This window comes from Caulobacter sp. CCG-8, assembly GCF_037402475.1.
GTDB lineage: Bacteria > Pseudomonadota > Alphaproteobacteria > Caulobacterales > Caulobacteraceae > Caulobacter.
Genome location: NZ_JBBEUD010000005.1, coordinates 228,403 through 281,325 on the forward strand (window position 1 = coordinate 228,403; position 52,923 = coordinate 281,325).

The window sequence follows — 52,923 nt, forward strand, 5'->3', positions numbered from 1 at the left end:
GGGCCGGCGGCCTTGGGCACGTCGGCCAGGGTCAGGGGCTTGCTCGGCGCGGCGAGGGCGGGCGTGGCGGCCAGCGCCAGGGTGAAGGCCAGGGTCTTGAACATGGGTTCTCCCGCGCCCCGTCTCCGAGGCCGGCGGCAAGGTATCTGACAGCGTTGTCGGTTCAAGCGCCATGAGGTCGTAGATGCGGCCGGGGACAGCTCCATGGACCTGTCTCCATCAGTGCTCGTTGAACTGGCAGCTTGGCTCCGCAACCACCCCGGTCCTTTGGCGTCCGCTTCCCAGCCGCGCTTATCGGCGCCACCCTGCCGCCATGGCCTATCGCGCGACCCTGGGCGGAACCACCTGGACCTTCGAGAGCCTGGCCGACCTGATGGCCAAGGCCTCGCCGCCGCGTTCGGGCGACGCGCTGGCGGGGATCGCCGCGACCAGCGCCCAGCAGAACGTCGCCGCCAAGACGGCCTTGGCCGACCTGCCGCTGAAGGCCTTCCTGGACCAGGCTTTGGTGCCCTACGAGGCCGACGAGGTCACCCGTCTGATCCTCGACGGCCACGACGCGGCGGCCTTCGCGCCGGTGGCCTCGCTGACCGTGGGCGCGTTCCGCGACTGGCTGCTGTCGGAGCTGGTTACCCCCGCCGCCCTGGCCGCCCTGGCGCCGGGCCTGACGCCCGAAATGGCGGCGGCGGTCAGCAAGCTGATGCGCAACCAGGACCTGATCCTGGCCGCCTCCAAGCGCCAGGTGACGACGCGGTTCCGCAACACCATCGGCCTGCCCGGGACCATGGCCGTGCGGCTGCAGCCCAACCATCCGACCGACGACCCGGCCGGGATCACCGCCTCGATCCTGGACGGCCTGCTGTACGGCTGCGGCGACGCGGTGATCGGCATCAACCCGGCCAGCGACAGCCTGTCGGTGCTGGGCGACCTGACCCGGCTGATGGACGACCTGATCCGGCGGTTCGAGATCCCGACCCAGTCCTGCGTCCTGACCCACGTGACCACGGCCATCCAGCTGATCGAGCGCGGCGCGCCGGTCGACCTGGTGTTCCAGTCGATCGCGGGGACGCAGGCCGCCAACGCCAGCTTCGGCGTCACCCTGGAGCTGCTGCGCGAGGGGCTGGAGGCGGGGCGGTCGCTGAACCGGGGAACCGTCGGCGACAACGTCATGTACTTCGAGACCGGCCAGGGCTCGGCCCTGTCGGCCGGCGCGCATCACGGCGTGGACCAGCAGACGCTGGAGGCCAGGGCCTACGGCGTGGCCCGCGCCTTCGAGCCGCTGCTGGTCAACAGCGTGGTCGGCTTCATCGGCCCCGAATACCTCTACGACGGCAAGCAGATCATCCGGGCCGGGCTGGAGGACCACTTCTGCGGCAAGCTTCTGGGCGCGCCGCTGGGGGTGGACGTCTGCTACACCAACCACGCCGAGGCCGACCAGGACGACATGGACAGCCTGCTGACCCTGCTGGCCACGGCGGGCGTCACCTTCGTGATGGGCGTGCCGGGCGCCGACGACGTGATGCTGAACTACCAGTCCACCTCGTTCCACGACGCCCTCTATGTCCGCGAGCTCTTGGGCCTGAAACGGGCGCCGGAGTTCGAGGCCTGGCTGGAGCGGGCGCGGATCGTCGGGGCGGATGGACGCCTGGCGCCCCGGGCCGCCGGCCATCCGCTGCTGACCGCCGGGCGCGTCGGATGAGCGCCCCCCCTTCACTTCCAGGCGTCACGCCCGATCCCTGGACCGCCCTGCGCCGCCACACGCCGGCCCGTATCGCCCTGGGGCGGACGGGCTCCAGCCTGCCGACCTCCGAGGTGCTGGGTTTCGCCCTGGCCCACGCCCAGGCCCGGGACGCGGTCCACGCCCCGTTCGAGGCCGAGGCGACGGCGGAGGCGATCCAGGCCCTGGGGCTGGAGACCGTGATCGTCGACAGCGCCGCGCCGGACCGGGCGTCCTATCTGCGCCGGCCCGACCTGGGGCGGACCCTGTCGGAGACCGGCCGCGCCGCCCTGGTGGCCCGGACGCGCGGGGCCTGCGACCTGGCGATCGTGGTCGCCGACGGCCTGTCCAGCACCGCCGTCCACGCCCACGCCGCGCCCCTGATCGAGGCCCTGCTGCCGGCGGTGCGGGCGGCGGGCTGGCGGCTGGCTCCGGTGATCGTCGCCCGCCAGGCCCGCGTGGCGCTGGGCGACGCGGTCGGCGAGCTGCTGGGCGCGCGGCTGGCGATCCTGCTGGTCGGCGAGCGGCCGGGCCTGTCGTCGCCCGACAGCCTGGGGGCCTACATCACCTTCGCCCCGAAGGTCGGGCGCAGCGACGCCGAGCGCAACTGCGTCTCGAACATCCGCGCCGAGGGGCTGAGCTACGAGGCGGCGGCGTTCAAGCTGGCCTGGCACGCCCGCGAGGCCTTGCGGCTGGGCCTGACCGGCGTGGGCCTGAAGGACGGGAGCGACATCGCCGCCCTCGAGGCCGTCACGCCCCCGCGTATCGCTCCAGCAGGATCGCGATCGCCGACAGGCTGACGCACGAGACGGCGGTGGTCAGGGCCACGATCCGCGCCCCGCCGCGCTCGAACACGTTGTAGGCCTTGGTCTGGATGAAGACGTTGACCGCGGTCGGGGTGGCGGCCAGCAGGGTCGCGCCGAGGCGGAAGGGCAGGGGAGCGTCCACGAGGTCGGCGGCGAACCAGACCAGCAGCGGCAGCACCAGCAGCTTGCCGACGGCGGCGACGATGATCGGGGTCCAGCGCGGGATCGGCGGGGGCTCTTCCTCGGTCGGCTCGCAGGGGACGCCGGCGGCGGGGAGCCCGGTCAGGCCCAGGGCGACGCCGAGGGCGACCAGGGCCACGGGGCTGCCCGAGGCGGCCGCGGCGGCCACGGCCCGGTCCAGCACGCCGGGCAGGGACAGGCCCAGCAGGGCCATGGCCGAACCGGTCATGGCCGCCAGGACGATGGGATTGCGCAGGGCCTGCATCAGCGAGCGCCAGGTCGAGCGGCCGCCGGCCCAGCCCAGCAGGCCCACGCCGATGGCCGCCACGACGACGAAGTCCACCGCGACGGCGCCGGCCGACAGCCGCGCGGCCTCGGGACCCAGCACGGCGGCGGCGATGGGCAGGCCCAGGAAGGCGCTGTTGCCCAGGCTGGCCGACAGCGAGCCGCCGGCCCGTTCCTCGCGCGTCCACCTCAGGGCGCCGCCGAGCGCCGCCATCAGGACCACCACCAGCAGGGCGCAGGCGCCGTAGGCGGCCAGGCCCAGGGCCAGGGACCGGTCGGGCGCGCCGACCCGCGACAGCGAGTGCACCAGCAGGGCCGGGAAGCCGATCCAGTAGACATAGGTCGACAGGCCCGCCGACATCCGGGCGTCGAACAGGCGCAGCCGGGCCAGGGTGACGCCCGCCGCGACCAGCAGGAAGAACGGCAAGACCCGCTGCGGCACGTCGAGCAGGAGATGGATCAAGGCGCTACCATGGAACTGCGGGACGGCGATAAGCGCGCCACCCGGCGGGATTGATGCCCGAAAGAGAGTCGGGGCCGAAACAAGGCAAGGCTCGATACCACCGGCGAAGGCGGGCGGTCCAGCGGCGCACGACGGGAGCCCGGCTCAGCGCTCGTCCACGGGAAGGCGGATATGCACCAGCCGCCAGGTGAAGAGCTTGTCGCGGCGGAAGGTGAAGACCGTGGTCTTGGCCGGCTGGCCGGGCCGCTTGACGCTGATCCGCACGCGGTTGGGGTCCCAATAGGCGATCATGGCGTGCGGCCCGGCCACGGCGGCCTTGGCCTTGTCCATGGCCGTCGCCGGCCTGGGCGGGACGGGCGGGGCCGCGCCGGGCGCGTAGCCGCGGGTCAGGGCCGACAGCCCCTGGATGGTCAGGTAGCGGTCGACCTTGGGCTCGGGCGGGGCGATCGGCGCGATGGCGCGCTTGAAGGCGCCCAGCGGGTCGCGCCAGAGCGAGGGCGGTTCGGCCGGGGCCGCGGCGGCCGGGGTCTTGTCGTTCAGCTCGGCGGTCAGGCTGCCCCGGACGGCCGGGAAGTCGACCAGTTCGCTGATCGCCTGCACGTCCTCGTACTGGGCGGCGGCCTTGAGGGCGCGGAAGGCGAACCAGGGAGCGGTGGCGAAGGCGGCGGCGAAGATGACGATGCCCAGGACCAGCAGGTCCCAGATCCGCTTTTGCACAGTCATCGCCGCCCCCGCGCGAAGAAGGTTAAGGTTCGCATAGACACCCTAATCCCCGGCGCACCGCAAGGTTTCTCGCGCGAGACGGGCGCTGGCGGCGTCTTCGGCGGCAAGGCGTGCTCGACCTTTCGGCCGGACGTGCGCCGCCACCTCTCGGCCCTTTCGGCGCGGGCTGGCCAAGTCGCTGAAACCCTAGGGTCTTTTCGTCGTCGATAGAGTCGCTACAGTTGTGCCGGGCGGCGCTTCGACGTTCGCTTGTCGGGACGACAAGTCACATGATCGGCATACGCGATTTCAAGGTGAAATTCGAAACGCTTCGCCGTGTCGCGAGCGAGAGAGGTTTTTCGCCATCACTGACGAACACCAGCAAGTTCATCACGCTGATCGGCCGCAGCGGGGGTCTTCTGAACGGCTACTACAAGAGCGATAAATTGCCGTCGCAGCTCGAGCAGGTCATCGCCCTGCTGTTCGGCTTTGGCCCCTCCGAAGAGGATTTCGATCAAGGCTTCGACATCGCCTGGGCCCAATGGGCGAAGGGCTGGCGCTGTTGGCGCACGGGAGACCTTCAAGAGTTCGAGGCCAAGATCGCGGACATGCGGCTGGTCCCGGCCGATCCAGGCTCACCACGCGCGGCGGAAGCCTTGGAGCGATGCGCGCGCTTCTATGATCGCGGAAGGCCCGAACCCGATCCGCTGCCGTCACTCCCGTCAGCGCCGTCCGTCGCCGGCCCCTCGTCGGCGGCTCCTCGCAGTTCGAAGGCGATCAACTACGTCAAGCGTCTCGCGACGCTGTCCACGCACCTGCCCAGCGCGAACTACAATCCCGAGGAGGGGCGGACCTTGACCGTCGCCTGCTCGTTCGGGGTGATCACCTTCGCCTGCGATGATGTGATCTATACGCTGCGCCTGGGCCGCTGCATTCTGGATCTGGCGCTCCGTGAGGCCGCGACCAAGCCCAACCTGCCGGTCGCGACCCAGGCCCTGATCGGCGAGGCGCAGGGGGAGGTCGCCAAGTTCGTCGCACTGGGGGACAGCGATGCCGCCGCCTGGCAGATCCGCAATCCAAAACCGCACAGCCATCTGTTGGGCTCCATCGAATATTTCGCGGTCGGAACCATTAGGGGCGAGCTCCACGACGGCGACCGGGCGGCCCTGGTGGCGAACGCCGGGGCGATAAAGGTCTCCCGCGATGGCGAGAAGGCGGCGGAGGAGGATTCCGTCACCACCCAGAGAGTGATCGACCATTTGGTCAAACAGTTCGCCCTTCCCATCGAGGACTACGAAATCCGCCTCTCGCAAAAGGATCTCGGGGAATGAGCGAAGAGATCGAAGACCTGGCGTCCAGGATCCGCGAGGTGCGATCGGGGGCGCGGCGCGGGAACACCGTCGTCGAACTCATGGAGATCGCGGGATTCGAACCGGTCAGCGCGTTTCGGGGCGGCGACTGGCGAGGCTGCGATTTCTCGACCTGCGACTTGCGGGGCTTCGATCTTCGCGATGCGCGGTTCTTCCAGGCGAACTTCGAAAAGGCGCGCGTCGAGGAAGCGGACTTCCGGGGCGCGAACCTGCATCAGACCACCCTGCACTTGGCCAGCGACTGGCGGCGGGCCATCCTTTCGCCGGAGCAGCGGCGGGCCGTCATGCTCCACGCCGACCGGTGCGGCTACGCGCTGACCGCAAGAGATCGGGAAGAGCTCGGGACGGCGAACGGTTCGGGCGTCTCCATACGTCAGTACAACGAACGGATCAGGGACGCCGAATCCTACAAGGAGGCGCTGGAGATCTTCGATGATCTGGCCAAGGCGGGCGTCGCGCCGGACAAATACACCTTCACGCTGTTGATTGGCGCCGCGCCTTCAGAGGGGCTCGCCAAGGGGCATTTCCAGGACATGCTCGACCATCAGGTGGCGCCGGACCGCGTGGCCCTGAACGCACTGATGGACCGGATGGGAGATCGTGCTTCCGCGGAAGGCGTGATCTCGCGCTTCGCCGAGTTCGGGCATCAGCCGGACATCATCAGCTTCAATATCCTGCTCAAGCGCTGCCAGACGCTGGAGGAGGCGCGTGCGCTGGTCGCGGCGCCCCCCTTCGCCGTGTCGCCCGACCAGATCAGCTTCAATATCCTGGTGTCCTTCAGCGTCGATTTCGACAGCGCCGTACAGCTGCTCGAAGAGATGCAGGAGCGCGGGTTCGCAATTCGCGACTTCGATGTGAACGCTGTCTTGGACAAGGCCAGGACCAGAGCCGAAATCATTCAGGGTCAGGTCCTCATCGAGCAATTCAACATCCCGCCCAACGACGTGACGTTCAATATCCTGATCAAGAAGGTTGAAACCTGGAACCAAGCCCTCGACATTCTCGACGCCATGCGTCGATCCGGCGTGCGACCCGACAAGTACACCTACAACACGTTGATCCTGGTGTCGGACAACATGGACGACTCGTTTCGCATTCTTCGGTGGATGGCCGAGGACGGCGTGCCCTGCGACGGCGACACGACCACGAGCTTTGGACGGTCCCATCCGCAGGCCAGGCGGATCCTCGCCGAGGTCGAGTCCAATGGCGGGACGCCGGCGAACGCCTTGATCGCCGTCGTGGAGCGCTTCGCGCCCCTGTCGGATCGGGCGGCCTTGCGGAACGCGATCCGCGGCAGGTGACGCAGACGAAAACGCCGCCCGCCCCGAGGCGGACGGCGCGAACTCGAACACCCTAGATCGTGAAGCGCCCCGGCCTGCAGGGGCAGAGATAGGGGTATTCGCGCCAGGGCGCATAGCAGCGTCGCCTACGACACATCATCGGTGTTTCTCCTTGAGTGAGGGGGGAGCATCGCTCCCCCCTCGAGTGAACGATCAACGACGGCGGGCGTCGTAGTGCGGAGCGCCGCAGTCACGGCACCGAACGATCTTTTTGCTCATGTCCATTTCCTTTGCGTAGCGCGATCCTTGTGATCGCAAGATCATCGAGCGCCGGTTTTTGAATATTGTAAATAAATAAGAGAGCGTTCTGATTGTTATTCAAATATATTCAGGAATATTCATGAAATTTCACGTAAATATACTTGATATTGTGCGCTTGCGAGGTTGGCTGGGGGCTGGTTTCTCAAAAGGTGGACGGTTGGAGAAAATCGATCGGCGGGCACGAAAAACGCCCCCGGGTTTCCCCGGGGGCGTTCGCACGTTCGTGACGAAGAGCAGATTGGCGGCTTAGGCCGCCATCGCCTTCTTCAGGTTCTCGTCGATCTTGTCGAGGAAGCCTTCGGTGGTCAGCCACGACTGCTTGTCGCCGACCAGCAGGGCCAGGTCCTTGGTCATGAAGCCGCTCTCGACGGTGTCGATGCAGACCTTTTCCAGAGTGGCGGCGAACTTGGCCAGTTCGGCGTTGTCGTCCAGCTTGGCGCGGTGGGCCAGGCCACGGGTCCAGGCGAAGATCGAGGCGATCGAGTTGGTCGAGGTCGACTCGCCCTTCTGGTGCTGGCGGTAGTGGCGGGTGACGGTGCCGTGGGCGGCTTCAGCTTCCACCGTCTTGCCGTCCGGGGTCATCAGCACCGAGGTCATCAGGCCCAGCGAGCCGAAGCCCTGGGCGACGATGTCCGACTGCACGTCGCCGTCGTAGTTCTTGCAGGCCCAGACGTAGCCGCCCGACCACTTCAGCGCCGAGGCGACCATGTCGTCGATCAGGCGGTGCTCGTAGTGGATGCCCTTGGCCTTGAACTTGTCGGCGTATTCGGCGTCGTAGATCTCCTGGAAGATGTCCTTGAAGCGGCCGTCATAGGCCTTGAGGATCGTGTTCTTCGTGGAGAGGTAGACCGGATAGCCGCGGTTCAGGCCGTAGGCGAACGAGGCGTGGGCGAAGTCGCGGATCGACTCGTCGAGGTTGTACATGCCCATGGCCACGCCGGCCGACGGGCTCTTGAACACTTCGTGCTCGATGGTCTGGCCGTCGTCGCCGACGAACTTGATCGACAGCGTGCCCTTGCCCGGGAACAGGAAGTCGGTGGCCTTGTACTGGTCGCCGAAGGCGTGGCGGCCGACGATGATCGGCTGGGTCCAGCCCGGCACCAGGCGCGGCACGTTCTGGCAGATGATCGGCTCGCGGAAGATCACGCCGCCCAGGATGTTGCGGATGGTGCCGTTCGGCGACTTCCACATCTTCTTCAGATTGAATTCCGTCACGCGGGCTTCGTCGGGCGTGATGGTGGCGCACTTGACGGCCACGCCGTGCTTCTTGGTCGCCTCGGCCGCGTCGATCGTGACCTGGTCGTTGGTGGCGTCGCGGTTTTCGACCGACAGGTCGTAGTAGTCGAGCTCCAGGTCCAGGTACGGGAAGATCAGCTTATCCTTGATGAGCTTCCAGATGATCCGGGTCATTTCATCGCCGTCCATGTCGACGACGGGGTTGGCGACTTTAATCTTGGCCATTGCGGGGTCTTTCCTCTCGCGGTGGCGCGCCTGTGACTCTTTGGCGCACAGGGCCTGGGAGCGGCGCGGACGGCGTGCCTATAGACTGTTGCGAGCCGGGGGGAAAGCCGAGGTCGAACCGAACCTGTGACGAAGCCGTTTCGGCGAGCTAAGTCTTTGATCCAGGTGTAAATCCTTATTGAGGTTCTTGGGGTACGAACAAGGCGTGAAGAAGCGGGGAGCCATAGCCGACGTCACGTCGCCGCTCGCGCGGCGGCTGTTGGCGATCGTCGCGATCCTGTCCATCGCGGTGACGGGCATGGCCACGGCCGTGACTTTCGTCTTCGTCCAGCGCTCCGCCGCCGACGCCCAGGTCCGCCATCTGGCCGAATACGCCGCCGAGCGGGTCAAGACCGAGGACCGCCTGTTCTCCGACCTGGTGAAGGTGCACGAGGCGGCGTCCGACTCCCTGGCCCGCCGCCTGGCGACGATCGATCCCGCCAAGGTGGACGGCGAGTTCGACGCCCTGTTCCCGAAGTTCGGCGACGGCACGCGGCGCACGCCCGACGCGCTGTACGACGGCGGCATGGTGGCCGGCGACTACACCTACGGGATCGGCGGCTTCCTGCGCGACGCCGACAGCCTGACCCAGCAGCAGAAGGCGCTGTTCGTGGCCGCCGTCCAGACCGTCTCGCACACCGGCGAGGCCGAGCTGAACCGCTACGACAACTTCTATTTCTTCACGCCCGACACCCGTCTGGTGATGTTCGGACCGCGGCGCGCGGACCGCCTGACCTATTACCGCCAGAAGGCTCCGCCCACCTTCGACGTCAGCGGCGAGGAGATGACCCTCCTGACCCTGCCGCAGCAGAACGCCCAGCGGGTGATGAAGTGCACCAAGCTGCGCAAGGTGCTGTCGGACCCCAGCGGCCGGGGCCTGAACTCGGCGTGCATGACGCCCTTCGACTATCGGGGCAAGCAGCTGGGGGCCTGGGGCACCAGCCTGTCGCTGGACTCCTACCTGCTGCGGGCCGTCGAGGACGCGCTGCCGGGCGGGCGCAACATGATCGTGTCCTCGGACGGCGAGCTGATCGCCGCCCCCGGCCTGGCCAAGGACGGCGTCGTCGACGCCCAGACCCTGGTGCGCGCCCAGGCCGACGAGCACGTCGCCGACGTGGTCCGGCAGATCCGGGGGATCAGGGCCGACACCGGGGCCCTGCGCTACGGCGACCGGGTCATCGCCTATGGCCGCCTGAAGGAGCCCGATTGGTATTTCCTGATGAGCTTCCCGTCCGACGACCTGGTGTGGTCGGCGGTCAAGACGGCGTCCTGGGTGCTGCTGTTCGGCGTGCTGGGGGTGATCGCCCAGGTGGCCCTGCTGTACCGGGTGATGCGCCTGACGGTCGAGCGGCCGCTGCGGGTCCTGGCCGACGCCCACCGCACCGGCGAGGTCGAGCAGGCCGAGCCGATCGAGACGCGCACCGACGAGATCGGCGCCCTGGCCCGCACCCTGCGCAGCCAGCGCGACGGCAATATCGAGCTGCTGCGCTCGCTGGAGGAGCGGGTCGCCGAGCGCACCATCGAGCTGGAGCGCGCCAACCAGGCCAAGTCGGTGTTCCTGGCCAACATGTCCCACGAGCTGCGCACGCCGCTGAACGGGGTCATCGCCATCGGCGACCGGCTGGCCGAGGAGAACGACCCCGAACGCCGCCGCGAGCTGGCCGCCCTGGTCACCTCGTCGGGCCGCCTGCTGGAGCAGGTGCTCAGCGACATCCTGGACGTCTCCAAGATCGAGGCGGGCCAGTTCCAGCTGACCCCGGCGCCGTTCGACCTGGCCACCCTGGTGGGCGGCGTGGCCGAGCTGCACCGCGCCTCGGCCGAGGCCAAGTCGCTGCTGTTCCGCTGGTCGATCGAGCCGGGCGTGGCGGGCAGCTATCTGGGCGACGCCGGCCGGATCAGCCAGATCCTCAACAACCTGCTGGCCAACGCCGTCAAGTTCACGGCCCTGGGCGAGGTGGCGCTGAACGTCGAGCGCACGGCCGACGGCCTGAGCTTCATCGTCAGCGACACCGGCGTCGGCTTCGACGACACCGTGCGCCAGCGGCTGTTCAAGCGCTTCGTCCAGGCCGACCAGTCGATCACCCGCCAGTTCGGCGGTACAGGCCTGGGCCTGTCGATCTGCGCGGCCCTGGCCGAGATGATGGGCGGTCGCATCGACGCCCGCGCCGTGCTGGGCCGCGGGGCGATCTTCCAGGTCGACCTGCCGCTGGAACGCGTCCGCGCCGTCGAGGACGCCGCGCCGGACGACGAGGAAGAGGTCTCGCTGGAGGGCCTGCGGGTGCTGGTCGCCGAGGACCACCCCACCAACCAGAAGGTGGTCGAGATCATCCTCCAGCCGTTCGACGTGGACCTGACCATGGTCGAGGACGGCCAGGCGGCGCTGGACGCCTTCACGCCGGGCGGCTTCGACGCGATCCTGATGGACATGCAGATGCCGGTCATGGACGGCCTGACCGCCACCCGGCTGATCCGCGAGCGCGAGGCCGCCGCCGGCGTCCCGCCGGTGCTGCTGATCATGCTGACCGCCAACGCCATGGAGGAGCACGTCACGGCCGCCAAGGCCGTCGGCGCCGACCTCCACCTGGCCAAGCCGGTCCGCCCCGCCCAGCTGCTGGAGGCCCTGGCGCGGACGCGGATGACGCGCGGCGCCTCGGCCCTGAGCGTCGCGGGCTAGGGTTCGGCCAGGCTCAGCCCGTATTCCAGGAAATCCATCTGCCGCCGCCAGCCCAGGCGCTCGTAGAGCCGCTGGGCCGCCTGGTTGCCGATGCCGGTCTGCAGCGACAGGCCGGCCGCGCCCGCCGCCCGGGCATGAGCGATCGCCGCGGCGACCAGGCCGCGTCCCACGCCGCCTCGGCGAGCGTCCGGCTCGACATAGAGGTCGTTGAGCACGAAGGTCCGGACCGCGCCCACCGACGAGAAGCCGGGATAGAGCTGGACGAAGCCCACGGCGTGTCCCGCCTCGAGGGCCATGAACGCCACCGACTCCCTGCGCTCCATCCGCGCGGCCAGGAAGGCCGAGGCGCGCTCCGGATCGGACGCCCGGCCGTAGAACTGGCGATAGCGGTCGAACATCGGGGCCAGGGCCGGCAGGTCGGCGGGCAGGGCGCGGCGAATCTCCATGGCCTCACGCCGTCCGCGAATAGCGCATGACCCAGTTGACCTCCCAGGTCTTGCCGCCGTCGGGCGAAAAGGCCTGGTCCCACTGGGCCTCGTCGGGCGACAGCGACGAGAACCGGCCGCGCACCACGATCGGCCGCCCCTCGAAGACGTCGTCGGACAGGAACGTGCCGACGCCGTCGCGGAACCGCCCGATCCCGGGCTTGTCGATCGTCAGTGGATCGGCGGCGCTGAGGTACCAGTCCGCCCAGGTGTCGGTCCTGGCATCATAGGCCCGCAGGCCCAGGCCGCTGGTCGGTCCGCTGGCGCGCCGGGCCAGGCTTTCGTTCAGGTTCACGACGCCGCCCAGCAGGGCCTGGCAGACGGTCGAGCCCTCGAACGTCTCCCAATCGTCGCTCCCGGCCAGCCGCTTGCGCAGCCGCCGGTGGGCCACGCGCCACGAGCCGAGGAAGAAGTCGAAGTCGCGGATCGAACCGCCGCCCGGCGGCCCGAGATCTTGCGCGAAGCCCCGGCGGGCCGCGCCGAGGGCGGGCGACGCCGCCAGCGCGAGGGCCAGCAGCGTCCGCCGGTCGGGATCGGGACGGGCCATGCTCAGTCCGCCTTGGTGAAGTCGGAATACCAGTTGGTCTCCCAGGTCTTGCCGCCGTCAGGCGAGAAGGCCTGCTCCCAATGGGCCGAGGTGGCGGTGATGCCCGACCAGGTGAACCGCACCTTGATCGGTTTCCCGCGCAGGGTGTCGTCGGCATAGAAGGTCCCGACGCCGTCGATGAAGCGGCCCTTCACCGGCGGGTCCAGGGGGCCGTGCGGGTTGCGGCTGTCGAGCCACCAGATCGCCCAGAGACCCGTCGCGGGATCGTAGGCCCGCATCGTGAAGCCCCAATAGTCGCCGGCCGGCAGGCGCAGCAGGTTGTCGTCGGCGTTGCCCTTACCGTCCAGGGTCTTCCACCAGACCTGTTCGCCGGTGAACTCCTGCCACTCGGTGCTGCCGGCCAGGCGCTCCTTCAGGCGGCGATGGCTCACGCGCCACTTGCCCACCCTCAGGTCGAAGGCGTGCAGGCCCGAAAGGTCGGCCGGCGGCTTGGCCTTGACGTTGTCCTGCGAGGCCAGGGCGGGGGCGGCGGTCGCCAGCGCCAGGCCCAGGATCGCGGCGCCCAGGACGTTCATTCCAGCGGTCATCGTCGGCATCTCCCTGTTCGCGAGGAGCATGGCAGGGACGCGGCGTCGGACGAGAGCCAGTGGCGGCGAACCTTAGGGCGCCACGTTGGCGCGCTGCTCGGCCTTGAGCCGGCGGCGGCGCTCGCGCACAACAGCGACGATGAACGGCGTTCTCGAACTCGAACTGCAATTGCCGGCCGCCGGGTCGCGGGATGTGCGCCGCCGGCTGCACGAGCAACTGCGCCAGGCGATCCTGGCCGGGCGACTGGCGCCCGGCGTCCAGCTTCCCGCCAGCCGCGCCCTGGCCGATCAACTGGGCCTGTCGCGCAACACGGTGATGGCGGTCTACGACATGCTGCTGGGCGAGGGCTGCCTGGTCGCCCGGCCGGGTGCGGGCACGTTCGTGGCGCCCGCCGCGTCCAGGCCGGCCGGCGGGGAGGCGATCCGCGCGGCCCCCGCCGTCACCCACAACCTGCGGCCCGGCCGACCCGACGCGACGCGGTTCCCGTTCGACATCTGGGGGCGGCTGACCGGCCGGGCCCTGCGCCGCTATTCGCGCGACCCGGCCGTCTATCGCGAGCCCTGCGGCCATCCGGCCCTGCGCGAGGCCATCGCCGGCCACCTGTCGTTCGCCCGCGCCATCGCCTGCGCCCCGGCGGACGTCGTCGTCACGGTCGGCGCCCAGCAGGCCTTCGACCTTATGATCCGCGCCCTGACCCCGCCCGAGCGCCGGGTCGTGGTGGTGGAGAATCCCGGCTATCCCGCCGCCCGCGCGGCCTTCGCCGCCGCCGGAGCCGACGTCCGCGCCGTGCCGGTCGACGCCGAGGGACTGGTGGTCGAGGCCCTGCCGCCCGACACGGCCCTGATCTGCGTGACGCCGTCCCAGTTCCCGACCGGCGTGACCCTGTCGCCGCACCGCCGGCAGGCCCTGCTGGCCTTCGCCGCCGCCCATGACGCGGTGATCGTCGAGGACGACTACGGCGGCGAGTTCCGCTTCGACGGCCCGCCTCTGGACACCCTGCGGATGCTCGATCGCGACGAACGCGTGGTCTATGTCGGCACCTTCTCGCAGAGCCTGCTGCCGGCCCTGCGCATCGGCTTCGTCGTCGCCCCCGGCCGCTTCCGCGCGGCCCTGACCGAGGCCCGGGCCCACAGCGACTGGCACGGGCCGGCGATCGAGCACGCCACCCTGGCCGATTTCATCGGCGAGGGGCATCTGGCCCGCCACGTCCGGCGGATGCGGGGCGTCTACGCCGAGCGGCGCGCGGTCCTGCTGCGGGCCCTGGCCCGCGATGGCGCCGGCCTGCTGGACCCGGTCGCGCCCGCTTCCGGCCTGCACCTGGCCGCTCGTCTTGCCGCCGGCGTCGACGTCGCGGCGGCGATCGCGCGAGCGGCGCGGTCGGGCGTGGCGGTGGAGGACCTCGCCGCCTTCACGGCCGGGGACGCGTCGGCGCCGGGCCTGGCGCTGGGCTACGGCCAGATCGAGGCCGGGCGCATCGACGAGGCGGTCGCGATCCTGGCCGAGGCGATCCGCGCCTCTACTTCGCGGCCTTGATCACCACGCGGCCCACGTCGGCGATCGCCTTCTCCTGCTCGGCCAGCGGCAGGGGCGAACCCGAGATGAACACCACGACGGCGAACTTGCGGCCGTCCTTCAGGGTGTAGACGCCGATGTCGTTGACCACCGGGGTGAAGCCCTGGTCGGTGCGGGCCGTGCCCGGGACGTGGACCAGCTGGGCGTTGCGGGGGAGGGCGGCCCTCAGGCGGTCGGGCCCGGCGGTCACCTGGCGGGTGATCCCGCCCAGCAGCCGGCGGGAGTCGGCGTTCAACAGCTCGGCCTGGTTCAGGGCCTCCAGGAAGCGCAGGGCGCCCAGGGGCGTAGCGGTGTCGCGCGGATCGGCCAGATAGGCGTGGACCGCCCGGCTTCGCTCGGCGGCCGGAACCTGGCCGAGGGCGGCGCGGTAGGCGGCCTCGCCCTTCCAGCCGGCGCGGAACGAGGCCAGGCCCAGGCTGTCGGGCTGCAGCTGGCGCTCGTAGCGGTCGATGTCCAGGTTCATGACCTTGCGGCCCTGCAGCCAGGCGGTCACCGCCCCGGGGCCGCCGACCCGCTTCATCAGGATGTCGGCGGCGGTGTTGTCGCCGTCGCGGATGGCGCGCTCCAGAAGCTCCTGGACGGTGTGGGTCGAGGGGCCCGACCACGCGTCGGCCAGCAGGCTGGGCGGCGGCGACAGATCGACGTCCTCGATCAGCAGGACGTCGTCCAGCCGCAGGCGCTTGCCCTCGACCTCGGCCATCACCGCCGCGCCCAGCGGGGCCTTGGCGACGTTCTGCAGGGGGAAGCGCCGCTCGCCGTTGAACGAGATGATCTGGCCGGTGCCGAGGTCCTCCAGCCCCACGCCCAGCTGCCCCGGGGCGACGCGGTCGGCGATGGGCTGGAACTGGGCCGTCAGCTTCTGGCGGTCGAAAAGCGGGTCCTCCTGGCCCAGCATCGGCGGCTCGCCGCAGCCGGTCAGCGGGGCGACGAGGGCGAAGGTCAGGAGAAGGGCGGCGAGGGGGCGGAGCATGGCGATCCCGGTGAGCTTCAGCACGAGCTGGACCGGGGCTAAACGCGCGAACCGCCATCGTGGGGCTTGCGCCGCGCGGCGGTCCGGCGGCAAAGGGTGGCGATGACTTCGAAGCACCTCCCGCCCTGCGTGATCCTGAACCAGCCGCAACTGGCCGAGAACATCGGGGCCGTCGCCCGGGTGATGGCCAATTTCGGCCTGTCGGACCTGCGCCTGGTCAAGCCGCGCGACGGCTGGCCCCAGGAGCGCGCCTGGGCCAGCGCCTCGGGCGCCAACTGGCCGCTGGACGAGGCCAAGGTGTTCGATCGCCTGGAAGACGCCATCGCCGACCTGAAGCTGGTGTTCGCCACCACGGCCCGGCCGCGCGAGACCCGCCTGCCGGTCTACACCCCGCGCGAGGCCGCCGGCCACCTGGCGGCCGACGTCGCCCAGGGCCACGCCGTGGGCCTGCTGTTCGGCGGCGAGCGGGCGGGACTGGAGACCGACGACATCGCCCTGTGCCAGGCCATCGTCTCGATCCCGATCGACGAGCGTTTCCGGTCGCTGAACCTGGCCCAGGCCGTGTCGATCAACGCCTACGAATGGAAGATGACGGTCGACGACCGGCCGTGGTCGCGGTTCGAGTACAACGTCGCGGAGCCGGCCGACCAGTCCAGCCTGCTGGGCCTGTACGGCCAGCTGGAGGACGAGCTGGAGAAGGCGGGCTTCTACCATCCGCCGGAGAAGAAACCGTCGATGGTCCGCAACCTGCGCGCCCCCCTGGCGCGGGCCCGGCTGACCGAGCAGGAGGTGCGCACCTTCCGCGGCGTGGTCACCGCCCTGTCGAAAGGGCGGGGCCGGGTGCTGGCCAAGCTGGCCGAGCAGAAGGCCCGGAAAGCGGGCGAAACTTCCGTTACGGAAGGCGAAGAAGGCTCCGAAACCTAGCCGGAACCAAATTCTCCCAAGCCACGTTTCGGGCTCGAGACGGCCAATGTCGGATGGCCGACAGGGAGGACGTGCAGTGATCAAGGGTCTTCGGACCTGGCTCGCCTTGGGCGTGGCCGGGAGCGTGATGGTCTGCGCCTCGAGCGCGGCGGCGGGGGCGTTCTACATCCAGGAGCAGTCGGTGAAGGGCATGGGCCGCGCCTATTCGGGCGAGGTCACCGACACCGGCGCGGAGTCGATGTTCTGGAACCCGGCGGCGATCGGCCGGCTGGAGGGCAAGGAGGTCTATACGGGCCTGTCGGGCGTCAAGGTCGACGGCACGGTGACCGACGAGGGCTCGACCCTGCAGCGGCCCACCCTGAACATCCCGTCGGTGCTGGGGACGCCTATCCCGGGCCTGCCCAGCGGCGTCACCGGCCTGCTCAGCGGCGTGCTCCCCGGCCTGACCAACGGGGTGCTGATCCCCACCCTGAACAGCCTGCCCAACATCGCGCTTCTTCCGCCCCAGGCCGTGGGCGGCAATCCCGTGGCCAAGGACCCGATCCCCAAGTCGGTGGTGCCCAACTTCGCCTTCGCCATGCCGGTCACCGACCGGATCGCCGTGGGCATCGGGATCAACGCCCCGTTCAACGCTATCACCACCTATGACGGCGACAGCTGGGTGCGTTACGGCGCCATCAAGTCGCGGTTCCTGAACATCAACATGCAGACCGCCGTGTCGATGCGGGTCACCGACTGGCTCAATGTCGGGGTGGGCGGGAACGTCGACTATTTCGACGCCACCTTCAGCCAGATGGCGCCCGACCTGATCGCGCCGTTCCCGGACGGCAAGATCGAGGTCAAGGGCAGCGACACCCGCTTCGGCTGGAACGCCGGGGCCCAGCTGCGGCCTGCCAAGTGGGCGACGATCGGCGCCAGCTACCGCTCGGGCTACAAGCACCACCTGGACGGCGACGTGACCATCTACGGCTTCCAGGGTCCGTTCGCCCTGGTCACCAGCAAGCAGGAAGCCACCACCAACTTCGACCTGCCGTGGATCGCCACGGCCGGCGTCACCCTGCGCCCGATGCAGCGCCTGGCCCTGCACGCCCAGGTCCAGCGCTTCGGCTGGAGCGACTTCGACAACGTCCGCGTCGACCTGAAGGGCGCCGGCCAGCTGCTGCCTGGCGCGCTGCTGCCGAAATCGATCACGGTGCACGAGTTCTACAACGACACCACCAACGTGGCGGTCGGCGCGGACTTCGCCGTCACCGACTGGCTGACCGTGCGGGCGGGCGCCCAGAAGGACCCGACCCCGACCAACGACCTCTATCGCGATCCGCGCGTGCCGGACGGCGACCGCAAGCTCTACAGCGTGGGCACGACCATCACGCCCCGGCCCGGCATGCACTTCGACCTCAGCGCCGCCTACATCAAGCTGAAGGACAGCGCGATCCACAGCGACCAGGTGCTGTACGACGGCACGGCCTTCCCGATGAACCTGTCGCTGCGCGGCCGGTCCGAGGGCAAGGGGCTGGTGATCGGCGGCGGGGCGCGGTTCACCTTCTAGCGGGGCTTGCGGCCCGCCGGCTTCCGTCGTCTTCTCCCGTCAAACAGATGTTGGGAGGGGCGGCATGGACCGTCGGATGCTGCTGCTGAGCGCCGGTGCGGCCGGCCTGGCCGCGATGGCCGGGCCGGCCTTCGGCCAGGGCTTCCAGATCTCGCCCGGCGCCGAGGCCTGGCTCTACGCCCTGCCGCTGATCGAGATGGCCACCACCCGGGCGCGGCTGCTCCGGGCGCCCGGCGCGGCGATCAACAAGCTCAGCCACATGCGGGTGCTGGCCGACCACGCCGCGCGGGCGGTGACCACGCCCAACAACGACACGCTCTATTCGCACGCCTTCCTGGACCTGACCCAGGGTCCGGTCACCCTGACCGTCCCGCCGACCGGCGCGCGCTACTGGTCGGCGGCGGTGATGGACATGTTCACCAACAACAACGCCGTGCTGGGCCTGCGCACGGTGGGCGGCGAGGGCGGAACCTTCACCCTGGTCGGACCTGGGCAGTCGTCGAAGGGGCCCAACCCGGTGCGCGTGGCCACGCCCCACGCCTGGCTGCTGATCCGCACCCTGGTGAGCGACGCGGCCGACCTGCCGGCGGCGCACAAGGTCCAGGACGGTTTCGTGCTGACGGGGCCCAAGACGCTGCCGCCGCCGGCCTATCCGACCCGCGACGCGGAGCCCGTGCTCTATTTCGACGGCGCCCGGGCGCTGCTGGGCCAGGAGGGCTTCCCCGCGACCGACCTGGCCTTCCTGCGCCGGACGCGCGGTCTGCTGACGCCGCCCTTCGAGCCCCGCCGCGCGGATCGCCCGATCTCGGCCCAGGACACGGCCATGGTCGAGGGCGCCGACCAGGCCCGGATGATCGCCCAGTTCGCCAAGGGGCGGCAGGTGTTCACCAACGGCTGGGCCTATCCTCGCGCCAATCTCGGCGACTACGGCCAGGACTACATCTACCGCGCCATCGTCGCCCTGATGGGGCTGGGGGCGCTGCCGGTGGCCGAGGCCATGTACCTGAAGGCGGCGGGCGACGACGGGGCGGGTCTGTTCAGCGACGACGGCCTTTATCGCCTGACCCTGCCGGCCGAGCTGCCCCTGGACGGCTTCTGGTCGCTGTCGATGTACGAGGCCACGCCGGACGGCCAGTTCTTCTTCACCGACAACCCGCTCCGGCGCTACGCGATCGGCGACCGCACCCCGGGCCTGAAGCGCGCGGCGGACGGCTCGGTCACCCTGTGGATCGGCCGGACCGATCCCGGCGGCGACCGGTCGGCCAACTGGTTGCCGGCGCCGAAGTCGGGGCCGTTCGCCCTGTACCTGCGGACCTACCTGCCCAAGGCCGAGCTGCTGGACGGCCGATTCCGGTTCAAGCCGGTGGAGAAGGCCTAGGGTCTATCGACGTTCAATCCACCTTACGTCCGTCATCCCGGGCGCAAGGCCCGGGATGACGAGCTTTGGGAGAGGGAGCGGATGGCTCCCAACTCAACCTTCCCACTGGAACACCCGCTCCAGCCCCACGCCGAACACCTGGGCGATGCGGAAGGCGGCCTCCAGCGACGGCGAGTACTTGCCCTGTTCGATGGCGGCGACCGTCTGGCGGGTCATGCCGATCCGGGCGGCGAGGTCGGCCTGGGTCATCTCGCCGTTCTCGAAGCGCAGGCGGCGGATGTCGTTGCGGATCGGGGGCGGGGCCGGCATCAGCAGGCCCGCCGGTAGCCGAGGATGATGCCGCCGTGCCGGGCCAGCTCCGACACCGCCAGGGCCGCCAGGACGGCGTTGGCCATGGTCACCTTGTCGAAGAAATAGACGGTCACCGCCGCCAGCATGGCCGCCACCTGGAAGACGTAGAAGGCCCCCGACGTGGCGCGCAGGCTGATTAGGCGTTCGCGTTCGTCCTCGGCCGTCCGGGCGTCGTCGGGCGCCTGGATCGCGGCGGCCACGTGCAGCACGATCTGCAGCGTCACCAGGATCGCGATGCACAGGGTGAAGGCTCCATGCAGTCCGAACGGCCGCCCGGCCAGGGCGGAATGGGCGAAGAGGGTGAAATAGACCCCGTAGACGACCAGGGTGGTCCAGAACGAGATCCAGGCGCTTTTCTCGCGATACGGCATCGGTCGCTCCTCGATGTAAAGAATTTTGTACATTGAGTGCGCCTTGATCATCTTTGAGTCAAATATTTTTAACATCGCTCGCCGAAAAATTTCCCGAGGTCGGGGCGTGCGGGCTCGACCTTCGGCGCGAAGCCTTGGCAATGTGCCGCCGACTTCAGATTCCGGAGACCTCGCCATGAAGACCCGCGCCGCCGTCGCTTTCGCCGCCAAGCAGCCGCTGGAGATCGTCGAGGTCGACCTGGAAGGCCCCAAGGCCGGCGAGGTGCTGATCGAGATCAAGGCCACGGGCGTGTGCCACACCGACGCCTACACGCTGGACGGCCTGGACAGCGAGGGCCTGTTCCCCTCGATCCTGGGCCACGAGGGCGCGGGCGTTGTGGTCGAGGTCGGCCCCGGCGTCACCAGCCTGGCGGTCGGCGACCACGTGATCCCGCTCTACACGCCCGAATGCCGCCAGTGCAAAAGCTGCCTGTCCGGCAAGACCAACCTCTGCACGGCCATCCGCGCCACCCAGGGCAAGGGCCTGATGCCCGACGGCACCAGCCGCTTCTCCTACAAGGGCCAGACCATCCACCACTACATGGGCTGCTCGACCTTCTCGAACTACACGGTCCTGCCCGAGATCGCCGTGGCCCGCATCCGCAAGGACGCGCCGTTCAAGACCGCCTGCTACTGTGGCTGCGGCGTGACCACGGGCGTCGGCGCGGTGACCAACACCGCCAAGGTCGAGCCGGGCGCCAATGTCATCGTCTTCGGCCTGGGCGGCATCGGCCTGAACGTCATCCAGGGCGCCAAGCTGGTCGGCGCCAACATGATCGTCGGCGTCGACATCAACCCGGCACGCGAGGAATGGGGCCGCAAGTTCGGCATGACCCACTTCGTCAATCCCAAGACCATCGACGGCGACATCGTCGCCCACCTGGTGGCCCTGACCGACGGCGGGGCCGACTACACCTTCGACGCCACCGGCAACACCACGGTCATGCGCCAGGCGCTGGAGGCCTGCCATCGCGGCTGGGGCGAAAGCGTCATCATCGGCGTGGCCGAGGCCGGCAAGGAGATCGCCACGCGTCCGTTCCAGCTGGTCACCGGCCGGGTGTGGCGCGGCACGGCCTTCGGCGGCGCGCGCGGCCGCACCGACACGCCGAAGATCGTCGACTGGTACATGGACGGCAAGATCCAGATCGACCCGATGATCACCCACGTCCTGCCGCTGGAGCGGATCAACGAGGCGTTCGACCTCATGCACGCCGGCGAGAGCATCCGCACGGTTATCGAGTTCTAGGGGCGGAAGACCCGCTCGGTCGCTACGCGACAGCTCCCCCAGAGGGGAGCATCTAGGTGCAACAGATCCTCCCCCTTTGGGGGAGGTGGTCCGGAGGGCCGGAGGAGGACCTTCGGCGCATGACATGTCCAACGTCGAAACCCTCGCCGCCCACCGCACCCAGGGCGGGACCCTGCGATACTGCCGGCACGACAGCGTCAGCACCGGCACGCCGATGAAGTTCACGGTGTGGACGCCGGACGGCGAGGGGCCGTTCCCGTACCTGATCTGGCTGTCGGGCCTGACCTGCACCGAGGACAACTTCACCATCAAGTCGGGCGTCTACGAGCACGCGGCCAAACACGGCCTGGCCATCGTCGCGCCCGACACCTCGCCGCGCGGCCCCGATCTGCAAGGGAACGCCGTCGCCGACGATCCGGCCTACGACCTGGGGCAGGGGGCGGGCTTCTATGTCGACGCCACCCAGGCGCCGTGGGCGCCGCACTTCAAGATGTATTCCTACGTCACCAAGGACCTGCTGGAGGCCGTCGACGGCGCCTTCCCGCTGGACCCGGCGCGGCGGGGGATCTCCGGCCATTCGATGGGCGGCCACGGGGCCCTGACCCTGGGCCTGCGCAATCCGGACCTGTTCCGGTCGGTCAGCGCCTTCTCGCCGATCGTCTCGCCGCTGAACTGCCCGTGGGGCGACAAGGCGATGACCGCCTATCTGGGGGGCGACCGCGCGGCCTGGCGCGCCCACGACGCCTGCGCCCTGATCGAGGACGGGGCGGGGGAGGGCTTCGACGAGATCCTGATCGACCAGGGCCTGGCCGACAGCTTCCTGGAAAGCCAGCTCAAGCCCGAGCTGATCGAGGCCGCCGCGGCCAAGGCCGGCCGCAAGGTGACGGTGCGGCGGCAGGACGGCTACGACCACAGCTACTTCTTCATCGCCACCTTCCTCGGCGACCACGTGGCGTGGCACGCCGCCAAGCTCTAGGGCGAACGCCCATTCCGCTCGTGGTTAATGGGTATGCGGTATTTGCATCGTAATTGAGCAATGTTAGTCGAATTCGTCGTCAGTGACGGGGTGGTCAACTTTCGATTCGACACCGAATCTTCTGTGTATCCGTGCGAATTACTTGGGGTATTACGGCTTAGATTGTTACTGTAATCGGTAACTTGGCCGTTCGCCACTAAATGAACACATAGAAATGCAACTGTAGCGCTAGTGGAGTGGCGTGTGAGTTGTCATGTTCGCTTGGCATAGCCGATTTCGGCCCAGACAATCCGCGGACTCGAAGGGTCGTGTCGTAACCCTTCGCAAGGCGTTCCTGTTCGGCGCGGGCTTCGGCGCACTGTGCGGGTTCCTCGCGGCCGCCTACATCGTCGGCTCCAGCGCCCGGGCCCGCGCCACGCGCTGCGCAGCCCTGACCGGCGAAGCCCAGTTGCAGTGCGTGACGCGCGAGACCAACAAGCGCATCGCGATCGTCGACGACCTGGACCACTACGGGGTCGATGACGTCTGGGTCGAGAGCCCCGCCGACGGCAAGGGCGATTGCGAGGACTTCGCCCTGACCAAGGCGCGCGTCCTGCAGCAGCTGGGCTGGAGCGCCTCGCGCATGCAGCTGGCCGTGTTCGGCTACGGCAAGCAGGCCCACGCCGTGCTGGTGATCGACGACACCTACGTCCTGGACAACCTGTCGCCGTGGGTCGGCCGTTGGAAGCACTACAGTCCCCGGAACATGGGCGTGTATCCGATCGAGGTGGCGCGATCGCTGCGGCGCTTCACGCCGGGCCTGATGAACACCGCCGTCGCGGCGACCCGGTAGCCGAGGCTTGCGCCCGCCGTCCGCCCGGACCAGTCTGGGCGCGTGGGGGAGCGATCAATGGCGCGACGATTGACCGGACGGTTCGAGGCGCGGCCGATGGCGGCGATCAACCTGACGCCGATGGTTCCGGTGTTGCTGGCGCTGTTCGTGATGGTCCTCGTCGTCGGTCAGTCTTCGGGGCCCGCCCTTCGCCACGACCAGCCGCCCATGGACTGCTTCGGCGCCTGCAAGCCAACCCACGGCTTCTTCGTCAGCCTGGACAGCGACGGCGCGGCCTATGTCGGCGAGCGCCGGGTGAGGGACGACCAGGTGGTGGGCCTGCTCCGTGACCAGACGCGCGGACTGGACACCTACGCGCTCTCGGTGCGAGCCGACGCCGAGGTGCCTTACGGCCGCGTCTTCGCGATGATGGCGCAGCTGCGGGCGGCGGGACTGAACCGGCCGGAGTTCATCAACGAAGACCTGCACTGACGGCTCTCGCCGTTGACTCCCCGCCGCCCCTCCGTCATATACCGCCCCTTCTCGCCGCCGGCTTGCCGGACGGCGCGAAAATCGCATGACGGAATGACCCGAAGCCGCCGTTGAGATCGCACCCTTCCGAGGGAGCCGGCCCGGATCGATATGAAGAGTGACTTATGTCCAAGCGCCATAGCGCCAAGTACAAGATCGACCGCCGTATGGGCGAAAACCTCTGGGGCCGGCCGAAGTCGCCGGTGAACCAGCGGTCCTACGGCCCCGGCCAGCACGGCCAGCGCCGCAAGCAGAAGGTTTCGGACTTCGGCCTGCAGCTGCGCGCCAAGCAAAAGCTGAAGGGCTACTACGGCAACCTGACCGAGAAGCAATTCTCGCGCACCTACGAGGAAGCCGCCCGCCGCAAGGGCAACACCTCGGAAAACCTGATCGGCCTGCTCGAGTCGCGCCTGGACGCCATCGTCTACCGCGCCAAGTTCGTGCCGACCGTGTTCGCCGCCCGTCAGTTCGTGAACCACGGCCACGTGCAGGTGAACGGCAAGCGCGTGAACATCGCGTCCTACCGCTGCAAGGCCGGCGACGTGATCACCGTCCGCGAAAAGTCGCGCAACATGGCCCTGGTCCTGGAAGCCGTCGCTTCGTCGGAGCGTGACTTCTGCGACTACGTCACCGTGGACCAGAAGGGCCTGTCGGCCACCTTCGTCCGCGCTCCGGAACTGGCCGAAGTGCCGTATCCGGTGAAGATGGAACCGAACCTCGTCGTCGAATTCTACGCTTCGTAAGCGTCGACCTCGAAGACGAACGGAAGGGCCCCGGAGAAATCCGGGGCCTTTTTCGTTTTTGGCCCTTGAACCGTTTTCCGGGGCTCCTAACTCTCAAGAGCGGGCCGGGCCCCTCTGGCGAGTGATGCAAGCACTCGTGATGTCGGACCGCATCGGGTGTTCTCGATGCTTGGGTCCGGTTGTCCCCCTCCCTCCACCGCCGGCTCAGCTTCGAGGACACCCATCCAGCAACTGGACAGGGACCGCCGAATGCCGCTTCTCATGTGCCCCAACTGCGACGCCTCCATGCAGGCCGTGCAACGCGCCAGCGTCGAGTTCGACATGTGCCCCCAATGCCGGGGCGTGTGGCTGGACCGCGGCGAGCTGGAGAAGCTGATGGCCATGGAGCGGGGCGAACCCCAGCCCGCCGCGCCGCGTCTTCCCGACTACGAGCGGCCCCGCGAGCGCCCGGACCATCGCGGCGACTACCGGCACGACGACGAGCGCCGCCACCACGGACAGGGCCACTACGGCAAGAAGAAGCGCTTCGACCTGTTCGACATCTTCGACTGATCACGACCCAGAGCCCAAGACCCCATCATGAACCACTTCAAGACCTTCGCCCTCCTGGCCGGCCTGACGGCGCTGTTCGTCGGGGCCGGCTACATGATCGGCGGCCCCACGGGCATGCTGATCGCCCTGGTGTTCGCCGTGGGCATGAACCTGTTCTCGTACTGGAACGCCGACAAGATCGTGCTGCGGATGTACGGCGCGGTCGAGGTCGACGCGACCCACCCCGTGCCGATGGTCCGCCAGTACGTCGCCGACGTCGAGGACCTGGCCCGCCGGGCCGACCTGCCGCGCCCGCGCATCACGGTGATCGACAGCGAGCAGCCCAACGCCTTCGCCACCGGGCGCGACCCGGCCCACGCCGCCGTGGCCGCCAGCACGGGCCTGCTGGGCCTGCTGGACCGCGACGAGGTCCGCGGCGTGATGGCCCACGAGCTGGCCCACGTGAAGAACCGCGACACCCTGACCATGACCGTGACGGCCACCATCGCCGGCGCGATCTCGGCCCTGGCCAACTTCGCCTTCTTCTTCGGCGGTTCGCGCGACGACGACGAGCGGCCGGGCGGGCTGATCGGCACGATCGCCCTGGCCATCCTGGCCCCGATCGCCGCCATGCTGGTGCAGATGGCCATCAGCCGCTCGCGCGAGTACGAGGCCGACCGGATCGGGGCCGAGATCGCCGGCGACGGCCGGGCCCTGGCCCGGGCGCTGGAGAAGATCGAGGCCTACGCCCGCGGCGGCGCGGTCAATCACGAGGCCGAGCGCAATCCGGCCACGGCGCACCTGTTCATCATCAATCCGCTGGCGGGCAAGGGCGCCGACAACCTGTTCTCGACCCATCCGGCCACCCGCAACCGCGTCGAGGCCCTGCTGCGGCTGGGCGTCAGCCAGGCGACGCGCGGCCGGGTCGGCACGGCCGTGCCGGCGGGAGACGCTGTTGGTGACGGGCGCAGGATCGGCCCCTGGAGCTGAGCTTTCGCGACAATCGGTCGCCATGGTTTCCGTCGGCCTTAACCCTGCGGCAACGCCCGAGCGCTATCCGTTTGATACGCTTGGGGGAAAAGCCATGACCACGACGATCGAGAAGACCACCGGCATTGTCGGCCTGCTGGAGGCCCTGTCGGCCGAAATGTCGATCGCGGCGGTGTCCTGCGGTCACCTGGACAGCGCCCTGGGCCAGATCCTGGAGACCGTGCCGGCCGAGAGCCGCCTGAAGGTCATGCAGGAACTGCACATGGTCGACATGCTGGCCCAGCACATCACGGCCATCACCGACTTCACCGCCGGCCTGGCCAGCTCGATGGCCGCCGAGGGCGCGCCCGACGTCGACGCGGCGCTGTCGCGCATCACCCTGGGCGACGTGGCCGCCCGCCTGCGCGAGACCCTGACGACGAAGGTCGCCGCCTAGGGTGCTTCCACGGGCAGGGCGCGGCCATATTCCCACGCCCAGGGCATGCCCGTGTCGCCCAGCGCCGCCGCGACCAGCGGCGGGAAGATCCGCTGCCCGACGCCGCTGTTGGTCAGCAGGACGATGCAGCGTTCGCCGCGCTCGATGCAGACCAGCTGGTTATCGGTGATGTCGTTGTGACCGCCCTTGTAGAAGGCGTGGCCTTGCGGGCCGTCGAACACCACCACGCCCAGGCCCGCCGCCAGGCCGATCTTGGCGTTGTCGGGATTATCGACGATCAGGAACGGCGGGAACTGGGTCTTGCTGACGATCGGGAAGCTGGGCTTGGTCCGCTCGGCCCGCGCCTTGGCCGACAGCCCCTGGCCAGAGACCATGGCGGCGGCCAGCTTCGCCAGGTCGTCGATCGTGGTGTCCAGCGACCCGGCGGCCTTTACGCTGCCGCGTTCGTCGTGCTCCTCGAACTTGCCGTCCTCGTGATAGCCGTCGGCCAGGTTGGGCCGGAAGTCGGGCCGCCAGATCATGCTGCTGCGGGTCATGCCCAGGGGGACGAAAATCCGCCGGTTCATCTCGTCGCCGACGTTCAGGCCCAGGCCCTGCTCGATGACGAACTGCAGCAGGTTGATGCCCTCGTTGGAGTAGGCGTAGCGGGTTCCGGGCTCCAGATTGAACCGGAACTTGTTCTCGGAATCGTAGAAGCGCTGGTCGGCCAAGCCGGAACTGTGGGTCAGCAGCCGGCGCGGGGTGATCGTCTCCCAGCGCGCGTCGCCGGCCAGGTCGGCGTAGCGCGGATAGTCCGGCAGGGGCTTGGGCAGATAGGCCTTGATCGGCCTGTCCAGGTCCAGCTTGCCGTCGTCGACCAGCATCAGCACGTACTGGGCGAAGGCCGCCTTGCTGATCGAGGCGGCGTACATGATCGTGTCGGTCCGCAGCGGTCGCTTCTGCTCGACATTGGCCCAGCCCTGGGCGCTGACGTGGACGACCTTGCCATGTTCGATCACGGCGTAGGCCAGGCCGGGGATCTTGCCGACCGCCATCAGCCGGGCGGCTTCGGCGTCCAGAGCCTTGTAGTCGGCTGAGAGGGCCGGGGAGGCGGCGGCCACACAGGCGGCCATCGAAGCGATCGAAGCGAATTTACGAAGCACTGGGGTCTCGTCGGTTGCGCGCGGCCAAGCCGTGGGCAAACTAGGGCCTAGTTTGCCGTTCCTGCCAAGGTTGTACATGAACCTCGACCGACGCCGACTGCTGACCGGAGGGCTGCTGCTGGTCCTGGGCGGCTGCGCGACCTCGGGCGGCGGGGTGACCCTGGTGGCCGGCAAGGGCCAGGACGCGGGCGAGCTGGAAGCGTTGAACGCCGTCGAGGCCGACGCCTCGGGGCTGACCCTGAGCGTGGCCTCCACCGGCTGCACGACGCGGGACGACTTCACCTTCTATGTCGACCGGTCCGGCGCCCAGCCGGCGGTGGCCTTCGCGCGCAAGCGGCTGGACCTGTGCCGGCGCGCGCCGACCACGGTGGACGTGCGCTTCAGCTATCAGGAACTGGGACTGGCGAGGCAGGGGCGTCTGGCCGTGCTCAATCCGGTGGCGCGTTGACGGCGGGCCGCCGGGCGCATCATCCTGCGGGCATGTTCAAGGCGATCGCGCGCGCATTCCGGAACCTGGGGGACGACATCGCGCGGGAGTCCGCCGAGTGGAAGATGCGCTGCACGGTCTGCGGCCGCGAGAAGTCGCTGCTGGCGGCGGGCGGCATCCGCTACAAGGCGGCGGGCGAGAAGCACACCTTGGGCTTCTGCTCGCGGTGCGGCGCCCTGCGGATGCTGAAGATCTACCGGCCCGCGAAGAGCCCGGTCAGCCCTTCGGCGTGAACCGCTCGACCATCCAGGGCAGCACCCGCGCGGGGCGCTTGGCGGCGATGTCGATCAGCACCCAGTCGGTGCGGCACTGGGCGCACATCTCGCCGTCCGGGCCGTCGATGCGGATGTAGCGCTCGAAGCGCGGGCCCTTCAGCTCGCCCACCCAGGTGTAGCCCGTGGCGGTCTCGTGCGGCAGCAGCTCGCGGCGGTAGTCGATCTCGTGGCGGCGGGCGACCCAGCTCCAGGGCGCGCGCTCCTCGGGCGTGGCCCAGGCGTCCCAATGGGCGATGGCCAGGTCCTGGGCCCAGGCCAGATAGACCACGTTGTTGACGTGGCCGTTGGCGTCGATGTCCGACGCCTTCGGTTCGAAGGTCAGGCTGTAGGCGTCGCCCGGCGGGACGAAGACCCGGCTCAAGCGCGCCCCCCGAAAGTGTGAGCGGTTTCGGGAGAAGGGCGTGCGTTCTTCAAAGGAAGTGAGTCCTCCGCAGGAGGGCTCACGCCTCGATGAGGCCCTGGTCGGCGAAGAGGGTCTTCAGCTCGCCCGACTGGAACATCTCGCGGACGATGTCGCTGCCGCCGACGAACTCGCCCTTGACGTAGAGCTGGGGAATGGTCGGCCAGTCGGTGAAGGTCTTGATGCCCTGGCGCAGTTCGTCGTCCTGCAGCACGTCGACGCCGACGAACGACACCCCCAGATGGTCGAGGATCTGCACGGCGATCGACGAGAACCCGCAGCGCGGTTGGTCCGGCACGCCCTTCATGAACAGGACCACGGGGTTTTCGGCCACGGTCTTGGCGATGAAGTCGAGGGCGGGGGAGGAGGCGACGTCGGTCATTAAAGGAAATCCTTGGGCGTAGGCTCTCAGCTAGGCGCCGCGACCCCTCGGGTCAAGCCTTGGCGGGGCCGCGAAGGTTCAGGCGCGACGCTTTGACCCCTCGGCGCGCTGGGCCGAGAAGCGGGCCATCTCGATCTGGGCGGCGCAGCCGGTGGGCAGGTCGCGCTCGACGATCGCGGCCAGGCCCTCCACCTCGGCGGGCGTGCCGGCGGTGACGTGGACGGTCGCCAAGGACGGTTCGGTCAGGGCGTAGGCCAGGCAGATCTGCTGGGCGTTCCAGCCGGGCGTGCTGCGCAGGAAGTCGTAGCCGCCGACGTCGGCCAGCGGGTCGGTCCTGCGCCGCCACAGCGACGGCTTGGGCAGGAAGCTGGCCTTGTGCTCCTCGCGCAGCACGTCGGGCCAGTAGTCCAGCCCGATCACCGCCATCTCGCGGGTCATGGCGGCGCGGACGCGATTGCGCTCCACCCAGCCCGAGGCCAGGTTGAACGGCGTGGCCATGGCCTCGAACTGGCCCGAGGCAACATAGGCGTCGAACTTGTCGCCGGCCCCGGCCACACCCAGCAGGCGGATCAGCCGCGCGGCGCGCAAGGCCTTCAGCTGCTCCAGGGTCTCGGCGGGGAAGGCGTTGGTGTCGGGATCGTCCAGGGTGGCCAGGTCCAGGTGGCCCAGGCCCGTACGGTCCAGGGACTGTTCGATCATGTCGTGCACGGCCTGGGCGCGCAGGGCGCGGTCGCTGGAGCCGCGCAGCCGCCAGGCGACGAACAGCAGCCGCCGCTCGACCGTCGAGAAGGCCTCGGTGGCGCCCTCGATCAGGGCCGGCGAGACGCCGTCGATCTCGAAGCTGTTGATGCCGCTTTCCAGCGCCGCGAAGATCAGCTTGCGCCAGTCGGCGCCGCGCAGGCGGGGTTGGTCCTCCAGCCTCAGCGTGATCGCCGAGACCGCCACGCCCGCGCTTCCGAAGGGGCGGTAGCGCATGGCGTCTACTCCGTGGGGGCGGCGGTTTCGAGGGCCAGGGCGTGCAGCGTCCCGCCCAGCACGTCGGCCAGGGCGCGGTTGACCATCTGGTGCTGCTTGACCCGGTTCAGGCCGCGGAAGGCCGGCGAAACGATGCGCGCCTTGTAGTGGTCGCCGTCGCCGGCGAGGTCGGTCAGGACGATCTCGGCGTCCGGGAAGGCTTCGTGCAGGCGCGCTTCGAGGTCGGGGAAGGACATGGGCACGGCGATGAACTCCGAATCTCTCGACCCTGGGTATGCCGCGTAAACCTTAAGAACGGGCATACGGCGAAAATGCCCGCCCGGAGCGGAACGTTGCTTTCCGACTTGCGTGATAACGGAATCTCACGGAATGATCACGGTGGCGTGATTATGTCGTGATATCCACGTGAAGGCGCCCCGGGGAATTCTCGATGCGATCGATTTCGATGCTGGCCGTGGCGGCGGCGATGTTCCTCGCCGGCTGCGACAACCTCGTGTTCTCCGAAACGCCTTGGTTCTCGGCCAAGGACGCGGTGGGCGCGCGAGCTGTCCGGGCCGGCTGGTGGATGGAGGATAAGCCCGATTGCCGCGTCGACCTGGCGGCGCCCAGCACGGCTTGGCCTGACTGCACGAATTTCGTGCTGGCGCCGGCCGACTGGACCGGCGTCCTGTGGGCGTCCGACGGGACAGAGCAGATGCTCGCGGGCGGTGATCCCATGATCGCGCAGTACCAGTTTCAGACGTCCCAGGACGCCGCCGCGCCGTCCCAGAACGCCTATCTCTACTTCGGCGTCGCCGCGCTGAAGCGCGATGCGGACGGGCGGGCCCTGGCCCTGCGCTATTGGCCGACCCTCTGCGGACCGCCGCGCCGTGACCGTCCCGCCGCCGTCACGCGTCACCCTTGGCCGGGGCTGCGCGTGAAGCGTGAAGGCGGCTGTGTCGCCGGCGATGTCCGTACGCTGCGCAAGGCGGTCGATCGCAGCGGCGCGCTGGAGTCCGACACGCCGACGCTGCTCTGGCTGCGCGAATGGCGTCCCGGCGACCAAGGCGAGGCGGACTGGCTTGCCGCCCAGGGAATCCGGACGCATTGAAGGGGCATGACCTTTCCCTTCCGTCACGCCCTGGGCCTCTCGGCCGCCCTCGTCGCCCTGGCCGGCCAGGCCCACGCCGCCCCCAGACCCGGCGCCCATGCCCTGGACGACGTCCGCGTCCTGTCGGCCGACGCCATGGAGGGCCGGGGCGTCGGCACGCCGGGCGGGGCCAAGGCGCGGGCCTATATCGTCAAGCGCTTCAACGAGATCGGGCTGCGGCCGCAGGGTTCGACGTTCGAGCGTCCCTTCACCATCAAGCCGAAGGTCTTCGGCAAGGACATCACCGGCGTGAACCTGGTGGCCCGGATCGAGGGCACGTCCAGTTCGGACAAGGTGCTGGTGGTCTCGGCCCACTACGACCATCTCGGGGTCCGCAAGGGGCAGGTCTATAACGGGGCCGACGACAACGCCTCGGGGATCGCCGGCCTGCTGGCCGTGGCCGAGGCGTTCAAGGCCCGGCCGCCGCGCCACACCGTGCTGATCGTCGCCTTCGACGGCGAGGAGAGCGGGCTGAAGGGCGCCAAGGCCTTCGTCGCCGAGCCGCCCGTCCCGCTGGAGAAGATCGGGCTGAACGTCAATTTCGACATGATCAGCAAGAACCCCCGCAACCAGCTCTATGTCAGCGGGGCCGGGCCCCAGCCGTATCTGAAGCCGGTGCTGGAGGGCGTGGCCAGGATCGCGCCGGTCAAGCTGTTGCTGGGCCACGACACCGACCTGCACGGCAAGGAGAACAACTGGACCCAGCAATCGGACCAGGGGCCGTTCGCCACGGCCGGCGTGCCCTGGGTCTATTTCGGCGTCGAGGACCACCCCGAATACCACCAGCCCACCGACGACTTCGCCACGGTGCCGCAGGCGTTCTTCAAGAACGCGGTGGCCACGGTGGTGACGGCGACGCGGGCGCTGGACGACGACCTGGACGGGCTGAGCAGGGCGGCGGGGCGGTAGGGCCTAGCCCGCGCTCTCGTCCACCTCTTCGGCCTCGTCGTCGTCCTCCGCCTCCAGGCCGAACACCTCGTCGATGACCTCGACGATCTCTTCCAGGTCGTCGAGCGAGACCTTCAGCTTCAGGGTCTGGTCGTCATCGCCGGTGACGGTCAGGAAGATCCCCTCGGCGGTTTCCTCGAGAATGAACTCGTCCAGGTTTGGAATGACGGCCATGTCGGTCTCCTCAGGTGGCGGACAAGCGACCGGGCGCGGCGTTCGTTCCCGGTCGTCTCTCGTCGTCACCCGATAGATAGTGTCGCGAGGCGGCAATGTCGTGACGGACGCCACGACGGTGGGCGAGATCGGGGCGACCCCGATCTCGCCGGCAGTCCGCCTAGGCCGGTTCGCCCACCTTGTAGCGGGCGGCCGAGCGGTTGCGCGACAGGTTCGGCACCAGCTTGGCCCGGGCCGCGTCGTAGGCCGCGAAATCGGCCGCGTCGGGCAGGGACGGGATGGTGATCAGTTCGCCCTGGTGGAAGCCGGCCAGGGCCGCGTCGACCAGGTCGTCCAGCTCCATCAGCATGTTCGGATCCAGCACGTCGGCGCCGCCGTGGCCCGAGCGGTCCCAGATCTCGGTGCGGGTGGCGCCGGGCAGGACGGCCTGGAGCTGGATGTTGGGGCTCAGCTGCAGGCGCAGGGTCTGGGTGAAATAGGTCACATAGGCCTTGGTCGCGCCGTAGACGGCCATCTGCAGCTCGGGGGCCAGGCCCACGACGGACGAGATGTTGACGATGGCGCCGCGGTCGCGGGCCGCGAAAGCCTTGGCGGCGGCGTGGGCCAGGCGGGTCACCGAGACGATGTTCAGCTGGATCATGCCGTCGATCCGCTCAAGGTCCTGTTCGACGAACGGGCCCGACAGGGCGACGCCGGCGTTGTTGATCAGGATGTCGATCGCGGCGTCGTCGGCCAAGCGCGACTCGACGCGGGCCAGGTCGGCCTTGTCGGTCAGGTCGGCGGTGATGATGTCGATGTTCACGCCGGTCTCGCCGCGCAGGCGGGCGGCCAGGGCGCCCAGGCGGCCGGTGTCGCGGGCCACCAGGATCAGGTCGTGGCCGGCGCGGGCCAGGCGGTCGGCATAGGCGGCGCCGATGCCCGTGGAGGCGCCGGTGATCAGGGCCGCGCCGCGGATGTCTTGCTTGCTCATCGTCTTCTTCCCGAAAGGGGTTGGTCGAGGCCCCATGGCCCGGCCGTGACGTTGAGGTGGGAAGTCACTTTCGATTTGCAAGTGACTAACTTTCGATTTCGTAGCGAGTCCCTATATTGACGTCATGACCAAGCGCGCCTTCGATCCCGGACAGTGCCCGATAGGCCGCACGCTGGAGCGTGTGGGCGACACCTGGAGCCTGATGATCCTGCGCGACGCCTTCCAGGGGCTGTCGCGGTTCGACCAGTTCGAGAAGAGCCTGGGCGTGGCGCCCAACATCTTGGCCGCGCGGCTCAAGGACCTGGTCGAGGCCGGCTTCCTGGACCGTCGGCAGTACCAGGAACGGCCGGCGCGCTTCGAATATGTGCCGACCGCGCTGGCGCGCGACTTCGCGCCGGTGATGACGGCGCTGATGGCGTTCGGCAATCGCCACTACGCGACCGAGGGCGTGGCCAGCCACCTGGTCGACGCGGTCACCGGCCTGCCGGCCGAACCGGTGCTGGTGGATCGCCGCTCGGGCAAGCCGATGGACAGCCCGGACTTCGTCTATTCGGCCGGGCCGGCGGCGGGTCCGGTGGTGCTGGAGCGGGTGGCCCAGGTGGCGCGGGCGCGTCGCGGCTAGAACCGTAGGGGACATGCCCTTGCGGCGTGTCCCCAAGTCCTGGCGCCGTGGAGGCTGGTGGGGACACGCCGCGAGGGCATGTCCCCCGATCATCAGTCGATGCAGATCGCGGCCGTCGCCTTGCCGTTCACGATCTTGGCGAAGCAGCCGAACTGGACGTTGGTCTTCTGGCACTGGCCGGTCGTGGCGCCCTGGGCCTCCAGGTTGCCTTCGGCGATGCAGGCGCCCTGGCAGTCGGCCTTGTCCGAGCAGGTCTTGCCGGCGTCGGCGTAGGGCACCACGCAAGTCGGGCGCTGCAGGCGGCCGACGGGTTGCATAGAGCCGCCGCGCGCGGCGCACGAGGCCTCGGCGCCCTCAACGGTTGGGGAGGGGGCGGCGGGGGTGGGAGCCTGGGCGGCGGGCGCGCAGGCGGCCAGCAGCGACAGGGTCAGGCTCGCCGTGGCGAGGATCGGGAACTTGCGCATGCCAAACTCCAAAGGGGATGGAGTCGCATCGCGCGACGCGACTCCTTGATTCCGGTCTGTGCGGTGCGTCTGTGTCCGCGTGATGACGCCGGTCAGGCCTGGGCCGCGCCCATGAAGCCCGGCAGCCAGGCCTCGTGGGCCGTGCGCAGGGTCTCCAGCGGGATGCTGAACAGGTCGGTCGAGGCGAAGGCGTCGCCACCCGCCACCCCGGCCAGGTTGGCGTGGACGCCGGCTTCCTTGGCCGCCGCCAGCACCGAGTCCGGATCGGGCGTGGCCACCAAGTAGCGGGCCTGGTCCTCGCCGAACAGATAGGGGTGGGCGTGGGCGTGGCTGGTGGCGTTCAGGGTGACGCCGACCTTGCTGGCCAGGGCGATGTCGGCCGCGGCGATCAGCAGGCCGCCGTCCGACAGGTCGTGCAGGCCCGCGACCAGGCCGGTCGGGATCAGGCCGCGCACGAAGTCGCCGTTCTTGCGTTCCAGGGCCAGGTCGACCGGCGGCGGGGCGCCGTCCTCGCGGCCCAGGATCTCGCGCAGATAGATCGAGGCGCCCAGCTCGCCGTGGGTCTCGCCGATCAGCACCAGCGCATCCCCCTCGGCGACATTTCCAAAGCCCATGCGCAGGTCGTAGTCGTCGATCAGGCCCACGGCGCCGACCGTCGGGGTCGGCGGAATGGCGACGCCGTTGGTCTCGTTGTAGAGGCTGACGTTGCCCGACACGACCGGGAAGTCCAGGGCGCGGCAGGCCTCGGCCATGCCGTCGGTGGCGCGCACGATCTGGCCCATGGTCTCGGGCTTTTCGGGGCTGCCGAAGTTGAGGTTGTCGGTGATGGCGATCGGGGTCGAGCCGGCGGCCGTCAGGTTGCGCCAGGCTTCGGCGACGGCCTGCTTGCCGCCCTCGTAGGGATCGTTCTGCACGTAGCGCGGGGTGACGTCGCTGGTCACGGCGATGGCCTTGCCCTTGCCGTGGATGCGCACGATGCCGGCGTCGCAGCCGGTGGCGCTGTCTTCCAGGGTGTCGGCCATCACGTGGCGGTCGTACTGCTCCCACAGCCAGCGCTTGGAGGCCATGTCGGGGCTGCCGACCACCTTCAGCACGGCGGCGTTCCAGTCGGACGGGGCGGCGATCTTGCCCGGGTCGAGGTGCGGATGCAGCGTCGGCTGGACCCAGGGGCGGTCATACAGCGGCGCGTCGTCGAACAGCGGGGCCAGCGGCACGTCGCAGACGACCTCGCCGTGGTGCTTGAGCACCAGGTGGCCGGTGTCGGTGGTGTGGCCGATGACGGCGGCGTCCAGGCCCCACTTCTCGAAGATGGCGTGGCCGTCCTTCTCGCGGCCGGGCTTCAGGACCGCCAGCATGCGCTCCTGGCTTTCCGACAGCATCATCTCGTAGGCGCTCATGCCGGTTTCGCGCTGGGGGACCATGTCCATGTCCAGCTCGATGCCGACGCCGCCCTTGCCGGCCATCTCGACCGACGACGAGGTCAGGCCCGCCGCGCCCATGTCCTGGATGGCGGCGACGGCGCCGGTGGCCATCAGTTCCAGCGTCGCCTCGATCAGCAGCTTCTCGGCGAAGGGGTCGCCGACCTGGACCGTGGGGCGCTTCTCCTCGGAGTCCTCCGAGAACTCGGCCGAGGACATGGTCGCGCCGTGGATGCCGTCGCGGCCGGTCTTGGAGCCGAAATAGACCACGGCCAGGCCCGCGCCGGGGGCGGCCGAGTAGAAGATCTTGTCGGCGTCGGCCAGGCCCACGCACATGGCGTTGACCAGGATGTTGCCGTTGTAGCCCTTGTGGAAGTTGGTCTCGCCGGCGACCGTGGGCACGCCCACGCAGTTGCCGTAGCCGGCGATGCCCGCGACGACGCCGTCGACCAGGCGCTTGGTCTTGGGATGGTCGGGCTCGCCGAAGCGCAGGGCGTTCAGCAGGGCGATCGGTCGCGCGCCCATCGTGAAGACGTCGCGCATGATGCCGCCCACGCCCGTCGCCGCGCCCTGGTAGGGCTCGATGTAGGACGGGTGGTTGTGGCTCTCCATCTTGAAGATGATGGCGTCGCCGTCGTCGATGTCGATCACGCCGGCGTTCTCGCCGGGGCCGCAGATCACGCGCGGACCGGTGATCGGGAACTTCTTCAGCTGGTTCTTGGACGACTTGTACGAGCAGTGCTCGGACCACATCACCGAGAACACCCCCAGCTCGACCAGGTTGGGCTCGCGGCCCAGGCGGTCGAGGACGACGGCGTACTCCTCCGGCTTGAGGCCAAACTCGGCGGCCGTCTCGGCCATGGACTTCGCGGGGGAGGTCGAGGTGCTCATGGGCGGGCCTTCTAGCGTGGCCCGGGGGATTCCGCTATATTCTAGAAAGGTCAAAGGTGTTTCTAGAATGGGCATCAGCATCAAGCGGGCGGAAACCGAGGCCTTGGCGCGGCAAGTCGCTGACGTGACGGGGGAAAGCCTGACCGAGGCGATCCATCAGGCCCTGGTCGAGAAGGTGGCGCGGTTGTCTGAACCCTTCGCGCTGACGGACGCCGAGGAGGCGGCCAAGCAGGCCTTCTTCGCGGAGTTGGATGCGCGCCCGGTGCTCGATCCCAGAGATTGGCGGGAGATCGAGGCCGAACTTTACGACGAGCACGGTCAGCCGATCGGATGATCATCGACACCTCCGCCCTGCTGGCCCTGGCCTTGAAGGAACCAGAGCGCGACGCGTTCTATGTCCTGATGCTGCGCGCCAAGCGCCGTCGGATGTCGGCGGCGTCCTATGTCGAGGCGGCCGAGGTCTATATGCGTCGGATAAGTCCGGAGAAGGGGATTCCCCTGCTGAATCGCGACCTCGCCCAACTGCGGATCGAGGTTGTCGCCGTGACCGCCGAGCAGGCCTACGCGGCGGCCGAGGCTCGGCGGACCTATGGGAAGGGCCGGCATGACGCCGAACTGAATTACGGCGACAGTTTCGTCTACGCCCTGGCCAAGTCCCTGGACGAACCGCTGCTGTTCAAGGGAAATGACTTCATCCACACCGATGTGAAGCGAGCCGCCCCATGATCTCCCGCCGCCATCTGCTGGCGCTCGCCGCCGCCTTGCCGCTGACCGCCGCCGGCCCCGCGCCCGTCCGGGTGCGGATGGTCACCGACCTGGGGGCGATCGTGATCGAGCTCTATCCGGACAAGGCGCCGATCACCGTGGCCAACTTCCTGGCCTATGCGGACAAGCATCTGCTGGACGGCGGCAGCTTCTACCGGACCGTCTCGCCCAAGAACGACAACAACCCGGCCACCATCAGCGTCATCCAGGGCGGGCTGAACCGCGACGACAGCCCGCTGCCGGCCATCGCCCACGAGACGACGAAGGTCACGGGGATCCTGCACACCGACGGCGTGATCTCGATGGCGCGAGCCGAGCCGGGCACGGCGGGGTCGGAGTTCTTCATCTGCCTTGGCGACAACCCGGCCCTGGATTTCGGCGGGGCGCGCAACAAGGACGGCCAGGGCTTCGCGGCGTTCGGCAAGGTGGTCGAGGGCATGGACGTGGTCCGCAAGATCCACGACGCCCCCACCGTGACCAAGGCCGACGATCCCTACATGAAGGGGCAGATCATCGAAAATCCGGTGAAGATTCAAAAGCTAAGCCGGAACTAAGGCAGCTTCGCAGAAGGAACGGGGCGAGTCCCGGGCCGTTTTCCTCACCGTGCGCGATCGGCGCGCTGTGCAAGGAGAGAGCCCATGGGTGACAACAAGACCCGCAATCCGCAACAGCAGCAGAACGACCCGCAACGACAGTCTCCGGGTCAGCAGCAACAGCAGGGCGATCGCAATCGCCAGAACGAGCAGGGCCGCAATCCGGGCGGCCAGGCCAACCAGGCCGACCAGCAGCGGCGCGACCGCTGACGAAGAATGCTCCGATGTGAAGGAGGGGGCCGGAGGCGTGAGCTTCCGGCCCCTTTTTATTCCTCCCCTCCGGGGGAGGTGGCCCAAGGGGCCGGAGGGGATTACTGCGCCACCACCGGCAGCTCGATGAAGCTGGCCGTGTCGCCCGCGTGGTAGACCCGCTGGGTGGCCTTCACATAGTCCGCCGGCTTGGCGAAGAAGATGTTGGGCACGAAGGTCTGCGGGTTGCGGTCGTACAGCGGGAACCAGCTGGACTGCACCTGGACCATGATCCGGTGGCCCGGCTGGAAGGTGTAGTTCGCGGTCGGCAGGATGAACTGGTACTTCAGCGGCGTGTTCGGCTTGATCGCCTTGGGATCGCTGAAGCTCTCGCGATAGCGGCCGCGGAAGATGTCCATGCCCACGGCCAACTGGTAGCCGCCCAACTCGGGCTGGCTGGGGACCTCGTCGGGGAAGACGTCGATCAGCTTGACCACCCAGTCGCTGTCGGTGCCGCTGGTCGAGGCCGTCAGGTTGACCTTCGGCACGCCGGCGATCTTCAGCGGCGCGGTCAGGGGCTCGGAGACGTAGCTCAGCACATCGGTGCGGTCGGCGACGCTGCGCTGGTCGGTGACCAGCCAAGGCGTCCAGCGGCTGCGGTCGCCGAACTGCATCGGGCGCGGGATGTAAGGCACCGGCTTGGCCGGGTCGGAGACGTATTCGTCATACGCCGCCGCGCCCTTGGCCGCCGCCGGGGCGGCGAAGCCCAGGCCGCCGTTCGGCTCCAGGTACAGGGCCTTGGTCCCGCCCTGAGGCCAGGACTTGTAGCGGTCCCAGTGGTTCTGGCCCGGATCGTAGATCAGCACCGGCGGGGTGTCGGCCTTGGGCGCGCCGTCCTTCAGGTACTGGTTGAAGAACGGCAGCAGCACGTCGCGGCGGAACTGCAGGGCGGTGTCGCCGTCCCACTTGAAGACGCCCAGGTTGAAGGCGTCGTAGTTGACCTGGCTGTGCCGCCAGGGGCCCAGCACCAGATAGTTCTTGTCGTTGGCCGCGTCCTTGGGCTCGACGGCGGCGTAGCTGTGCACCGCGCCCCACATGTCCTCCTGGTCCCACAGGCCCTGGATCCACATGGTCGGCACCGTCAGGGGCTGCTTGGCCATGGTCTTGTCCAGCGCCTGCTCCTGCCAGAAGGCGTCGTAGGCGGGGTGCTCGCTGACCTTCTTCCACCAGGGCAGGGCGTCCAGGCCGTGGGCCTTGGCGAAGTCGCCGGCCGAACCGGCCTTCAGGAAGGTCTGGTAGTCGTCATAGCCGCCGCGCTGGACGCTGTCGCCGGCGCCGCGCTTGGTGGTCTGGCCGCTGAAGTAGTCGAAGTTCGGCTGGCGGAAGGCGCCGTGGTGGAACCAGTCGTCGCCCATCCAGCCATCGACCATCGGGCTCATCGGCGCGGCCACCTTCAGGGCCGGGTGCGGATTGACCAGGGCCATCACCACGGTGAAGCCCTCGTACGAGCTGCCCAGCATGCCGACCTTGCCGTTGCTCTCGGGCACGTTCTTGGTCAGCCACTCGATGGTGTCGTAGGCGTCGGTCGAGTGATCGACCTCGCTGTTGTTCAGCGGCCCCTTCAGCGGGCGCGTCATCACATAGTCGCCCTCCGAGCCGTACTTGCCGCGGATGTCCTGGATGACGCGGATGTAGCCGGACTGGACGAAGACGCTGTCGCCCTCGGCCAGGGTGGCCAGCATGGACGGGCTGTCGTTGCGCGCGGTGCGCTTGGCGGCGTTGTAGGGCGTGCGGGTCAGCAGGATCGGGGCGTTCTTGGCGCCCTTGGGCACCACGATCACGGTGTAGAGCTTGGTCCCGTCGCGCATCGGCACCATGACCACGCGCTTGTCGTAGTCATAGCCGTCCTTGGGCGCGACGTACTTGCCGTCGATGTCCGGCGTCAGCGGCGGCGTCTGAGCGTGTGCGGCTGTGGTGGCGAAGGCGGTGAGGGCGGCGGCGGCCAGCAGGCCGGCGCGGAGGGTCGACGCGAGACTCATGGAAAGGCTCCCCAATGGTGCGGGCACCTTAGGAGCGGTTTTCAGCTGGCGCTATAATATAACAGCGTTTCGCGTCGCTAGCGGACGTAGACGCCGTCGAAGCTCACGGACGCGCCACCGCAGCTTCCGCTGTCGGCGACCACCATGTACCGGCCGGCGCGGCGCATATCGACGCTGCAGAAGGGCTCCGTGCCCTCGGGGTCGGCGTAGGTGGCGGCCACGCCCTTGACCTCGATGCGTCCCTTGAACGCCCCCTCATGCACGGAGGCCGGCCCTTTCCAGGTGGCTTCGCCCTCGGCCCGGAAGCCCTTCTTGTCGCGGGTGATCGTGATCTGGTTGTCGCCGAAGCGCCACGCGCCCAGCCAGTCGCCCTCGCCGGAGGGGGCGACGGCCGACTTGATCAGGTCCGACGTCTTCAGCCAGCCGACGGTGTGGCGATCGCCCTTGCCGTACCAGGCGCAGGTCCAGCCGTTCCCGACCTTGCTGGCCAGCACCTCGTCCTGGGTCACCAGATAGCTTTTCAGCTTGCAGCTCGGCGCGCCGGGACAGCCTTCGCCGTCGCCCTGGAAGTAGGTTCGTCCCCCGGTCGGCGGCGAGACGTTGTAGACGGCCACGCCGTCCTGGGCGGCGTAGGCGAAATCGCCATAGCCGCAGCGGTTGTCGGCGTGGGCGGCGCCCGCCGCCAGTGCGGTGAGGAGGAAGGTTACGCTGATCGACAAACGACGCATCGGAACCTCCCTGGCGCCCGTCAGGCGCTGGCGAATATGCTGCGGAAGAGGATCGCCCCGTCCTCCGAGCCCAGGTCCGGGTCGAACGAGCGGTCGGGGTGGGGCATCAGGCCCAGGACGTTGCCCTTGGCGTTCATGAGGCCGGCGATGTCGCGGGCCGAGCCGTTGGGATTGTCCTGGTAGCGGAACACCACCTGGCCTTCGCCCTCGATGCGGTTCAGCGTTTCCTCGTCGGCGAAGAAGTTGCCCTCGCCGTTGCCGACGGTCATGACGGCCGAGCGTTGCTCGCCGAAGCTGGCGGTGAAGCGGGTCTGGCTGTTGACCACGTCCAGGGCCACCGGCTTGCAGACGTACTTCAGCTTGGCGTTGCGCAGCAGGGCGCCGGGCAGCAGGCCGACCTCGGTCAGGATCTGGAAGCCGTTGCAGATGCCCACCACGGCCACGCCGTCGTTGGCGGCCTTGACGACCTCGCGCATCACCGGGCTCTGGGCGGCCATGGCCCCGCAGCGCAGGTAGTCGCCGTAGGAGAACCCGCCGGGCAGGACGATCAGGTCCAGGTCGTCCGGCAGGGCCGTCTCCTGGTGCCAGACCATTTCGACACGGGCTCCGGCGGAGCGCTCGATGGCGACCTTGCAGTCGCGATCGCAATTGGAACCGGGGAAGACGACGACGGCGGCTTTCATGGCGCGGGCCTGTAGCACCGTTCGCGCGGGATGTCAGCGCCGCTTCGTCCCTAAACGCTCGCCAAGCCGCGGACCTCGGCCAGCGCCAGGTCCACCTCGGCCGGGCTGTTCATGATCGAGGGCGTCAGGCGCACGTGCTGGATCGCGTAGGGCGCGGCCGAGGCGATGATCCGGCGCCGGCGCAGGCGGGCGACGGCGGAATCGGTCGACAGGCCCTGGACGTCGAACGAGACGATCCCCGCCGACATCCGCGGGTCACGGGGCGTGACCAGGCGCACGTGGGGCATCAGCGCCAGGCCCGCCTTCAGCTGTTCGGCCAGTTCGGCCGTGCGGGCCGCCACCTGGGGCTTGCCGATCTTCTCGTGGAACTCGACCGCCGCCGGGATCGCCCACAGGTGCTCGAAGGCCTTGAAGCCGCCGGGCGACATCAGCGGGCCGTCGGTGTGCTCCAGCAGCGGCGCGTTGTTGATCCAGGCGGTCCAGGCGGCGCTGTCGACATAGCTGGGCACCGAGGGGCGCAGCCGCGACCAGCCCTGGGCGTTGGCGGCGATGATCCCGGTGCCGCGCGGGCCGAACAGCCACTTGTGGCAGCCGGCCATGAAGATGTCGCAGCCGAGGCCGGCCAGGGTGGCGTCCTGGTTGCCGAAGCCGTGCACCCCGTCGACGGCCAGCACGATCCGCTCGGGCTCCTGGCGCGTGGCGTTCACCTGCGCCAGGGCGGCCGAGATGGCGGGCAGGGGCAGTTTCAGGCCGGTGCTGGAATGCACCCAGGTCAGGGCGAAGGCGCGGGTCTTGGGCGTGACCGCCGCCATCAGGCGGGCCACCATGCCGGCCTCCGACACCGTCTCGATGCTGTCGAACAGGTCGATGCGCCTGATCACCGAGCCGTTGCGCAGGGCGGCCCGGCGCAGGCTTTCGTGGGTAATGTAGTAGTCCTGGTTGGTGGTGACGATCTCGTCGCCATAGCCCAGCTTCAGGCCGCCATAGACCAGGGCCGCGCCCAGGGTGGTGCTGTCGGTCAGGGCAACCTGGTCGCCGTCGAGGCCCAGATAGCGGCCGGCGGCGGCGCGGCTGTAGGCCTGCAGGCGGCGGTTGTTGTCCTCCAGATAGGTCACCGGCCGCCAGTCCATCTCGCGGCGGAACTGGTCGATCGCCTTGCGCACCGGCAAGGGATGGGTGGCGATCAGCATGGCGCTCATGTTGACCTCGTCCGGCGTCGTCTGGAACTGGGCCTTCACGGCGGCCCAGTCGGTCCCGGCCGTCGAGACGGCGGGCGCGGCGGGCGGCGCGGGAGCCGCTCCGGCCGCCGGCCTCGGCTGGGAAACGAAGGCGTCGGGCTTGGGGTACGAGGTCGGCGGCCTGGGCGCGGCGGCCGGCGGGCTCGCCGCCGGCTTGGGATAGCCGGCGCGCGGCTGATAGGGCTGGGGCCCGTTGGGCAGGGTCTGACGCGCCAGGGCCGGCCCCGCGGCCATGGCCAGGCCGGAGCCCAAGAGGAATTCCCTACGCCCTACGCCCATCGAGACTGTCCCAGCCGGGGCCCAAGGCCCTCTAGGAACAACTCGCGAGCGGGCGAAGCGTTCAGGAGCGGCGCTTTACGCGCATTCGTCCAGCACGGGCTCCACGCTGGCCTCGTCCGGGGCCGGGAAGGGGATCTTGAAGGTGAAGGCCTCCGGCGTCGGGCCGTTGGCTTCCAGCAGGGCCAGCTTCGCCTTGGCCTCGTCGATGGTCGGGCGGTGGCTGGCCGGCACCCACCAGAGGACCATGTAGAGGTCCATGTGCTCGAACCATTCGCGGCGGCGGCGCATGAACTGGACGTGGCCGCTACGGTAGACATAGGCGCCCAGCGACGGGATGTCGGTCCAGGTCGACATGTTGATCGCGATCATCTCGTCGTCGAACGGCTGCAGGTCGGTGGCGTTGTTGCCCTCGCCCGTCAGTCGCCAGACGAAACCCGGCGAGGCCTCGGCCAGGGCGTTGATGGGGTCGAGGTTGTCGGCGAAGTCCTTGATCATCGGATGATCGATCGGCGCCCGCAGGCGGCCGATGTTGACCTGGGCCAGTTCATACTTCGCGCTCATGTCGCCTCCGCCGGTTTCACCGAACATGGTGCGGCGAAGCTGGAGGGGAAGGGGCGGTTCGGAAATCCGGGCAAAGAAAAAGCACCGCTCCGGGAGGAGGGCGCTCGAACCGGCTGGGGACATGCGCACGCGCATGTCCCCGATCGTTGCCGTCAGGCGACGTCGATGCGGTAGCTCTCGATGACCGTGTTGGCCAGCAGCTTCTCGCACATGGCCTTGACCTCGGCCTTGGCCTTCTCGGCGTCGGTCTCGGCCAGGTCGAACTCGATCGTGCGGCCGACCCGGGCGCTCGAGACGCCGGCCCAGCCCAGGCCGTGCAGGGCGGACTCGACGGCCTTGCCCTGGACGTCCAGCACGCCGGGCTTCAGGAACACATGGACAGTGGCTTTCAACTTCTTCTCCTCACCCGTGAAACGGGGGAGGGGGACCGCGAAGCGGTGGAGGGGGCGTCCCATCCACAGCAATCGGGCGGCGCGCCCCCTCCGTCACGATGCCGCGCATCGCGCCACCTCCCCCGTTGCACGGGGGAGGAGATCCCAACCTAATGCACGCCGCCTTGGATGACGGTCGGCATTTCCTTCATGATGCCGAGGCGGCGGGCCACTTCGGTGTAGCTTTCGATGACGTTGCCCAGGTCGCGGCGGAACCGGTCCTTGTCCATCTTCTCGTTGGTGGCCGAGTCCCACAGGCGGCAGCTGTCGGGGCTGATCTCGTCGGCCAGGATCACGCGGCTGAAGTCGCCTTCATAGACGCGGCCGAACTCGATCTTGAAGTCCACCAGGGTGATGCCCACGCCGCTGAACAGGCCCGACAGGTAGTCGTTCACCCGCAGGGCCATGGCCATCATGTCGTCGATCTCCTGGGTGGCGGCCCAGTTGAACGCGGTGATGTGCTCCTCGGAGACCATCGGGTCGCCCAGCTTGTCGTCCTTGTAGTAGAACTCGATGATCGAGCGCGGCAGCGGGGTGCCTTCGCTCAGGCCCAGGCGCGTGGCGATCGAGCCGGCGGCGATGTTGCGCACCACCACCTCGAGCGGGATGATCTCGACTTCCTTGATCAGCTGCTCGCGCAGGCTGAGACGGCGGATGAAGTGGTTCTGCACGCCGATCGCGTTCAGGCGAGTCATGATGTACTCGCTGATGCGGTTGTTGATCACGCCCTTGCCTTCCAGGACCGCCTTCTTCTGGGCGTTGAAGGCGGTGGCGTCGTCCTTGAAGTACTGGATGAGGGTGCCCGGCTCGGGGCCCTCGTACAGGATCTTGGCCTTGCCTTCGTAGATCTTCTTGCGGCGGGTGGTCATGGCTCTCGTCGAGGCCCTTCTGGCTGCGGGCGCGCCCTCCCGGAAAAATCCGGCCGGAATTCTCCGGAGAAACGAAAAGCGCGCGCGGCGGATAGCTGCGCGCGGCGTTCGACTCAAGGCCGCTCACGAAAAATGTCGTCCCGAAACTAGCTGAACGCAGTCCTTGGCGCAAACGGCCCTAGCCTCGGCGGCGGTATTGTGAGCGGCTTTGTGAACGGATCGGGCGCGATGCGGCGTTGCTTACGATTGCCGGGCGGCTCGCCACGGGATATGGAGCCGGCTCAGAGACTATTGGGGCTTTCATGACCACCTTCGACGAACGCGAACAGGGTTTCGAACGCAAGTTCGCGCTGGAGCAGGAACAGGAATTCAAGGCGACCGCCCGTCGCAACCGCCTGCTGGGCGAGTGGGCGGCCGAGCTGATGGGCCTGGCGACGGTCGACGACTACGCCCGCGCCGTGGTGAAGTCCGACTTCGAGCAGCCCGGCGACGAGGACGTGCTGCGCAAGGTCGCCGGCGACCTGAAGGGCTCGGGCGTCAATGTCAGCGAGGGCGAGGTCCGCCGGAAGATGGACGAGCTGCTGGCCCTGGCCCGCGGCCAGATCGCCGCCGGCGAATAGAGCTCGCCGCCGGCGAATAGGCTTTCCGGCCTTCGGATGCTGAAAGGGCCGCCCCTCGGGGCGGCCCTTTTGCGTTCCTGATCCCTACCAGACCCGCGAGCGGGCCTCGGGCGGCAGGTAGTAGGTGTCGCCGGGCTTGACCCCGAAGGCGTCGTACCAGGCGTCGACGTTGCGGGTGGGGCCCACCACGCGGAACGACGACGGCGAGTGCGGGTCGGACGCCATCTGCTGCTTGAGCGAGTCGTCGCGGGCCTTTTCCTGCCAGGACTGGGCGAAGGCCAGGAACAGGCGCTGGTCGCCCGTCAGTCCGCCGATCACCGGCGCCGGCTTGCCGCCCAGCGAGGCGTGGTAGGCGTCCAGCGCCACCTGCAGCCCGGCCAGGTCGGCGATGTTCTCGCCCATGGTCAGCTTGCCGTTGATGTGCGAGCCGGGGACCGGTTCGTAGGCGTCGTACTGCTTGCCCAGCACGTCGGCCTGGGCGTCGAAGCGCTTGGCGTCCTCCGGCGTCCACCAGTCGCGCAGCTTGCCCGTGGCGTCGATCTTGCGGCCCTGGTCGTCGAAGCCGTGGCTGATCTCGTGTCCGATCACCGCGCCGATCGCGCCGTAGTTCACCGCCGGGTCGGCGTTGGGATCGAAATAGGGCGCCTGCAGGATGCCGGCCGGGAACACGATCTTGTTCTCCAGCCCGCCGTTGTAGGCGTTCACGGTCTGCGGGGTCATGCCCCACTTGCCGTGGTCGACCGGCTTGCCCAGGTCGCTCAGCTGGTACGCCCACTCGAACTTCCGGCTGGCCGCGACGTTGCCGTAGAGGTCGTTCACGTCCAGCTTCAGGCCCGAATAGTCGCGCCACTTGTCGGGATAGCCGACCATCACCTGCATCTTGGACAGCTTGGCCAGCGCCTCGGTCTTGGTGGCCGGGCTCATCCACGGCGCCTTCTGGATGCGCGCCGCCATCGCCGTCTTCAGGTTGGCGATCAGATCGACCATCTGGGCCTTGGAGCTGGGCGGGAAGTACTTGGCGACATAGGTCTGGCCGACCACCTCGCCCAGGCTGCCGTCGACCAGTTGCACGCCGCGCTTCCAGCGGGGGCGCAGGGCCGACTGGCCGGTCAGGACCTTGATGTATTCGAAGCGGCTGTCGACGAAGCGCTTGGAGAGGTAGGGCGAGGTCTCGGCGATGACGTTGTAGGTCTGCCAGGCCTTCAGGGTCTCCAGCGGCGTCTCGTCATAGACCTTGGCGATGTCGCGCACGGCGGTCTTCTCGCCCAGCACCACCTTGGTCAGGCCCGGCATGCCGGCGGCGGCCAGGTAGGGCGACCAGGGGAAGGGCGCGTAGCCGTTCAGCTCGGCCACGGTGGTGGGGTTGTAGGTCTTGTCGATGTCGCGGCGCTCGGCGACCTCCCAGCTGACCTTGGCGATCTTGGTCTCGAAGGCCAGGACGTCGGCCGCCGACTTGGCCGGGTCCGGGTAGCCGGCCATCTTCAGGGCGCGCTCGATGAACGCCAGATAGGCCTCGCGCTGGGGCTTGAAGCCGTCGGTCAGGTAGTAGTCGCGGTCGGGCATGCCCAGGCCGGCCTGGCCGATATACAGGGTGTTGATCTCGGGGTTCTTGGCGTCCGGATAGATGTCCAGCGAGAACACCCCGCTGCCGAAACCGCCTTGGGTGTGGCCCATGGCCACGGTGAAGTCGGCCTTGGTCTTGATCGCGGCGATCTTGGCGAGGTCCGCCTTCAGCGGCTTGTCGTCGACCGCCTCGACCTTGGCCTCGTCGACGAAGCTCTTGTACAGCGCGCCGATCTGGGTCGACGGCTCGGCCGTCTCGATCAGGGTGCGCAGCTGGTCCTGCGAGCGGTTGTAGACGTCGTAGCCGACGCCGGCCGAGCCCTGGTCGGCCGGGATCTGGGTGCGGGCCGCCCAGGCGCCGTTCGCGTACTTGTCGAAGTTCGCGCCGGGCGAGACCGACTTGTCGCCGGCGGTCAGGTCGACGCCCCAGTCGCCGTACATTGGTTTAGCGGGCGGATCAGCCGCGAAGGCTGTGGCGGCGACGGCAGAGAGGGCGAACGCCGAGGCGGCGGCCAGCAGAAGGTTGCGCATGATGTGGTCCTGAACATCCCCGAAACGGCGATGCTGCCCCAGATGCCGGATGGGCGCAGATGAAAACATTGTAATGTGGGCGCGGGTCGGACGCCTGCGCCTTCAAAAGGCGTTTTCCTTTCGGCGGATTCAATGGTCTGATGACCGGCCGATCATTGGTCAGACCAAGGCGGCCAAGGCGAGGATGTCGCCGGACCTGGGAGGAACGACATGAACGATCTGGCCAGTCGGCGCGGCTTTCTGCTGGCGGCGGGACTCGCGGGGACCGTGGCGGGCCTGCCCGTCCAGGGCGCGACCCAGGAGGTCGCCGCGCCGGGCGCCGACCCGAGCGCCGCGCCCAAGCACCGCATCCGCTTCTCGGTGATCGGCCTCGATCACTATCACATCATGAGCATGACGGCGGCGGTGAAGCGGGGCGGGGGCGAGCTGGTCAGCGTCTACGCCACCGACCCCAAGCAGATCGCCGATTTCCGCAAGCAGTTCGGCGACGTGCCCCTGGCGCGCAGCGAGGACGAGATCCTGCAGGACAAGTCGATCCAGCTGGTCGCCGCCGCGCCGATCCCCGACCAGCGCGCGCCCCTCGGCCTGAGGGTCATGGCGGCGGGCAAGGACTACCTGTCGGACAAGCCGGGCATCGTCACCCTGGCGCAACTGGCCCAGGTGCGGGCGGCGGTGAAGAAGACCGGCCGCAAGTACGCGATCATGTATTCCGAACGCCTGGAGGTGCCGGCCGCGGTCAAGGCCGGCGAGCTGGTCCAGGCCGGGGCGATCGGCAAGGTGGTCCAGACGGTCAACCTGGCTCCGCACCGGATCGGGACCGGCCGGCCCGACTGGTTCTGGGACAAGGCCCGCTACGGCGGCATCCTGACCGACATCGGCTCGCACCAGGCCGATCAGTTCCTCTACTACACCGGCAGCAAGACCGCCCACGTGGTCTCCAGCCAGACCGGCAATCTCAACAACACCGCGCATCCGAAGTTCGAGGATTTCGGCGACATGACCCTGACGGGCGACGGCGGCACGGGCTATGTCCGGGTCGACTGGTTCACGCCCGACGGCCTGGGCGTCTGGGGCGACGGCCGGCTCTTCCTGCTGGGGACCGAGGGCTATATCGAGCTGCGCAAGTACGTCGATCCGACCGGCCGACCCGGCGGCGACCACCTGCTGATCGTCGACCGGAAGCAGGCGCGTTACATCGACTGCTCCAAGGTCATCCTGCCGTTCGGCCCGCAGTTCGTGGCCGACATCGTCGAGCGCACCTCGGTCGCCCAGGACCAGGACCAGGCCCTGCTGGCCGCCGAACTGGTGCTGACCGCCCAGAAGAACGCCACCCGGCCGGTCACGGCCTGAGGGGAGGGGATGCCATGAGCAAGCTTTCCCGCCGCGCCGTGCTGGGCGCCGCCGTCGCCTTCCCGACGATCGTGCCGGCCACCGTGTTCGGCCAGAACGCCCCCAGCAACCGCATCAACATCGGCGTCATCGGCGTGGGCCGCATCGCCCGCGGCCACGACATGGCCGAGACCTTCAAGTACGACCACGCCCAGATCCTGGCGGTGTGCGACGTCGACTCCAAGCGCCTGGCGCTGGGCAAGCAGCTGGTCGACGAGACCTACAGCAAGAAGTACGGCCGCCCCTGGGACAGCGCCCGGACCTTCGCCGACCACCACGAGCTGCTGGCGGCCAAGGACATCGACGCGGTGATCATCGCCACGCCCGACCACCAGCACGCGATCCTGGCCGTGCACGCGGTCAAGGCGGGCAAGGACGTCTATCTGCAGAAGCCGGCCTCGCTGACCATCGCCGAGGGACGGACCCTGGCCGACGCCGTGGCCGCCACTGGCCGCATCCTGCAGATCGGCTCGCAGCAGCGCTCGGACAAGCCGTGGCCGCAGTTCCGCCGCGCCTGCGAGCTGGTCCGCAACGGCCGCATCGGCCAGTTGAAGCACGTCGAGGTCGGCCTGCCGGGCGACCCGTCCGGCCCCGAGGCACCGGAGCAGCCGATCCCGGCCAACCTGAACTACGACGCCTGGCTGGGCTCGACGCCGGAGGCCTACTACACCGAGATGCGGGTCCATCCCCAGGGCTCGTTCGACCGGCCCGGCTGGCTGCGCTGCGAGCAGTTCGGGGCCGGCATGATCACCGGCTGGGGCGCCCACCACGTCGACACCGCCCACTGGGGCATGGACATGGAGCATTCGGGCCCGGTCGAGGTCTGGGGCTCGGCCGAGTTCCCCAAGAGCGGCCTGTGGAACGTGCACGGCAAGTTCCTGACCCACGCCCGCTACGCCAACGGCGTCACCATGGACATCTCGGGCGATTTCCCGAACGGGGTGAAGTTCATCGGGACCGAGGGTTGGATCTTCGTCGCCCGAGACGGCGCGGTCACCTCAAGCGATCCCAGCTTCGGGGCCAAGCCGACCCCGACCCTGGCCGCCAGCGATCCCAAGATCCTGGACAGCGTGATCGGACCCGACGAGATCCACCTGCGCCGCTCCGAGGAGCAGCACGGCGACTGGCTGGACTCGATCCGCAGCCGCCGGCCCCCCTCGGCCCCGGCGGAGGTCGGCCACCGCGCCTGCTCGACCTGCCTGCTGCACCACGCGGCGATGAAGAGCGGCCGGCGGCTGCGGTGGGACCCCAAGGCCGAGCGCTTCATCGGCGACGACGCCGCCAACGCCCTGCTCAGCCGCCCGCAACGCAAGCCCTACACCTTCTAGGATCCCGATCATGCTCACCAAGCGAGACCTGGCCGTCGCCCTGGGCGCGGCCGCCCTGACGGTCGCCGCCGTCGCCGTGGCCCAGGAGGCCAAGCCCGCCCTGATCGGTCCGTCGGTCTGGCGCTGGGAAGACCTCAAGCCGCACGACACGGACGTGGGAACCTACGCCCAGGTCGCGCGCGGCCCGACCGCCACGCTGGACGAGCTGGAACTGCACGTCACCACCCTGAAGCCGGGAACCAGCTCGCACCCGCCGCACACCCATCCGAACGAGGAGCTGGTGATCATCCGCGAGGGCCAGGTCGAGACCCTGTCGGGCGGCGTCTGGAAGACGGTCGGGCCGGGCGGGGTGATCTTCAACGCGTCCAACAGCCCGCATGCGCTGCGCAACGTCGGGACGACGAACGCGGTGTATCACGTGATCAACTGGAAGAGCGGGAAGGTGGGATAAGGCGGGAACCGCGCCCTAAAACCCCTCTCTCATAGAGAGAGGGAGGGTGAGAGGTTTCACCGCCAGCAGGCAAACCGAGAGCCGTTGAGCGTCCTCAAGAGCCGCCATTACCGATGCGGCCGCCGACATACCTCGTCTTCGTCAGAGCTTCGTTCGGAGAGAGTGTAACCTCTCACCCTCCCACCGCTGCGCGGTGGGCCCCTCCCTCTCTCTATGAGAGAGGGGTTTTCAAGGCGGACCACGCCTCAGCCTTTTGCTCGAAAGTCCGCGCCGCGTGCGCTGGAGAGGATGAGGGCAGGGCGATGGTCGGGACCCGCTCGCCGATCAGCCGCCCGCCCAGCTTCGCGGCCGTGCCGCCGTTGAAGGCGACGAGCCGCAGGGCCGGCAGGGTCTCGATCAGGGCGACCAGATCGTTGGCCGCCGGGTCGCGGATGGCGGCGTCCAGGCTGCCGGGGCGGCGGGCCTCGGCGATCACGTCCCACAGGCCCACGCCGTGCGACAGCAGGGCCTTGAGCCGGTCGTCATAGGGCAGCGGAACCAGGGGCGCGCCCAGCACGCCCTCCATCAGCCGCCAGAAGGCGTTCCGGGGATTGCCATAGTACTGGCGGACGGCCAGCGAAGCCTCGCCCGGCAGGCTGCCCAGGATCAGGACGCGGGTGTCCGCGTCGACGACCGCCGGGAAGCCCGCCTTGCGGGTCATGCGGCAGGTTAGCCCTGCTCGCCGAACACGCGCTTGAAGATCACGTCGACGTTCTTGGTGTGGTAGCCGTAGTCGAACAGTTCCTCGAGCTCGGCGTCCGTCAGGGCCTTGGAGACCACCGGGTCGGCCTTCAGGAAGTCGATGAACCGGCCCTCGCCGCGCCACACCTTCATGGCGTTGCCCTGGACGGCGGCGTAGGCGTCCTCGCGCGACACGTCCTTGTGGGTCAGGGCCAGCATCACGCGCTGCGAGAAGACCAGGCCGCCCAGCTTGTCCAGGTTCTTGGCCATGTTGTCGGGGTAGATGTTGAAGCGCTCGATCACGCCCGCCAGGCGGCGCAGGGCGAAGTCGAGGTGGATCGTGGCGTCCGGCCCGATGCCGCGCTCGACCGACGAGTGGCTGATGTCGCGCTCGTGCCAGAGGGCGACGTTCTCCATGGCCGGGGTCACGGCCGAGCGGACCAGGCGGGCCAGGCCCGTCAGGTTCTCGGTCAGGATCGGGTTGCGCTTGTGCGGCATGGCCGACGAGCCCTTCTGGCCCGGATCGAACGGCTCCTCGGCCTCCAGCACCTCGGTGCGCTGCAGGTGGCGGATTTCCGTGGCCAGGCGCTCGACCGACGAGGCGACCACGCCCAGGGCCGCGAAGTAGGCGGCGTGGCGGTCGCGCGGGATCACCTGGGTCGAGACCGGCTCGACGGCCAGGCCCATCTTGTCGGCCACGTGCTGTTCGACGCGCGGATCGACATTGGCGAAGGTGCCCACCGCGCCCGAGATCGCGCAGGTGGCGATCTCGAACTTGGCCATGGCCAGGCGCTCCTTGGCGCGCTGGAACTCGGCGTAGTAGCCGGCCAGCTTCAGGCCGAAGGTAATGGGTTCGGCGTGGATGCCGTGGCTGCGGCCGACGCAGACGGTCATCTTGTGTTCCAGGGCCCGGCGCTTCAGGGCGGCCAGGATCAGGTCGACGTCCTCCAGCAGCAGATCGGTGGCCTTGGAGAGTTGCACGGCGAAGCAGGTGTCCAGCACGTCGCTGCTGGTCATGCCCTGGTGCAGGAAGCGGGCCTCGGGGCCGACGATCTCGGCCACGTGGGTCAGGAAGGCGATGACGTCGTGCTTGGTGACGCGCTCGATCTCGTCGATGCGGTCGCTGTCCCAGACCGCGTCGCGGCCCTTTTCCCAGATGGTCTGCGCCGCCAGCTTGGGGATGACCCCCAGCTCGGCCATGGCGTCGGCGGCGTGGGCCTCGATCTCGAACCAGATCTTGTACTTGGTCTGGCTGGACCAGATGGCGGCGGCTTCGGGGCGGGAATAGCGGGTGATCATGGGCGGGCGTTTGGTCCCGTCCGCCGGGGGAGTCAAG

At 68.9% G+C, this 52,923-nt stretch carries 59 protein-coding genes (1 of these 59 only partly in view); 30 read left to right on the top strand and 29 right to left on the bottom strand.

The window, feature by feature from the left end:
* On the bottom strand, positions 1–104 hold the start of the coding sequence (locus WAE60_RS06665) for a DUF1080 domain-containing protein (RefSeq protein WP_337685505.1). The gene continues 760 nt to the left of window position 1, outside the view; 104 of the gene's 864 nt are visible here — the first part of the coding sequence; the start codon lies at positions 102–104; its stop codon lies beyond the left edge, outside the window.
* 209 nt (positions 105–313) lie between these two features.
* Here WAE60_RS06665 and WAE60_RS06670 point away from each other — a divergent pair, with 209 nt between their 5' ends.
* A complete protein-coding gene (locus tag WAE60_RS06670; RefSeq protein ID WP_337685506.1) occupies positions 314–1,696 on the top strand; it encodes an ethanolamine ammonia-lyase subunit EutB in 1,383 nt (460 codons plus the stop codon).
* Positions 1,693–2,514 (top strand): ethanolamine ammonia-lyase subunit EutC, encoded by an 822-nt coding sequence (eutC, locus tag WAE60_RS06675; protein WP_337685507.1) that lies wholly within the window; start codon positions 1,693–1,695, stop codon positions 2,512–2,514. Before WAE60_RS06670 ends, eutC begins: the two co-directional genes overlap by 4 nt.
* Here eutC and WAE60_RS06680 read toward each other — a convergent pair.
* Positions 2,465–3,448: an AEC family transporter gene (locus WAE60_RS06680; protein ID WP_337685508.1), complete on the bottom strand. Its 984-nt coding sequence runs from the start codon at positions 3,446–3,448 to the stop codon at positions 2,465–2,467. The genes eutC and WAE60_RS06680 overlap by 50 nt on opposite strands.
* Positions 3,449–3,592: 144 nt before the next feature.
* A complete protein-coding gene (locus tag WAE60_RS06685; RefSeq protein WP_337685509.1) occupies positions 3,593–4,171 on the bottom strand; it encodes a DUF2939 domain-containing protein in 579 nt (192 codons plus the stop codon).
* A 269-nt stretch (positions 4,172–4,440) separates the two neighbouring features.
* On the opposite strand from WAE60_RS06685, the gene WAE60_RS06690 reads away from it, so the two are divergent.
* Together WAE60_RS06690 and WAE60_RS06695 are read left to right on the top strand one after the other, a co-directional pair.
* Complete coding sequence (locus WAE60_RS06690; protein ID WP_337685510.1) at positions 4,441–5,481, top strand: hypothetical protein; 1,041 nt, start codon at positions 4,441–4,443, stop codon at positions 5,479–5,481.
* Positions 5,478–6,821, top strand: a complete 1,344-nt coding sequence (locus WAE60_RS06695; RefSeq protein WP_337685511.1) for a pentapeptide repeat-containing protein — start codon at positions 5,478–5,480, stop codon at positions 6,819–6,821. The genes WAE60_RS06690 and WAE60_RS06695 overlap by 4 nt, the downstream gene beginning before the upstream one ends.
* A 546-nt stretch (positions 6,822–7,367) precedes the next feature.
* Here the strand turns inward: WAE60_RS06695 and WAE60_RS06700 are convergent.
* Positions 7,368–8,582: an NADP-dependent isocitrate dehydrogenase gene (locus WAE60_RS06700; protein WP_029915390.1), complete on the bottom strand. Its 1,215-nt coding sequence runs from the start codon at positions 8,580–8,582 to the stop codon at positions 7,368–7,370.
* Between the two features lie 205 nt (positions 8,583–8,787).
* Between WAE60_RS06700 and WAE60_RS06705 the strand changes: the two genes are divergently transcribed.
* Positions 8,788–11,295: an ATP-binding protein gene (locus WAE60_RS06705; RefSeq protein WP_337685512.1), complete on the top strand. Its 2,508-nt coding sequence runs from the start codon at positions 8,788–8,790 to the stop codon at positions 11,293–11,295.
* Here the strand turns inward: WAE60_RS06705 and WAE60_RS06710 are convergent.
* The 3 genes from WAE60_RS06710 to WAE60_RS06720 are packed head-to-tail and all read right to left on the bottom strand — an operon-like array spanning position 11,292 to position 12,914.
* Positions 11,292–11,741 (bottom strand): GNAT family N-acetyltransferase, encoded by a 450-nt coding sequence (locus tag WAE60_RS06710; protein ID WP_337685513.1) that lies wholly within the window; start codon positions 11,739–11,741, stop codon positions 11,292–11,294. The two genes, WAE60_RS06705 and WAE60_RS06710, sit on opposite strands and share 4 nt — an antisense overlap.
* Positions 11,742–11,745: 4 nt before the next feature.
* Positions 11,746–12,327: a DUF1579 domain-containing protein gene (locus WAE60_RS06715; protein ID WP_337685514.1), complete on the bottom strand. Its 582-nt coding sequence runs from the start codon at positions 12,325–12,327 to the stop codon at positions 11,746–11,748.
* A gap of 2 nt (positions 12,328–12,329) precedes the next feature.
* Positions 12,330–12,914 (bottom strand): DUF1579 domain-containing protein, encoded by a 585-nt coding sequence (locus WAE60_RS06720; RefSeq protein WP_337685515.1) that lies wholly within the window; start codon positions 12,912–12,914, stop codon positions 12,330–12,332.
* 139 nt (positions 12,915–13,053) lie between these two features.
* Here WAE60_RS06720 and WAE60_RS06725 point away from each other — a divergent pair, with 139 nt between their 5' ends.
* Positions 13,054–14,448, top strand: a complete 1,395-nt coding sequence (locus WAE60_RS06725; RefSeq protein ID WP_337685516.1) for a PLP-dependent aminotransferase family protein — start codon at positions 13,054–13,056, stop codon at positions 14,446–14,448.
* On the opposite strand, the gene WAE60_RS06730 is transcribed toward WAE60_RS06725, so the two are convergent.
* Complete coding sequence (locus tag WAE60_RS06730) at positions 14,432–15,457, bottom strand: serine hydrolase (RefSeq protein WP_337685517.1); 1,026 nt, start codon at positions 15,455–15,457, stop codon at positions 14,432–14,434. The genes WAE60_RS06725 and WAE60_RS06730 overlap by 17 nt on opposite strands.
* A gap of 102 nt (positions 15,458–15,559) precedes the next feature.
* Here WAE60_RS06730 and WAE60_RS06735 point away from each other — a divergent pair, with 102 nt between their 5' ends.
* The 3 genes from WAE60_RS06735 to WAE60_RS06745 all read left to right on the top strand — a co-directional run bounded on the left by WAE60_RS06735 (position 15,560) and on the right by WAE60_RS06745 (position 19,308).
* Positions 15,560–16,381 (top strand): RNA methyltransferase, encoded by an 822-nt coding sequence (locus WAE60_RS06735; protein ID WP_035018754.1) that lies wholly within the window; start codon positions 15,560–15,562, stop codon positions 16,379–16,381.
* Positions 16,382–16,457: 76 nt separating this feature from the next.
* On the top strand, positions 16,458–17,930 hold the full coding sequence (locus WAE60_RS06740) for an outer membrane protein transport protein (RefSeq protein ID WP_051695946.1): 1,473 nt from the start codon (positions 16,458–16,460) through the stop codon (positions 17,928–17,930).
* A gap of 64 nt (positions 17,931–17,994) precedes the next feature.
* Positions 17,995–19,308, top strand: coding sequence for a DUF1254 domain-containing protein (locus tag WAE60_RS06745; RefSeq protein WP_337685518.1), 1,314 nt, complete (start codon positions 17,995–17,997; stop codon positions 19,306–19,308).
* Positions 19,309–19,401: 93 nt separating this feature from the next.
* On the opposite strand, the gene WAE60_RS06750 is transcribed toward WAE60_RS06745, so the two are convergent.
* Positions 19,402–19,617, bottom strand: a complete 216-nt coding sequence (locus tag WAE60_RS06750; protein ID WP_029915405.1) for a helix-turn-helix transcriptional regulator — start codon at positions 19,615–19,617, stop codon at positions 19,402–19,404.
* Positions 19,617–20,030, bottom strand: a complete 414-nt coding sequence (locus WAE60_RS06755; RefSeq protein ID WP_156035840.1) for a hypothetical protein — start codon at positions 20,028–20,030, stop codon at positions 19,617–19,619. The genes WAE60_RS06750 and WAE60_RS06755 overlap by 1 nt, the downstream gene beginning before the upstream one ends.
* Positions 20,031–20,205: 175 nt before the next feature.
* Between WAE60_RS06755 and WAE60_RS06760 the strand changes: the two genes are divergently transcribed.
* The 8 genes from WAE60_RS06760 (at position 20,206) to WAE60_RS06795 (ending at position 26,333) form a co-directional block, all read left to right on the top strand.
* On the top strand, positions 20,206–21,315 hold the full coding sequence (locus WAE60_RS06760; protein WP_337685519.1) for an S-(hydroxymethyl)glutathione dehydrogenase/class III alcohol dehydrogenase: 1,110 nt from the start codon (positions 20,206–20,208) through the stop codon (positions 21,313–21,315).
* Between the two features lie 124 nt (positions 21,316–21,439).
* Complete coding sequence (fghA, locus tag WAE60_RS06765) at positions 21,440–22,291, top strand: S-formylglutathione hydrolase (RefSeq protein ID WP_337685520.1); 852 nt, start codon at positions 21,440–21,442, stop codon at positions 22,289–22,291.
* 253 nt (positions 22,292–22,544) lie between these two features.
* Positions 22,545–23,123 carry a transglutaminase-like cysteine peptidase gene (locus WAE60_RS06770; RefSeq protein WP_051695947.1) on the top strand — a complete coding sequence of 193 codons (579 nt, stop codon included), beginning with the start codon at positions 22,545–22,547 and terminating at the stop codon, positions 23,121–23,123.
* A 57-nt stretch (positions 23,124–23,180) separates the two neighbouring features.
* Positions 23,181–23,594, top strand: a complete 414-nt coding sequence (locus tag WAE60_RS06775) for a biopolymer transporter ExbD (protein ID WP_337685521.1) — start codon at positions 23,181–23,183, stop codon at positions 23,592–23,594.
* Positions 23,595–23,758: 164 nt separating this feature from the next.
* A complete protein-coding gene (gene rpsD / locus WAE60_RS06780; RefSeq protein ID WP_029915418.1) occupies positions 23,759–24,376 on the top strand; it encodes a 30S ribosomal protein S4 in 618 nt (205 codons plus the stop codon).
* A 249-nt stretch (positions 24,377–24,625) separates the two neighbouring features.
* Positions 24,626–24,928: a zf-TFIIB domain-containing protein gene (locus tag WAE60_RS06785; RefSeq protein WP_029915420.1), complete on the top strand. Its 303-nt coding sequence runs from the start codon at positions 24,626–24,628 to the stop codon at positions 24,926–24,928.
* Between the two features lie 27 nt (positions 24,929–24,955).
* Positions 24,956–25,897 (top strand): zinc metalloprotease HtpX, encoded by a 942-nt coding sequence (htpX, locus tag WAE60_RS06790; RefSeq protein WP_337685522.1) that lies wholly within the window; start codon positions 24,956–24,958, stop codon positions 25,895–25,897.
* Between the two features lie 94 nt (positions 25,898–25,991).
* Positions 25,992–26,333 carry a hypothetical protein gene (locus WAE60_RS06795; RefSeq protein WP_029915423.1) on the top strand — a complete coding sequence of 114 codons (342 nt, stop codon included), beginning with the start codon at positions 25,992–25,994 and terminating at the stop codon, positions 26,331–26,333.
* Here the strand turns inward: WAE60_RS06795 and WAE60_RS06800 are convergent.
* Entirely contained in the window at positions 26,330–27,445 is a 1,116-nt protein-coding gene (locus WAE60_RS06800) for a serine hydrolase domain-containing protein (RefSeq protein ID WP_337685523.1), read from the bottom strand. The two genes, WAE60_RS06795 and WAE60_RS06800, sit on opposite strands and share 4 nt — an antisense overlap.
* Positions 27,446–27,551: 106 nt before the next feature.
* On the opposite strand from WAE60_RS06800, the gene WAE60_RS06805 reads away from it, so the two are divergent.
* Together WAE60_RS06805 and WAE60_RS06810 are read left to right on the top strand one after the other, a co-directional pair.
* Positions 27,552–27,923, top strand: coding sequence for a hypothetical protein (locus WAE60_RS06805; RefSeq protein ID WP_029915429.1), 372 nt, complete (start codon positions 27,552–27,554; stop codon positions 27,921–27,923).
* Positions 27,924–27,955: 32 nt separating this feature from the next.
* Positions 27,956–28,195, top strand: a complete 240-nt coding sequence (locus WAE60_RS06810; RefSeq protein ID WP_029915431.1) for a hypothetical protein — start codon at positions 27,956–27,958, stop codon at positions 28,193–28,195.
* Here WAE60_RS06810 and WAE60_RS06815 read toward each other — a convergent pair.
* From WAE60_RS06815 to WAE60_RS06830, 4 genes are all read right to left on the bottom strand, one after another.
* On the bottom strand, positions 28,179–28,598 hold the full coding sequence (locus tag WAE60_RS06815) for a thioesterase family protein (protein WP_029915433.1): 420 nt from the start codon (positions 28,596–28,598) through the stop codon (positions 28,179–28,181). The two genes, WAE60_RS06810 and WAE60_RS06815, sit on opposite strands and share 17 nt — an antisense overlap.
* Before the next feature lie 79 nt (positions 28,599–28,677).
* Positions 28,678–29,019: a Grx4 family monothiol glutaredoxin gene (gene grxD / locus WAE60_RS06820; protein WP_029915435.1), complete on the bottom strand. Its 342-nt coding sequence runs from the start codon at positions 29,017–29,019 to the stop codon at positions 28,678–28,680.
* 78 nt (positions 29,020–29,097) lie between these two features.
* The gene (locus WAE60_RS06825; protein WP_337685524.1) at positions 29,098–29,994 is read right to left on the bottom strand and encodes a hypothetical protein; all 897 of its coding nucleotides are present in this window, start codon (positions 29,992–29,994) and stop codon (positions 29,098–29,100) included.
* A 5-nt stretch (positions 29,995–29,999) separates the two neighbouring features.
* Complete coding sequence (locus tag WAE60_RS06830) at positions 30,000–30,236, bottom strand: BolA family transcriptional regulator (protein ID WP_029915439.1); 237 nt, start codon at positions 30,234–30,236, stop codon at positions 30,000–30,002.
* A 188-nt stretch (positions 30,237–30,424) separates the two neighbouring features.
* On the opposite strand from WAE60_RS06830, the gene WAE60_RS06835 reads away from it, so the two are divergent.
* Positions 30,425–31,084, top strand: a complete 660-nt coding sequence (locus WAE60_RS06835) for a hypothetical protein (RefSeq protein ID WP_337685525.1) — start codon at positions 30,425–30,427, stop codon at positions 31,082–31,084.
* A 6-nt stretch (positions 31,085–31,090) separates the two neighbouring features.
* Positions 31,091–32,032, top strand: a complete 942-nt coding sequence (locus WAE60_RS06840) for a M20/M25/M40 family metallo-hydrolase (protein ID WP_337685526.1) — start codon at positions 31,091–31,093, stop codon at positions 32,030–32,032.
* 3 nt (positions 32,033–32,035) lie between these two features.
* Here WAE60_RS06840 and WAE60_RS06845 read toward each other — a convergent pair whose 3' ends face one another.
* Positions 32,036–32,245, bottom strand: a complete 210-nt coding sequence (locus WAE60_RS06845; RefSeq protein ID WP_029915444.1) for a hypothetical protein — start codon at positions 32,243–32,245, stop codon at positions 32,036–32,038.
* A gap of 160 nt (positions 32,246–32,405) precedes the next feature.
* The gene (locus WAE60_RS06850; protein ID WP_337685527.1) at positions 32,406–33,215 is read right to left on the bottom strand and encodes an SDR family oxidoreductase; all 810 of its coding nucleotides are present in this window, start codon (positions 33,213–33,215) and stop codon (positions 32,406–32,408) included.
* A 124-nt stretch (positions 33,216–33,339) separates the two neighbouring features.
* Between WAE60_RS06850 and WAE60_RS06855 the strand changes: the two genes are divergently transcribed.
* Positions 33,340–33,837: a helix-turn-helix domain-containing protein gene (locus WAE60_RS06855; protein WP_029915446.1), complete on the top strand. Its 498-nt coding sequence runs from the start codon at positions 33,340–33,342 to the stop codon at positions 33,835–33,837.
* A 92-nt stretch (positions 33,838–33,929) separates the two neighbouring features.
* On the opposite strand, the gene WAE60_RS06860 is transcribed toward WAE60_RS06855, so the two are convergent.
* Positions 33,930–34,301: a hypothetical protein gene (locus tag WAE60_RS06860; RefSeq protein WP_337685528.1), complete on the bottom strand. Its 372-nt coding sequence runs from the start codon at positions 34,299–34,301 to the stop codon at positions 33,930–33,932.
* A 92-nt stretch (positions 34,302–34,393) separates the two neighbouring features.
* Positions 34,394–36,610 (bottom strand): phosphoribosylformylglycinamidine synthase subunit PurL, encoded by a 2,217-nt coding sequence (gene purL, locus WAE60_RS06865; protein WP_029915448.1) that lies wholly within the window; start codon positions 36,608–36,610, stop codon positions 34,394–34,396.
* 67 nt (positions 36,611–36,677) lie between these two features.
* Here purL and WAE60_RS06870 point away from each other — a divergent pair, with 67 nt between their 5' ends.
* The 4 genes from WAE60_RS06870 to WAE60_RS06885 all read left to right on the top strand — a co-directional run bounded on the left by WAE60_RS06870 (position 36,678) and on the right by WAE60_RS06885 (position 38,178).
* On the top strand, positions 36,678–36,944 hold the full coding sequence (locus WAE60_RS06870) for a type II toxin-antitoxin system VapB family antitoxin (protein WP_029915449.1): 267 nt from the start codon (positions 36,678–36,680) through the stop codon (positions 36,942–36,944).
* The gene (locus WAE60_RS06875; RefSeq protein WP_337685529.1) at positions 36,941–37,336 is read left to right on the top strand and encodes a type II toxin-antitoxin system VapC family toxin; all 396 of its coding nucleotides are present in this window, start codon (positions 36,941–36,943) and stop codon (positions 37,334–37,336) included. The genes WAE60_RS06870 and WAE60_RS06875 overlap by 4 nt, the downstream gene beginning before the upstream one ends.
* On the top strand, positions 37,333–37,929 hold the full coding sequence (locus WAE60_RS06880; RefSeq protein WP_029915452.1) for a peptidylprolyl isomerase: 597 nt from the start codon (positions 37,333–37,335) through the stop codon (positions 37,927–37,929). The genes WAE60_RS06875 and WAE60_RS06880 overlap by 4 nt, the downstream gene beginning before the upstream one ends.
* 84 nt (positions 37,930–38,013) lie before the next feature.
* Positions 38,014–38,178: a hypothetical protein gene (locus tag WAE60_RS06885; protein WP_197026735.1), complete on the top strand. Its 165-nt coding sequence runs from the start codon at positions 38,014–38,016 to the stop codon at positions 38,176–38,178.
* Between the two features lie 101 nt (positions 38,179–38,279).
* On the opposite strand, the gene WAE60_RS06890 is transcribed toward WAE60_RS06885, so the two are convergent.
* The 7 genes from WAE60_RS06890 to purC all read right to left on the bottom strand — a co-directional run bounded on the left by WAE60_RS06890 (position 38,280) and on the right by purC (position 44,985).
* A complete protein-coding gene (locus WAE60_RS06890; RefSeq protein ID WP_337685530.1) occupies positions 38,280–40,196 on the bottom strand; it encodes a CocE/NonD family hydrolase in 1,917 nt (638 codons plus the stop codon).
* 77 nt (positions 40,197–40,273) lie between these two features.
* Positions 40,274–40,924 (bottom strand): hypothetical protein, encoded by a 651-nt coding sequence (locus tag WAE60_RS06895; protein WP_337685531.1) that lies wholly within the window; start codon positions 40,922–40,924, stop codon positions 40,274–40,276.
* A 20-nt stretch (positions 40,925–40,944) separates the two neighbouring features.
* Positions 40,945–41,607, bottom strand: a complete 663-nt coding sequence (gene purQ, locus WAE60_RS06900) for a phosphoribosylformylglycinamidine synthase subunit PurQ (protein WP_029915458.1) — start codon at positions 41,605–41,607, stop codon at positions 40,945–40,947.
* Positions 41,608–41,657: 50 nt separating this feature from the next.
* Entirely contained in the window at positions 41,658–43,097 is a 1,440-nt protein-coding gene (locus tag WAE60_RS06905) for an aminotransferase class V-fold PLP-dependent enzyme (protein WP_337685532.1), read from the bottom strand.
* 102 nt (positions 43,098–43,199) lie between these two features.
* Entirely contained in the window at positions 43,200–43,685 is a 486-nt protein-coding gene (locus WAE60_RS06910) for a DUF3291 domain-containing protein (RefSeq protein WP_337685533.1), read from the bottom strand.
* A gap of 152 nt (positions 43,686–43,837) precedes the next feature.
* Complete coding sequence (purS, locus tag WAE60_RS06915) at positions 43,838–44,077, bottom strand: phosphoribosylformylglycinamidine synthase subunit PurS (RefSeq protein WP_029915463.1); 240 nt, start codon at positions 44,075–44,077, stop codon at positions 43,838–43,840.
* 149 nt (positions 44,078–44,226) lie between these two features.
* Positions 44,227–44,985 carry a phosphoribosylaminoimidazolesuccinocarboxamide synthase gene (gene purC / locus WAE60_RS06920; protein WP_029915465.1) on the bottom strand — a complete coding sequence of 253 codons (759 nt, stop codon included), beginning with the start codon at positions 44,983–44,985 and terminating at the stop codon, positions 44,227–44,229.
* A gap of 302 nt (positions 44,986–45,287) precedes the next feature.
* Between purC and WAE60_RS06925 the strand changes: the two genes are divergently transcribed.
* Entirely contained in the window at positions 45,288–45,605 is a 318-nt protein-coding gene (locus WAE60_RS06925) for a DUF1476 domain-containing protein (protein WP_029915467.1), read from the top strand.
* A gap of 84 nt (positions 45,606–45,689) precedes the next feature.
* On the opposite strand, the gene WAE60_RS06930 is transcribed toward WAE60_RS06925, so the two are convergent.
* On the bottom strand, positions 45,690–47,699 hold the full coding sequence (locus tag WAE60_RS06930; RefSeq protein ID WP_029915469.1) for a M13 family metallopeptidase: 2,010 nt from the start codon (positions 47,697–47,699) through the stop codon (positions 45,690–45,692).
* A gap of 210 nt (positions 47,700–47,909) precedes the next feature.
* On the opposite strand from WAE60_RS06930, the gene WAE60_RS06935 reads away from it, so the two are divergent.
* From WAE60_RS06935 to WAE60_RS06945, 3 genes are read left to right on the top strand one after another with little or no spacing between them, the layout of a single operon-like run.
* Complete coding sequence (locus WAE60_RS06935) at positions 47,910–49,049, top strand: Gfo/Idh/MocA family oxidoreductase (RefSeq protein ID WP_029915471.1); 1,140 nt, start codon at positions 47,910–47,912, stop codon at positions 49,047–49,049.
* Between the two features lie 14 nt (positions 49,050–49,063).
* The gene (locus WAE60_RS06940; protein ID WP_337685534.1) at positions 49,064–50,416 is read left to right on the top strand and encodes a Gfo/Idh/MocA family oxidoreductase; all 1,353 of its coding nucleotides are present in this window, start codon (positions 49,064–49,066) and stop codon (positions 50,414–50,416) included.
* Between the two features lie 10 nt (positions 50,417–50,426).
* On the top strand, positions 50,427–50,867 hold the full coding sequence (locus WAE60_RS06945) for a cupin domain-containing protein (RefSeq protein ID WP_337685535.1): 441 nt from the start codon (positions 50,427–50,429) through the stop codon (positions 50,865–50,867).
* 211 nt (positions 50,868–51,078) lie between these two features.
* On the opposite strand, the gene WAE60_RS06950 is transcribed toward WAE60_RS06945, so the two are convergent.
* On the bottom strand, positions 51,079–51,567 hold the full coding sequence (locus tag WAE60_RS06950; RefSeq protein WP_337685536.1) for a DNA-deoxyinosine glycosylase: 489 nt from the start codon (positions 51,565–51,567) through the stop codon (positions 51,079–51,081).
* Between the two features lie 8 nt (positions 51,568–51,575).
* Positions 51,576–52,886 (bottom strand): adenylosuccinate lyase, encoded by a 1,311-nt coding sequence (gene purB / locus WAE60_RS06955; protein ID WP_337685539.1) that lies wholly within the window; start codon positions 52,884–52,886, stop codon positions 51,576–51,578.
* Positions 52,887–52,923: the final 37 nt, after the last annotated feature.

What these genes read in the sequence shown, in the direction of transcription:
- WAE60_RS06670 (WP_337685506.1), top strand. Translation starts at nt 314, where the DNA reads ATGGCCTATCGCGCGACCCTGGGCGGAACCACCTGGACCTTCGAGAGC.
- eutC (WP_337685507.1), top strand. Translation starts at nt 1,693, where the DNA reads ATGAGCGCCCCCCCTTCACTTCCAGGCGTCACGCCCGATCCCTGGACC.
- WAE60_RS06685 (WP_337685509.1), bottom strand. Translation starts at nt 4,171, where the DNA reads ATGACTGTGCAAAAGCGGATCTGGGACCTGCTGGTCCTGGGCATCGTC.
- WAE60_RS06690 (WP_337685510.1), top strand. Translation starts at nt 4,441, where the DNA reads ATGATCGGCATACGCGATTTCAAGGTGAAATTCGAAACGCTTCGCCGT.
- WAE60_RS06695 (WP_337685511.1), top strand. Translation starts at nt 5,478, where the DNA reads ATGAGCGAAGAGATCGAAGACCTGGCGTCCAGGATCCGCGAGGTGCGA.
- WAE60_RS06700 (WP_029915390.1), bottom strand. Translation starts at nt 8,582, where the DNA reads ATGGCCAAGATTAAAGTCGCCAACCCCGTCGTCGACATGGACGGCGAT.
- WAE60_RS06710 (WP_337685513.1), bottom strand. Translation starts at nt 11,741, where the DNA reads ATGGAGATTCGCCGCGCCCTGCCCGCCGACCTGCCGGCCCTGGCCCCG.
- WAE60_RS06715 (WP_337685514.1), bottom strand. Translation starts at nt 12,327, where the DNA reads ATGGCCCGTCCCGATCCCGACCGGCGGACGCTGCTGGCCCTCGCGCTG.
- WAE60_RS06720 (WP_337685515.1), bottom strand. Translation starts at nt 12,914, where the DNA reads ATGACCGCTGGAATGAACGTCCTGGGCGCCGCGATCCTGGGCCTGGCG.
- WAE60_RS06725 (WP_337685516.1), top strand. Translation starts at nt 13,054, where the DNA reads ATGAACGGCGTTCTCGAACTCGAACTGCAATTGCCGGCCGCCGGGTCG.
- WAE60_RS06730 (WP_337685517.1), bottom strand. Translation starts at nt 15,457, where the DNA reads ATGCTCCGCCCCCTCGCCGCCCTTCTCCTGACCTTCGCCCTCGTCGCC.
- WAE60_RS06735 (WP_035018754.1), top strand. Translation starts at nt 15,560, where the DNA reads ATGACTTCGAAGCACCTCCCGCCCTGCGTGATCCTGAACCAGCCGCAA.
- WAE60_RS06745 (WP_337685518.1), top strand. Translation starts at nt 17,995, where the DNA reads ATGGACCGTCGGATGCTGCTGCTGAGCGCCGGTGCGGCCGGCCTGGCC.
- WAE60_RS06750 (WP_029915405.1), bottom strand. Translation starts at nt 19,617, where the DNA reads ATGCCGGCCCCGCCCCCGATCCGCAACGACATCCGCCGCCTGCGCTTC.
- WAE60_RS06755 (WP_156035840.1), bottom strand. Translation starts at nt 20,030, where the DNA reads ATGCCGTATCGCGAGAAAAGCGCCTGGATCTCGTTCTGGACCACCCTG.
- WAE60_RS06760 (WP_337685519.1), top strand. Translation starts at nt 20,206, where the DNA reads ATGAAGACCCGCGCCGCCGTCGCTTTCGCCGCCAAGCAGCCGCTGGAG.
- fghA (WP_337685520.1), top strand. Translation starts at nt 21,440, where the DNA reads ATGTCCAACGTCGAAACCCTCGCCGCCCACCGCACCCAGGGCGGGACC.
- WAE60_RS06770 (WP_051695947.1), top strand. Translation starts at nt 22,545, where the DNA reads ATGTTCGCTTGGCATAGCCGATTTCGGCCCAGACAATCCGCGGACTCG.
- WAE60_RS06775 (WP_337685521.1), top strand. Translation starts at nt 23,181, where the DNA reads ATGGCGCGACGATTGACCGGACGGTTCGAGGCGCGGCCGATGGCGGCG.
- rpsD (WP_029915418.1), top strand. Translation starts at nt 23,759, where the DNA reads ATGTCCAAGCGCCATAGCGCCAAGTACAAGATCGACCGCCGTATGGGC.
- WAE60_RS06785 (WP_029915420.1), top strand. Translation starts at nt 24,626, where the DNA reads ATGCCGCTTCTCATGTGCCCCAACTGCGACGCCTCCATGCAGGCCGTG.
- htpX (WP_337685522.1), top strand. Translation starts at nt 24,956, where the DNA reads ATGAACCACTTCAAGACCTTCGCCCTCCTGGCCGGCCTGACGGCGCTG.
- WAE60_RS06795 (WP_029915423.1), top strand. Translation starts at nt 25,992, where the DNA reads ATGACCACGACGATCGAGAAGACCACCGGCATTGTCGGCCTGCTGGAG.
- WAE60_RS06800 (WP_337685523.1), bottom strand. Translation starts at nt 27,445, where the DNA reads ATGGCCGCCTGTGTGGCCGCCGCCTCCCCGGCCCTCTCAGCCGACTAC.
- WAE60_RS06805 (WP_029915429.1), top strand. Translation starts at nt 27,552, where the DNA reads ATGAACCTCGACCGACGCCGACTGCTGACCGGAGGGCTGCTGCTGGTC.
- WAE60_RS06810 (WP_029915431.1), top strand. Translation starts at nt 27,956, where the DNA reads ATGTTCAAGGCGATCGCGCGCGCATTCCGGAACCTGGGGGACGACATC.
- grxD (WP_029915435.1), bottom strand. Translation starts at nt 29,019, where the DNA reads ATGACCGACGTCGCCTCCTCCCCCGCCCTCGACTTCATCGCCAAGACC.
- WAE60_RS06825 (WP_337685524.1), bottom strand. Translation starts at nt 29,994, where the DNA reads ATGCGCTACCGCCCCTTCGGAAGCGCGGGCGTGGCGGTCTCGGCGATC.
- WAE60_RS06835 (WP_337685525.1), top strand. Translation starts at nt 30,425, where the DNA reads ATGCGATCGATTTCGATGCTGGCCGTGGCGGCGGCGATGTTCCTCGCC.
- WAE60_RS06840 (WP_337685526.1), top strand. Translation starts at nt 31,091, where the DNA reads ATGACCTTTCCCTTCCGTCACGCCCTGGGCCTCTCGGCCGCCCTCGTC.
- WAE60_RS06845 (WP_029915444.1), bottom strand. Translation starts at nt 32,245, where the DNA reads ATGGCCGTCATTCCAAACCTGGACGAGTTCATTCTCGAGGAAACCGCC.
- WAE60_RS06850 (WP_337685527.1), bottom strand. Translation starts at nt 33,215, where the DNA reads ATGAGCAAGCAAGACATCCGCGGCGCGGCCCTGATCACCGGCGCCTCC.
- WAE60_RS06855 (WP_029915446.1), top strand. Translation starts at nt 33,340, where the DNA reads ATGACCAAGCGCGCCTTCGATCCCGGACAGTGCCCGATAGGCCGCACG.
- WAE60_RS06860 (WP_337685528.1), bottom strand. Translation starts at nt 34,301, where the DNA reads ATGCGCAAGTTCCCGATCCTCGCCACGGCGAGCCTGACCCTGTCGCTG.
- purL (WP_029915448.1), bottom strand. Translation starts at nt 36,610, where the DNA reads ATGAGCACCTCGACCTCCCCCGCGAAGTCCATGGCCGAGACGGCCGCC.
- WAE60_RS06870 (WP_029915449.1), top strand. Translation starts at nt 36,678, where the DNA reads ATGGGCATCAGCATCAAGCGGGCGGAAACCGAGGCCTTGGCGCGGCAA.
- WAE60_RS06875 (WP_337685529.1), top strand. Translation starts at nt 36,941, where the DNA reads ATGATCATCGACACCTCCGCCCTGCTGGCCCTGGCCTTGAAGGAACCA.
- WAE60_RS06880 (WP_029915452.1), top strand. Translation starts at nt 37,333, where the DNA reads ATGATCTCCCGCCGCCATCTGCTGGCGCTCGCCGCCGCCTTGCCGCTG.
- WAE60_RS06885 (WP_197026735.1), top strand. Translation starts at nt 38,014, where the DNA reads ATGGGTGACAACAAGACCCGCAATCCGCAACAGCAGCAGAACGACCCG.
- WAE60_RS06890 (WP_337685530.1), bottom strand. Translation starts at nt 40,196, where the DNA reads ATGAGTCTCGCGTCGACCCTCCGCGCCGGCCTGCTGGCCGCCGCCGCC.
- WAE60_RS06895 (WP_337685531.1), bottom strand. Translation starts at nt 40,924, where the DNA reads ATGCGTCGTTTGTCGATCAGCGTAACCTTCCTCCTCACCGCACTGGCG.
- purQ (WP_029915458.1), bottom strand. Translation starts at nt 41,607, where the DNA reads ATGAAAGCCGCCGTCGTCGTCTTCCCCGGTTCCAATTGCGATCGCGAC.
- WAE60_RS06910 (WP_337685533.1), bottom strand. Translation starts at nt 43,685, where the DNA reads ATGAGCGCGAAGTATGAACTGGCCCAGGTCAACATCGGCCGCCTGCGG.
- purC (WP_029915465.1), bottom strand. Translation starts at nt 44,985, where the DNA reads ATGACCACCCGCCGCAAGAAGATCTACGAAGGCAAGGCCAAGATCCTG.
- WAE60_RS06925 (WP_029915467.1), top strand. Translation starts at nt 45,288, where the DNA reads ATGACCACCTTCGACGAACGCGAACAGGGTTTCGAACGCAAGTTCGCG.
- WAE60_RS06930 (WP_029915469.1), bottom strand. Translation starts at nt 47,699, where the DNA reads ATGCGCAACCTTCTGCTGGCCGCCGCCTCGGCGTTCGCCCTCTCTGCC.
- WAE60_RS06935 (WP_029915471.1), top strand. Translation starts at nt 47,910, where the DNA reads ATGAACGATCTGGCCAGTCGGCGCGGCTTTCTGCTGGCGGCGGGACTC.
- WAE60_RS06940 (WP_337685534.1), top strand. Translation starts at nt 49,064, where the DNA reads ATGAGCAAGCTTTCCCGCCGCGCCGTGCTGGGCGCCGCCGTCGCCTTC.
- WAE60_RS06945 (WP_337685535.1), top strand. Translation starts at nt 50,427, where the DNA reads ATGCTCACCAAGCGAGACCTGGCCGTCGCCCTGGGCGCGGCCGCCCTG.
- WAE60_RS06950 (WP_337685536.1), bottom strand. Translation starts at nt 51,567, where the DNA reads ATGACCCGCAAGGCGGGCTTCCCGGCGGTCGTCGACGCGGACACCCGC.
- purB (WP_337685539.1), bottom strand. Translation starts at nt 52,886, where the DNA reads ATGATCACCCGCTATTCCCGCCCCGAAGCCGCCGCCATCTGGTCCAGC.